The following is a 55,783-nucleotide window of genomic DNA, read 5'->3' on the forward strand; positions in this document are numbered from 1 at the left end:
GCTGGAACTGACCGTCGACCAGGCTTGGATGGTTCGGGTAGTTGAGCTTCAGGGTTTCGAGGCTGGTGGCAGCCAGGTCATCCAGGTGCAGACGCTGGTAGGCCTCTGTCATCACCGCCAGGCCGTCACCGACCGAAGGGGTTTCCTGGAAGTTTTCCACCACGTAGCGACCACGGTTCGCGGCGGCGACATAGGCCTGACGGGTCAGGTAGTAGTCGGCAACGTGAATCTCGTAGGCTGCCAGCAGGTTGCGCAGGTAGATCATGCGCTGCTTGGCGTCAGGCGAGTAGCGGCTGTTGGGGAAGCGGCTGGTCAGCTGGGCGAACTCGTTGTAGGAGTCGCGGGCAGCGCCCGGGTCACGCTTGGTCATGTCCAGCGGCAGGAAGCGCGACAACAGGCCGACGTCCTGGTCGAAGGAAGTCAGACCCTTGAGGTAATACGCGTAATCCACGTTCGGGTGCTGCGGGTGCAGGCGAATGAAGCGCTCGGCGGCGGACTTCGCTGCTTCAGGCTCGGTGTTCTTGTAGTTGGCGTAGATGAGCTCGAGTTGAGCCTGATCGGCGTAGCGACCGAACGGATAACGCGACTCCAGCGCCTTCAGCTTGGCTGTGGCGGCGGTGTAGCTATTGTTGTCCAGATCGTGCTGAGCCTGCTGGTACAGCTCGACCTCGCTCAGGTTTTCGTCTACGACTTCCTTCGATGAGCAAGCAGCGGTCAATGCGAGGATGGCGATCAGCAGCAGGTGTTTCACTTGCATGGCGGCTTGCGTCCCTATGACGGCCGCTGTCTTGGGCGAGGCCGTCCTGTTATGATGAGCGCCCCGTTGAATAGCCTCGGGGCAAAAGACGCCGTATTTAACCACAAGCGCGCAGCCGAAACCAAAGGCTGTGCCGACGCCTAGTCTGAGCATGTCCGATAAAATTGAACTTCGCGCAGAGGTGCCGTCCGAATTGGGCGGCCAACGCCTCGATCAAGTCGCCGCACAATTATTCGCTGAGCACTCGCGCTCGCGCCTTTCCGCCTGGATCAAAGACGGCCGCCTGACTGTGGATGGGGCGGTTATCCGCCCGCGAGACATTGTTCACGGTGGTGCCATTCTTGAACTCACTGCCGAGCAGGAAGCTCAGGGCGAATGGATCGCTCAAGACATCGAGCTGGACATCGTCTATGAAGACGACGACATCCTGGTGATCAACAAACCCGCGGGCCTGGTGGTGCATCCTGCCGCCGGTCACGCTGATGGCACCTTGCTCAACGCCTTGCTGCACCACGTGCCGGACATCATCAATGTGCCCCGCGCCGGTATCGTGCATCGCCTGGACAAGGACACCACCGGTCTGATGGTGGTGGCCAAGACCATTCAGGCGCAGACACAGCTTGTCACGCAATTGCAGAGCCGCAGCGTAAGCCGGATCTACGAGTGCATCGTGATCGGTGTGGTGACTGCCGGCGGCAAGATCAACGCGCCGATCGGTCGTCACGGTCAGCAACGCCAGCGCATGGCCGTGATGGAAGGTGGCAAGCAGGCCGTCAGTCATTACCGCGTGCTCGAGCGTTTCCGCTCCCACACGCACGTGCGGGTGAAGCTGGAAACCGGTCGTACGCACCAGATTCGTGTGCACATGGCCCACATCAACTACCCGTTGGTCGGAGATCCTGCCTACGGCGGTCGTTTCCGCATTCCGCCGGCAGCCAGTGTGACCATGGTCGAATCGTTGAAGGCGTTCCCGCGTCAGGCACTGCATGCGCGGTTCCTGGAACTGGATCACCCGACCACCGGTAAACGCATGAGCTGGGAATCGCCACTGCCGGACGATTTCGTCTGGTTGCTGACGCTGCTCAAGCAAGACCGCGAGGCGTTCATCGGATGAGTGACTGGCTGATTCCCGACTGGCCTGCGCCTGCCGGGGTGAAAGCCTGCGTTACCACCCGTGCGGGCGGCGTCAGTCTGGCGCCGTTCGACAGCCTCAATCTCGGCGATCACGTCGATGACAGCCCCGAAACTGTTGCCGAAAACCGCCGTCGCCTCACCGATCATTTCTCTATTCAGCCGGCCTGGTTAAAGCAGGTTCACGGCATTGCCGTGGCCCACGCAGACCCAAGCCTTACGGCCACTGCCGATGCCAGCTGGACGGCAACGCCCGGTATTGCCTGCACGGCAATGACCGCGGATTGCCTGCCGGCGCTGTTCTGTGACCGTGTCGGTACTCGCGTAGCGGCGGCTCATGCCGGATGGCGCGGGTTGGCGGCGGGTGTGCTGGAAGCAACCCTCGACAGCCTGGCCGTGCCGCCAGAAGAAGTGCTGGTCTGGCTCGGCCCCGCCATCGGTCCGCAAGCCTTTGAAGTCGGCCCGGAAGTGCGCGAAATCTTCGTCGAACAATTGCCCGAAGCCGCCAAAGCCTTTGTGCCGAGTCAAAATGCTGGCAAATTCATGGCCGACATCTATGAGCTGGCGCGTTTGCGCCTGGCCACTCGCGGGGTTACCGCTGTTTATGGCGGCGGTTTCTGCACCGTGACCGATCCTCGCTTCTTTTCCTACCGCCGCAGCCCGCGCACCGGTCGGTTTGCCTCCTTGGTCTGGCTCGAACGCTAGACTTCTCTGATCTACATCAACATCGCGACGCTTGAATCTCCCAGAATCGACCACATCTAAGTGATATCTGGCAGGTTTCTTCATTCAGGATGTTTCATAGGTCCGGCCTGCTCAAAAGGAAGGTGACCCATGCGTATAGACCGTTTAACCAGCAAGTTGCAGTTAGCCTTGTCCGACGCCCAATCCCTGGCCGTCGGCCTCGATCATCCGGGCATTGAGCCGGCGCACTTGATGCAAGCCATGCTTGAACAGCAGGGTGGTTCGATCAAACCCCTGTTGATGCAGGTTGGCTTCGACGTCAACAGCCTGCGCAAAGAGCTGACCAAAGAGCTCGATCAACTACCAAAAATCCAGAACCCGACCGGCGACGTCAACATGTCGCAGGATCTGGCGCGTCTGCTCAACCAGGCCGACCGCCTGGCCCAGCAGAAGGGCGACCAGTTCATCTCCAGCGAGTTGGTGTTGCTCGCCGCCATGGACGAGAACAGCAAGCTTGGCAAATTGTTGCTCGGTCAGGGCGTCAGCAAGAAAGCCCTGGAAAACGCGATCACCAACCTGCGTGGTGGTGAGGCCGTCAATGACGCCAACCATGAAGAATCGCGCCAGGCGCTGGATAAATACACCGTCGACCTGACCAAGCGTGCCGAAGAAGGCAAGCTCGATCCGGTGATCGGCCGTGACGACGAAATTCGCCGGACCATTCAAGTCCTGCAACGCCGCACCAAGAACAACCCGGTGCTGATCGGTGAGCCTGGCGTGGGTAAAACCGCCATCGCCGAAGGCCTGGCCCAGCGCATCATCAACGGCGAAGTGCCAGATGGACTCAAGGGCAAGCGCCTGCTGTCCCTGGACATGGGGTCGCTGATTGCCGGTGCTAAGTACCGTGGCGAGTTCGAAGAACGCCTCAAATCCCTGCTCAACGAACTGTCGAAGCAGGAAGGGCAGATCATTCTGTTCATCGACGAACTGCACACCATGGTCGGCGCCGGTAAAGGCGAAGGCTCGATGGACGCGGGCAATATGCTCAAGCCAGCGTTGGCCCGTGGTGAGCTGCACTGCGTCGGCGCGACCACACTCAACGAGTACCGCCAATATATAGAGAAGGATGCGGCCCTTGAGCGGCGCTTCCAGAAAGTCTTGGTGGATGAGCCGAGTGAAGAAGACACCATCGCGATTCTGCGTGGCCTGAAAGAGCGTTATGAGGTTCACCATAAGGTGGCGATTACCGACGGCGCAATCATCGCTGCGGCCAAGCTCAGTCACCGCTACATCACCGATCGTCAGCTGCCGGACAAAGCCATCGACCTGATCGACGAAGCGGCCAGCCGCATCCGCATGGAGATCGACTCCAAGCCGGAAGTACTGGATCGTCTGGAGCGTCGGCTGATTCAGCTGAAGGTGGAATCCCAGGCGCTGAAGAAAGAAAGCGACGACGCGGCGAAGAAACGCCTGGAAAAACTCCAGGAAGAGATCGTCCGTCACGAACGTGAGTACTCGGACCTGGAGGAAATCTGGAACGCGGAAAAAGCCGAAGTCCAGGGTTCTGCGCAGATCCAGCAGAAAATCGAACAGTCCCGTCAGGAACTGGAAGCTGCCCGCCGCAAAGGCGATCTGAACCGCATGGCGGAGTTGCAGTACGGGATCATCCCGGACCTGGAGCGCAGCCTGCAAATGGTCGACCAACATGGCAAAACTGAAAACCAGTTACTGCGCAGCAAAGTGACTGAAGAAGAGATCGCCGAAGTCGTGTCGAAGTGGACCGGTATTCCGGTGTCGAAAATGCTCGAAGGCGAGCGCGAAAAACTGATGAAGATGGAAAGCCTGTTGCACCAACGTGTGATCGGCCAGGACGAAGCGGTAATTGCCGTTTCCAATGCGGTGCGGCGCTCCCGCGCCGGTTTGTCCGACCCGAATCGCCCGAGCGGTTCGTTCATGTTCCTCGGCCCGACCGGTGTCGGTAAAACCGAGCTGTGCAAGGCACTGGCCGAGTTCCTCTTTGATACGGAAGAGGCGATGGTGCGGATCGACATGTCCGAGTTCATGGAGAAACATTCCGTGGCTCGCCTGATCGGGGCGCCACCAGGCTACGTAGGCTATGAAGAGGGCGGATACCTGACCGAGGCGGTGCGTCGCAAGCCTTATTCGGTGATCCTCCTGGATGAGGTCGAGAAGGCCCACCCGGACGTTTTCAACATCTTGCTGCAAGTGCTGGAGGATGGCCGGCTGACCGACAGTCATGGCCGCACGGTGGATTTCAAAAATACCGTGATTGTAATGACCTCCAACCTCGGTTCGGTGCAGATCCAGGAGTTGGTCGGTGATCGTGAGGCTCAGCGTGCGGCAGTGATGGACGCAATTTCCACGCACTTCCGGCCGGAGTTCATCAACCGGGTCGATGAAGTGGTGATCTTCGAGCCGCTGGCTCGGGATCAGATCGCGGGCATTACCGAGATCCAGTTGGGCCGTCTGCGCAGTCGCCTGACCGAGCGCGAGTTGAAGCTTGATCTGAGCCCTGAGGCCATGGATAAGCTGATCGCGGTGGGTTACGACCCGGTTTACGGCGCACGGCCGCTCAAACGAGCCATTCAGCGCTGGATCGAGAACCCGCTGGCGCAGCTGATTCTGTCCGGTCGTTTCATGCCAGGCGACACCGCAACAGGCACTGTGGAAAACGACGAAATCGTTTTCGTCTGACTCTAAACGGCAGTGCAATGGATAAGGCCTCGCATTGCGAGGCCTTTTTTTCGCCAGGCTGTTGAACTCTAAGGAAAAGGCTTGTAAAGTGCGCCCCGCAGTAAGTCGCCCTGAAGGGTTCCAGCTCCCCAAGCCGGAATCTGAAATAAGTTGCAAATCATTAACTTGAAAGCAATTTAGGGGGTTGACAGAGGTGCTTAAGATTGTAGAATAGCGCGCCTCAGACACACGAACGCAGCGATGCGAACGGGTCGAAGAGGTGAAGCAAGCTTCACAGTTGTAAATTGAAATATGTAGTTCCGTGATAGCTCAGTCGGTAGAGCAAATGACTGTTAATCATTGGGTCCCAGGTTCGAGTCCTGGTCACGGAGCCAATTTCAAGCCGGGGTATAGCGCAGTCCGGTAGCGCGCCTGCTTTGGGAGCAGGATGTCAGGAGTTCGAATCCCCTTACCCCGACCATTTTTGGGTCGTTAGCTCAGTTGGTAGAGCAGTTGGCTTTTAACCAATTGGTCGTAGGTTCGAATCCCACACGACCCACCATTTTTGAAACCAGTTCACGCTGGGATCAGATCTTAAGATCAGAGGCCAAAAGCACTGATCGAAGAAGGCGACTTTTTAAAGGTCGCCTTTTTATTACCGGGGTATAGCGCAGTCCGGTAGCGCGCCTGCTTTGGGAGCAGGATGTCAGGAGTTCGAATCCCCTTACCCCGACCATATTAAAAATCCTCGTATCGAAAGATACGGGGATTTTTTTTGCCTTCGAAAAATGTTCCAGATGCAAAAAAGCCGCGCTTCTCGACGGAAAAGCGCGGCCTGGTACTCGGCAGATTAGGCGCCGTCTTGGTCTTTCAAATGCTCGAACAGGCCTTTTGGCATTTTCTTGCCATTGGCTTCGTAGTTGGCTTTCACGTTATCGAATGCCTCTTGCTCGTCGATGAAGCCGTCATGGTTGGTGTCGATCTTGTCGAAATTGGATTTCGGCGCAACTTTCTGGAATTCGGCACGGGATACCTTGCCGTCGTCATCCGTGTCGGTTTTTGCCATCGAGGCATCGCCACACTTGCCCTCGCCACATTTCCCTTCAGGAGTCTTCACGACCTGTTCGGCCGAGGCCAGCAGGTAGCCCTGAGTCAGTGGTTGCGCGGCGAACACCGAACCGGACAACATCATTCCTCCGGCCAAAACAGCGCCGAGCAAACCGATAGTGTTTTTGGTGGTACGGGACATTTCAATACTCCTGGGTTGCACGACACAACCGTTCGATAAAGGACGCCACGCAAATGCGGCGATAACCGTAGCTGGCGGTAGCCTTGCTCGGGAGCGGCCATTTAGCGGGCGTGGTGTATCGCTACTGTGTCGCGCAAGGGGGAGTTTGTAAGCGAAGGGGATGAAACGGCAGGGGAGATACAGTGAGACACAGATCTACAGGCTGGTGAGTAAAAATGTGGGAGTGAGCCGCCCGGAGCCGGCTCACTCCCACACTAGATTGTGTTAGTGAAGTTTGAGCCGTGGCTCAGTCCCGCGCCCGATCTTGCTCCCCAACATCAACATCGCCGTACGAAACGCGCCATACAACGCCATCTGGTGCATGCGATACAGCGACACGTAAAACATCCGCGCCAGCCAGCCTTCCAGCATCACGCTGCCGGTGAGGTTGCCCATCAAGTTACCCACAGCCGAAAAACGCGATAGCGAGATCAGCGAGCCGTAGTCGGTGTATTTGTACGCCGGCAGAGGCTTGCCTTCGATTCGCAGTTTCAGCGATTTGGCCAGCAACGAAGCTTGCTGATGCGCAGCCTGGGCGCGCGGCGGCACATTGCGGTCTGTGCCCGGCTGCGGGCAGGCCGCGCAGTCACCGAAGGCGAAGATGTTCTCGTCGCGGGTGGTTTGCAGGGTCGGCAGCACGTGCAGCTGATTGATCCGGTTGGTTTCCAGGCCATCGATGTCCTTGAGGAAACCCGGTGCACGAATCCCGGCCGCCCAGACTTTCAGGCTGGCATTGATGACTTTGCCATCGGCGGTGATCAGGCTGTCGGCCGTCACTTCACTGACGGCGGCATTGGTCATGACGTTGACCCCGAGTTTCTCCAGGGTTTTATGCACAGGGCCGCCGATACGTTCCGGCAGCGCTGGCAGTACCCGTGGCCCCGCTTCAATCAGCGTGATGTGCATGTTCTCCGGTTTGATCCGGTCCAGGCCGTATGCCGCCAGTTCATGGGCTGCGTTGTGCAGTTCTGCGGCCAGTTCGACCCCGGTGGCACCGGCGCCAACGATGGCCACGCTGATCTGCTCGACCTTGTCGGTCTGCCCGGCATGGGCGCGCAGGTAGTGGTTGAGCAATTGCTGGTGGAAGCGCTCGGCCTGTTTGCGGGTGTCGAGGAACAGGCAGTGTTGCGCCGCGCCCTGTGTCCCGAAATCGTTGGTGGTGCTACCGACCGCGATCACCAGCGAGTCGTAACCCACTTCGCGCGCCGGGACCAGTTCAATGCCGGCTTCGTCGTAGGTAGCGGCCAGCTGGATTTTTTTCTGTGCGCGATCAAGCCCGCTCATGCGCCCCAGCTGGAACTCGAAGTGGTTCCATTTTGCCTGGGCAACATAGTTGAGTTCGTCTTCGGAGGAGTTCAGGGAACCTGCCGCCACCTCGTGCAACAGCGGTTTCCAGATGTGGGTCAGGTTCGCGTCGACCAGCATCACACTGGCCGTGCCGCGCTTGCCCAGAGTCTTACCCAGACGGGTAGCCAACTCCAGACCGCCGGCGCCGCCGCCAACGATGACAATACGATGAGTCATGGGGATATCTCGCAAGGCTAAAAGAAATCGGTGCAGTCAACCGAGCGAGCGCGATGCTGCTCATAGCGTCAGGTAACTGATAAATCGGCTCAACAGGCCTAAACCAATGGTCACTGCCAACACCACCACCAGGAGCATCCACGGCCGGAAAGGCCGGCGCTCGACTTGGTGCTGGGACAATTGCAGGTACTCTTCGACATGCTTTTGGTCGTCTGGGTTCAGGCGGCTGGTCATATTGGGCCTCGTCAGGGGTAGACGTTGCTGAATGTGTAGAAGCTACAGGCGGATTTAACGAACGTTGAACGGAGCATAGCCGCTGGCAGGAATGGGCTCGACGCTCACCGTATCGTCCAGGCGAATGATTCCACTTTGTAACACCCGGGCGGTGATTCCGCCATGTCCGCGAACGGCCTGAAAAGTCCCGGGGCCGAGGTTGTTCTCGAGACGGGCGCAGGGTTGGCACCAGCCAGTGGTTTCGAAAATCGCCTGGCCAATCCTGAAGCGCCGACCCTTGAGACTGAACAGATTGATACCGCTGATAACGAGGTTGCGTCGCAAATCATTAGGTAATACCGGTTGATCCGCCGGGCGGCCCATCAGTGAGTTGATCACCGCCAGATGCTCCCATTGGATCAGCGTTACCTGCCGCGCATTGCGTACGCCGGGACGCGCGTGATCACCGGTCAATCCGGCTTCAAGCCGCGCTTCCACGGCATCGAGTTCGATCATCTGAGAACGTGATTGCGGCCGCACGCCGATCCAGCGAACGCGACCTGTTTGCGGCACTTCGGCAATCAGCTCCTGCAATGGACTCACAGGCTGATCCCGACGTCGAAAACAATGCTGCGACCCAGGTTGCTGCGCAAAAAATCCGGGGCATCCGGGTGCGCGAATAGCACACGGACGAAGGTCGGGCCGACCAGCGACAACGAGCGCCAGCCTTGGCGCAGGTATTCGGTAGGCGGCGGGAAATGGCTGTTGAGGTCCAGCACTTCGCGCTTGAGGCTGGCGAAGGCGATGATGTCCAGTTCGCCCAGGTCCATGCCGCGTTCTTTGTAGTTGTGCGCTTTTTTGCGCAAGGTTGGCGCGAGCCTGAGCAAGAACTCATTGGCCGGAATGCGCCGGGGCTTGGCCTCGCGGCGCACCAGCGAACTCAGGGAAAACGCACTGCGCCGGCGTTGCAGCTCATCGCGCCATTCGTCGTTGAGGCGTCGGCCCTCATCGAGCACGAAAAACACTTCGAAACTGGCGTCACGAAACAGCACGTCCGGCGGCTCCCCGGCCGGGGCGAATTCGTCGGCGCGATAGGGAATGTTCAGGCCTTGCAGCAGGCGCTGGCAGACCCAACGCTCACGCTCCCATTTGCGGGCATTGGACAGGAACGCGTTGGCTTGCTCGGCCGCAATGGTCAGCAGGCGTAAATAATCTGAGTCATCCATAGGCCCAAGCTTAGCGTTCATTTGCGACAAGCAGAAAGCGTGAAACGGTAAACAGGCGGACTGGGCGCTCGGAGCGGGCGGTGTAGACTGATGGCCATTACGCACATGCGCTCGAACGAGGACAGGAACGTGAAATATTGGCCCGTGTTATTGCTCAGTCTTCTGCCTCTTTGGGCGCAAGCACTGGAGGAGGGTGAGCGGCTGGCGCCGTGGACCTTGCTCGATCAGTTCGATCAGCCCTTCACACTTGATAACCAGACTCAGACGTTGCTGGTGGCGCGCAGCATGGACGCCGCCAAACTGGTCGCCGCCGCTCTGCAGGACCAGCCCAAGGGCTACCTGGAGGCTCGGCACGCGGTATTTGTCGCGGACATCCAGCGCATGCCTCGACTGATCGCGAAAATGTTTGCTGTACCGGCCATGCGCGATTATCCCTATCGAGTGATGCTTGACCGTGATGGTCGCGTGGCGCCGCGCTACCCCGGACCTGTGGATAAAGTGCTGTGGCTGCAGCTCAAGGACGGTCAATTGGTGGGGCAGTACGAATTCGCTACGGCTGCGCAATTGCGTGAGGCGCTGGAGAAGGCCCTGCCCTGATCCGCGCAAAGCGCCTGTGAGCGCAGACGCTGACATCTGAATCATCCATCAGTCCGCACTTAGCGTTCAAATGTGATTGCAATGAAGGCAGTTCATCGCAGAGGTTCCGATCTGCCGGATTTGCGGCCCTCCATCCCCGCAACACTCCTCATCCCGCGCCCGTTTCAGGGCATTGCACAAAACGGATAGCGATCTGCGCAAAGCGGATATTGCCCCGCGCCTGGCGCCTCTACCCTCGGCTGTACGGACGTTAGCCGTGTTGCCGACGCTCTTAAAAAAAATAACAACAAGAGATAAATGCCATGCGCAAGATCGACGTACATGCGGTTATCGACAACGCACGATTCAATCGCTTTCACTGGATGGTGCTGTTCTGGTGTGCCCTGATCATCATTTTCGACGGTTACGATTTGGTGATCTACGGCGTGGTGTTGCCGATGCTGATGAAAGAGTGGGGGCTCAGTCCTCTGCAAGCGGGCGCACTGGGCAGTTATGCACTGTTCGGGATGATGTTCGGCGCGCTGTTTTTCGGCCCGCTGTCGGACAGGATCGGTCGCAAAAAAGCCATCACGATCTGCGTGATGCTGTTCAGCGGTTTTACCGTGCTCAATGGTTTTGCCCGCAACCCCACCGAGTTTGGCCTCTGCCGGTTCATTGCCGGGCTTGGCATTGGCGGGGTGATGCCCAACGTCGTGGCGCTGATGAACGAGTACGCGCCGAAGAAAATCCGCAGCACGCTGGTGGCGATCATGTTCAGCGGCTATTCGGTAGGCGGCATGCTGTCGGCGGGGCTCGGTATCGTGCTGATCCCGAGTTTTGGCTGGCAATCGGTGTTTTATGTGGCGGTGCTGCCGTTGCTGTTGTTGCCGTTGATCATGTACTTCCTGCCCGAGTCGGTAGGTTTCATGCTGCGCCAGGGGCGCAATGAAGAGGCGCGAAACGTCCTGCAGCGAATTGACCCGGCGTACGTCGCGCAAACCAGCGATCAATTGCACATGAGCGAAGTGAAGGGCACTGGCACGCCGGTGTTGCAACTGTTTCGCGAAGGTCGTGCGCTGCGCACGCTGATGTTGTGGCTGGCGTTTTTCTGCTGCTTGCTGATGGTCTACGCCTTGAGTTCCTGGCTGCCAAAACTGATGGCCAACGCCGGTTACAGCCTGGGCTCGAGTCTGTCGTTCCTGCTGGTGCTCAACTTCGGTGCCATTTTCGGCGCGGTGGGCGGCGGTGTGCTGGGAGACAAACTCAACCTGCCGCGGGTGTTGTCGGTGTTCTTCGCCGTGGCAGCGGTGTCGATCACCTTGCTGGGCTTCAACAGTCCGATGCCGCTGTTGTACCTGCTGATCGCCATTGCCGGCGCCACCACCATTGGCTCGCAGATTCTGTTGTACGCCTGCGCCGCGCAGTTCTACTCCATGACCATTCGCTCCACCGGTTTGGGCTGGGCCTCGGGCATCGGGCGCAACGGTGCCATTGTCGGACCGCTGCTGGGCGGTGCCTTGCTCGGGATCAGCCTGCCGCTGCAACTGAACTTCATGGCATTCGCCTTGCCCGGTGCGGTGGCCGCGATGGCCATGACCGTGTTCGCCATCAGCAGTCGGCGCAGTGCCCAACAAAAGTTGCCGGGCATCCATGGATCGCCTGACGGGGCTGTCGGCGAGGCTTCATGAAAAGCTTATTCCAGGACTTTTCCCTGTCTGCGGCCGTGGCCGGATTTATCGCCACGGTGATTTCCTACGCAGGCCCGTTGGTGATCATCTTTCAGGCTGCCGAGACCGCGCACCTCTCGCGGGAGGTGCTGTCTTCCTGGGTTTGGGCGATTTCCATCGGCAGCGCCGTGCTCGGAATCGGGTTGAGCCTGCGTTACCGCGTCCCGGTGATCATCGCGTGGTCAGCGCCGGGTTCGGCGTTGCTGGTGGCGCTGTTGCCGGGGATCTCCATGCCGGAGGCAGTAGGCGCGTATCTGGTCAGTAGCCTGATTATCTTTCTGGTCGGGGTCTCGGGAGCGTTTGACCGGATCATCGGCAAACTGCCCGCGGCGATTGCGGCAGCGATGCTGGCGGGGATCCTGTTCAGCTTCGGCACCGGGTTGTTCATCTCGTTGCAGGGCAAGCCGTTGCTGGTGCTGGCGATGTTCGCCACCTACCTGGTCTGCAAACGGCTGATGCCGCGGTATGCGGTGTTGATGGTGCTGCTGGTGGGTTGCTCGATGGCTTTTCTCGCCGGTGATTTGCACAGCGAGGCGTTGGTAATCGGGATGGCCACGCCGGTGTGGATCACACCTACGTTCAGCCTGAGCGCGACCCTGAATATCGCCTTGCCGCTGGTGATGGTGGCGCTGACCGGCCAGTTCGTTCCCGGCATGGCGGTGCTGCGCGCCAGCGGTTACCCAACGCCGGCCGGCCCGATCATCGCCAGCAGTGCGGTGGGCACGGCGCTGTTGGCGCCGTTCGGTTGCCATGGGCTGAATCTGGCAGCCATCACCGCGGCGATTTGTACCGGGCGCGAAGCCCATGAAGATCCCGGCAAACGCTATGTGGCCGGGGTTGTGGGCGGGCTGTGTTACCTGGTGCTGGGGATTTTCGGCGCCACCCTGGTTTCACTGTTTTCGGCGTTCCCCAAAGAACTGATCGCGGCCCTGGCCGGGCTGGCGCTGTTCGCCGCGATTGCCGGGGCGTTGGCCGGCGCAATGGCCGTGCCGAGTGATCGCGAAGCCGCGTTGGTGACTTTTCTGACCACCGCCTCGGGCATGTCGTTGTTGGGTTTGTCCGCTGCTTTTTGGGGGCTGATTTTCGGCATGGTCACCCACGTGTTGCTGAACGCCCGTCGTCCCGCTCCCCGCAGCAAATCCGCTGCGACTGAAGCACTTCAACCTGTCGATCAATAAAAACAAGAGAAAAACGATGAAACAGATTCTTCCAACAACCGGTTCCGTGTTGTCCATGGCGGTCGTCTCCAGTTTCTCCGCCGGTGCGATGGCGGCCGAGGGCGGCTTCATCGAAGACACCACCGCCACCTTGCAAGCACGCAACTACTACTTCAGCCGGGACTTTTCCGACATCGTCGGGGCCAACCAACAATCGAAGGCTGAAGAGTGGGCGCAGGGCTTCATCCTCAACGTCAAATCCGGTTATACCCAGGGCCCCGTCGGTGTTGGTGTGGATGTTATTGGCCTGCTCGGCCTCAAGCTCGACAGCAGCCCGGACCGGGTCAATACCGGTTTGCTGCCGGTGCAGGATGACGGGCGCGCGGCGGATGATTACAGCCGTCTGGAAGGCGCGTTGAAGGTGCGATTCTCCAAAACCGAACTGAAGGTGGGTGAACTGCAACCCAACCTGCCGGTGCTGGCCTTCAGCGATATCCGTTTGCTGCCGCCCAGCTATCAGGGCGCGAGCATCAGCTCGAACGAGATCAATGGCCTGACCGTACAAGGTGGCCACTTGAACTCGACCAGCCTGCGCAACGAGGCCGGCGACGAAAAGATGCAAGCCATGCTCGGTCATGTGCCGCAGCGTCAGGTCAGCAGTGATGGTTTCAACTTTGCTGGCGCCGATTACGCCTTCAACGATAAACGCAGCTCGGTCAGCGCCTGGTTCGGGCAGCTTGAGGATATCTACAACCAACGCTTTCTCGGCCTCAAGCACAGTGAGCCGTTCGGTAACTGGATCCTGGGCGCCAACCTTGGTTATTACGATTCGCGCGAAGACGGCAAAAAACTGCTGGGCAACATCGACAACCAGGCGTTTTTCTCCTTGCTGTCGGCCAAGCGTGGCGGCCACACGTTCTATGTCGGCTATCAGGGCATGTTCGGCGACAGTGCCTTCCCGCGAGTGTTTGCCAACATCAGCCCTCTGGGTAACGAGGTGCCGACCTACGAGTTCGCCTATACCGATGAGCGCTCCTGGCAGGCGCGTTACGACTACGATTTCGCCGCCCTCGGCGTGCCGGGGCTGACCAGCACCGTGCGCTACATCACTGGCAGCAATGTCGATACCGGCAAAGGGTTCGAGGGCAAGGACCGCGAGCGCGATCTGGACATCGGCTATGTGCTGCAGAGCGGCAGCCTCAAAGGTCTCGGGATCCGCGTGCGCAACGCGATGGCGCGTTCCAACTACCGCAGCGATATCGACGAAAACCGCTTGATCCTCAGCTACACCTGGACGCTGCTATAAGGGCGCGGTCATAGATCTGTGGTGCAGTCACCCATGACCTCGTACGTCACGCTATGGGTCTGGCCTTGATGATCGACGTACACCATGGTTGCAGGCACAACCCCGCAGGCGGTTGCGGTGTTCGACACTGAAACCACTTTGGCAATGTCCAGCGGCTGTGCGGGGTTGTACGAAGTGGCGGCGGGTTGGTTGCCGGCGGCCATGGCCGAGGTGGCGACAACGGTCAGAAACAGGCTGATCAGGGTTTTCATTTTTCCGTGCTCCGTGTTGATTCCGATACCTGGATTCTAGTCTTTGCCCATCACCGATAAAGGGGCTCGCGCCTGAAGCAGCCTTACATCAAACGTAACAGTGACCGCCCGTGGAGGGCTTATGGATCTGCTCAATAACTTGCGGGTGTTCGTCCGCGTGGTGGAGTGCGCAAGCTTTACCGCCGCCGCCGATGCGCTGGAACTGTCAACTGCGCAAGTGTCGCGACTGGTGGCCGATCTGGAGCAGCATGTGCAAGCACGCTTGCTGCACCGCACCACGCGACGGTTGAGCCTGACCGAGGCCGGTGAACGCTTTTTGGTGCGCAGTCGGCAAATACTCGAAGAAATGGAGGTGGCAACGGCTGAGGCTCGCGGTGCCCATCTCAAACCGAGTGGACGACTGCGGGTTCACAGCATGAATGGCCTGGGGGTGCTGATCACGCCATTGATCGCGCGCTACAGCGAGCTTTACCCCGATGTGGTGTTCGAGTTGACCCTGTCGCAGCGCAATCCCGATCCTATGGAGGAAGGGCACGACGTGGTGATTTCGATTGCCCATGAACTGGCCGATTCGCAAATGGTCGCCCAGTCCATCGGGCAGATTTACAGCGTGCCCTGCGCCTCCCCGCACTACCTGCAACGGCGTGGCGTACCGCGAACACCGATGGCGCTCAATGATCATCAGTGCCTGCGCATGCTCGACCCGTTGTACAAAGATGAATGGGTGTTCCGGGACGAAGAGGGCGAGCATGCCATCAGCCCGGCCAGGACCTTTCAATGCAACGTCGCCGAATCAATGGTCAAGGCGTCGGAATCCGGCATGGGGATCAGCCTGATTCCGTTCTATACCGCGACGCGTCCCTTGAGCGATGGCACGTTGTTGCGTTTGTTGCCGGCCTGGCGCCCCCGTGAGCGCAACGTTTATGCGCTGTACCCATCGCGGCGTTTTCTCGATGCCAAGGTTCGGACCTGGGTGGACTTTCTCAAAGCCGAATTACCCAAGCTGTTCGCTGAACACGAGGCGGTGATGAACGATCCACGGCATTGGGCCTGAAGTGCCGGTTACGTCACCCCATCCAGTTCGGCAGGGCCAGAAGCGCGTTGGCACGCTGGACAGGAACAGTCCAGGCAGGGCTAGTACTTCCAGAAAACCGGGATGAACAGCACCAGAACAGTGAGGATTTCCAGTCTTCCCAGCAACATGCCAACGGTCAGCAGCCATTTGGCCGAATCGGGCAGTGTCGAGAAGTTACCTGCCGGGCCAATGATCGAACCAAGGCCTGGCCCCACGTTGCAGACGGCAGTGGCCGCGCCACTCAATGCCGTGGTCCAGTCCAGGCCGATGAGCGCCAACCCCATCGCGATCGCCCCGATGGTGATGGTGAAAAAGAATGAAAACGTCAGGAGTGAGCGGGCGATATCTTCATCGATCGGGCGATTGTTGTATTTCTTCTGGATGACGGCGCGAGGATGAATCAATTGTTTCAGGCTGCCCATGAGCAGGGCGCCAGCCACTTGAAAACGGAAGATTTTAAGACCGCCGGCAGTGGAGCCGGAGCAGCCGCCGACAAAGGTCAGATAAAAAAACAGCAACACGGAGAAGCTGCCCCATAACGTGTAATCCCCTAGCGCCACGCCGGTCGTCGTGACCACCGACGTCACGTTGACCGCCACGATCCGAAACGCGTCCCACCAGCCGTGCTCGCTGTTCAAGCACAGCCAGGTGCCGAACAGCAGCCAGGTGATGAGCAAAAAGCCAATGAAACCGCGTACCTGATGATCGTTGAACAAGGCCTGTTTATTCCCGCGTAGCGTGCTCACATACAGCGTGAAAGGCAGGCTGCCCAGAATCATGACAACCACTGACACCCAATGAATGGCCGGTTGTGTCCAGTGCGCCAGAGACGCATCGGAGGTGGAAAAACCGCCTGTGGAAATCAACGCCATTGCATGATTGACGGCTTCGAACGGCGTCATCCCGGCTATCCACAGGGCCAGCGTGGAAACAGCGGTCAGCCCGACATACAGCCCCAGAATATATTTGGCGGCGACATGGGAGCGGGGTGTGACCTTCTCCGACCAGTCGGATGATTCGGTCTGGAACAGGCGCATCCCCCCGACCCGCAATAGCGGCAGGATGGCCACGGCCATGCCGATGAAGCCGATCCCGCCCAGCCAATGCAGCATTGAACGCCAAATCAGCAATCCGGGAGAGGCAGTGTCCAGGCCGGTCAGAATGGTCGATCCGGTGGTGGTGATACCGGACATCGTTTCAAAAAACGCGTCGGTGTAGCTGATGTGCTGAATAAAGACCATGGGTAACGCGGCAAACATGCAAACGACCACCCAACTGGCCGTGGTCAGCATGTACATATCGCGGGGACGCAACTGAGCGTTTTCAGGACGTCCCTTGTTAATCAGCAGCAGCCCGGACACCATCGTGATCACAATTGACCACCCAAAGGCCGACATCTCATCGTTGCGTTCATAGATCACCAGCGTGAGCAGCGGTATCGCCATACTCACTGCAAGCGTGATCAGAAAAATACCCAGGATGAAACCGATAAACCGCAAAACCGCAATGGACATAGATAACGCCTGTCTTGTTAGCGCCGCGCAGTATCGACCGGCTTGCCATTTTGTCTCGTAAAGTTTGCGTAACGTTTGTTCTTTCCCTGGATTCTCTGCGTGCCGGCTGGAAGTGCGATACGGCCAGTCAGAAACGCCGGTATAGACTCATAGCTATCACGACGGGAGAGACGCGTGAAATATAGAACAATGTTGCTGCTCAGTCGTTTGCTTGCGCGGGGCCCGGCGTCCAGGAAGGCGCGCCCATGATCGGCGCCGAGTTGCTGTCAGCGCAAAGCCTTGCAGTTGGCTGGCTGATATATGTGCCGGCAGTGATCTGGGCTGCCTGTCGAGCACCCTGGGTTGAATTGTTCAGCGACAGTCGCCGCCAGCATCTGTTGTTCGGCACGGTGTTCGCGTTGTTCTTGCTCTGGCTGGTGCGGCAAGACTTCGACACCGGCGTGTCCTACCACTTTATCGGCATGACCGCTGTGACCCTGTTGCTCGACTGGCCGCTGGCGATTGTCGGCGGGTTGGTCGCGCAAGCGGGACTGGTGCTGCTCGGGCGCCAGGATCTGGCGGCGATGGGGGTCAACGGTGCGCTGCTGATTCTGCTGCCGGTGCTGGTCACCGAATGCTGCGCGATCCTGGTGGAGCGAGCGCAACCGCGTAATCCCTTTGTGTATATCTTCGTGTCCGGTTTCTTTGCTGCGGCGCTGTCGGCGTTGCTGTGCCTGCTGCTGGCGCTGTGGTTGCTGTGGTTCGACGAACGTTTCGCCATGCCCTATTGGCTGGAGGATTTTGTCGGTTATCTGTGGCTGCTGATCTTTCCGGAAGCGTTCATCAACGGCATGGTCGTCAGCGCGTTGGTGGTGTTTTGCCCCGAGTGGCTGGAGACGTTCAATCGCACGCGCTACCTTTCAGCGCCCTGGAAAGACGACGATCCCAAATCTTGATCCATATCAAAGGCAAAAATCGCCCGCGAATCCATGCTCTGGAAAACCTTCAGGAGCATCGAAATGAGTGTCTACGAGTGGGCAAGGCAGGAGTTGCGTCAAAGTCTGGATGGGGCGCAGGAGGTGGGCTTTGATCCGGGGTTGAGCCTGCGTGCCTTGCTCAGTGCAGTGGTGCAACAGAGCAAGGCAGTGCGCAGTGTCGAAGACCTGGCCGATGAGTTGCGTTTTCTTGCGGAAAACCTCGATGACAGCCAGGACTACGGTTTTATGCGGCCTTGAAGATCAGTGACGCGGCTCGAAGTCTTCGCTGAACAGGTCGTCTTCGGCATCCGGGCTGACCGGAATCTTGTGTTCTTCCGAGGCCCATGCACCGAGGTCGATCAATTTGCAGCGATCCGAGCAGAACGGCCGGTTGACGTTGCTGGCGACCCATTCGACAGGGGCGCCACAGGTTGGGCAATTGACGGTTGGGGTCTGGCTCATGACTGGCCTCCACGCAAAGTAAGGTAAAAGTGATGCAGGCGTTCGACCTCGCTGTGCAGCCAGGCGAGGTCGCGGTCGTTGACCACCACATCGTCGGCATGGCTCACGCGGTCCTGGCGGCTGGACTGGGCCTTGAGGATCGCCTGGACCTGTTGCTCGCTGGTCTGGTCACGCTGCAGGGTGCGCTCGATCTGTAGTTGTTCCGGGGCATCGATCACCAGGACTCGTTGGGTCATGGCGTACTGCCCGGACTCGATCAGCAATGGCGAAACCAGAATCGCGTAAGGCGATTGTGCCTTGGCCAGATGCTCGGCGATTTCCTTGGCGATCAGCGGATGCAACAACGCTTCGAGCCAGCGACGTTCCTCTGGTACTTCGAAGATCAATTTGCGCAACGCCGCGCGATCCAGCTGCCCGTCGGCTTGCAATACGCCAGGGCCGAAGTGTTCGGCGATCCTGGCCAGCGCCGGGCGCCCCGGCTCTACCACCCAACGCGCCGCGTGATCGGCGTCCACCACGTGTACGCCCAGGTCGATGAAGTGCTGGGCAGCCGCGCTTTTGCCGCTGCCGATGCCGCCGGTCAGGCCGAGAATCCAGGGTTTTTCCACAGGGGTATTCATTTCAAACCGACAAACTGCCAATAGAAGCCGGTTATTTGACCACCCCAGAGCAAGGCAATCCAGCCGGCAATTGCCAGAAAGGGGCCAAAGGGGATTGGCGTGGAGGTTTTTGCGTTGCGCAAACGCAGCAGAATCACGCCGACAACGGCGCCCACCATCGACGATAACAGGATGGTCAGTGGCAGGATCTGCCAGCCACCCCAGGCGCCGAACATCGCCAGCAACTTGAAATCACCGTGGCCCATGCCTTCCTTGCCGGTGATCAGCTTGAACAGCCAGAACACCGACCATAACGCCAAATAGCCGGCCACCGCGCCCCACAAAGCATCATGCAAGGGCACGAACAGCGCGAAGCTGTTGACGATCAGCCCCAGCCATATCAGCGGCAGCACCAGCATATCCGGCAGCAGTTGGTGCTCGGCGTCGATCAGGCTCATGGCCAGCAACCCCCAGCTCAGGAGCAGCGTCATGCAGGCCTGCCAGCCGAAACCGAAATGCCAGGCGATGAACGCCGAAAGCAGGCCGCAGGCCAGTTCGGTCAGTGGATAGCGTTTGCTGATGGCGGCCGTGCAGTTCGAGCATCGCCCCCGCAAGAACAGATAACTGAGCAGCGGAATATTTTCCCAGGCGCGAATTCGATGGCCGCAATGGGGGCACTGGGAGTGGGGCAGCATCAGGTTGAAGGTTGGCAGCGGTGTTTCACCTGGCAAACCCAGCACTTCACGAGCCTCCTCACGCCATTCGCGGTCAAGCATTTTTGGCAGGCGCCAGACCACCACGTTGAGGAAACTGCCCATCAGCAGGCCGACCAACATGGCTGCAATCACAAAGGACAATGGGTGGAGGGTCAGAATGTCGTTCAAGGGCATGTCAGATCGCTGAGCCGAGTTGGAAGATGGGCAGGTACATTGCAACCACCAGGCCCCCGACGATAACACCCAGCACCACCATGATGAACGGCTCCATCAGGCTGGTGAGGTTATCGACCATGTTGTCCACTTCGTCCTCATAGAAGCTCGCGACCTTGTCGAGCATGTCATCCAATGCGCCGGACTCTTCGCCGATGGCGGTCATCTGGATCGCCATACTCGGAAAAATGCCGGAGGCGCGCATGGAAAAATTCAGCTGCATACCGGTCGACACGTCCTGCTTGATCCGCAGCACCGCGCGCTTGAACACGATGTTGCCGGTAGCGCCGGCCACCGAATCCAGGGCTTCCACCAGTGGCACGCCTGCCGCAAAAGTCGTCGACAGTGTGCGGGCGTAACGGGCCACGGCGGACTTGTACATCAGCGTGCCAATCAGCGGCATTTTCAGCAGCCAGGTGTCCATTCGGTCGCGAAAGCCTTGCGACGTTTTAAACGCGTGGCGCACGCCGAAGATGGCCGCGATCAGCACGCCGAGCATCGCCCACCACCAGTCCTGCATGAATTCCGAGAGGCCGATGACCATCACCGTGAAGGCTGGCAATTCGGCGCCAAACCCTTTGAATACCGATTCGAACTGCGGCACCACTTTGACCAGCAGGATCCCGGTCACGATGATCGCGACGAACACCACCGCCAGCGGGTAGGTCATGGCTTTCTTGATCTTGGCCTTGAGGCTTTCGCTTTTTTCCTTATAGGTCGCCACTCGCTCCAGCAGGGTATCGAGGGCACCGGCCTGCTCGCCGGCATCGACCAGGTTGCAGTAGAGCTCATCGAAATACTGAGGTTTTTTGCGCAGGGAAGCGGCGAAGCTGTTACCCGCCGCGACTTCCTGTTTCACCTCGTCGATCAGCGTGCGCATGGCCGGGTTTTCGAAGCCTTCGCCGATGATGTCGAAGGACTGCAACAGCGGCACGCCGGCCTTCATCATGGTCGCCATCTGCCGGGTGAACAGGGCGATGTCCTGGGCCTTGATGCGCTTGCCCAGGTTGAAAATCGAGGTGGATTTCTTGCGTACCTTGCCGGGGGTGATGCCCTGCTTGCGCAACTGGGCCTTGATCAACGCCGGGTTCTGGCCGCTCAACTCGCCCGTCATTCTGGTGCCTTTGCGGTCGGTGCCTTCCCAGGCGTAGACGCTGATTTTTGCTGCTTTGACCGCCATATTCAGTCCTTGGTGACCCGGTTGATTTCTTCAAGGCTGGTGATGCCTTGCATGGCCTTGAGCAGGCCCGATGTGCGCAGGTCGTTGAAGCCGTCTTTACGCATCTGGATGTCGATTTCCAGTGAATTGCCTTCGGCCATGATCAGCCGTTGCAGGTCCTGCGTGTTCTTCACCACTTCATAAATCCCCACTCGCCCTTTGTAACCGCCGTTGCACAGATCGCAACCGACCGGTTCATAGATCGTGAATGAGCCGATGCGTTCCTCGGGGAAGCCTTCCTTGAGCAGCGCTTCCCGGGGAATCTCGATGGGTTTCTTGCAATGGCTGCACAACTTGCGCGCCAGGCGCTGGGCAATGATCAGGCTGATCGAGGTGGCAATGTTGAAACCCGGGATGCCCATGTTGTGCAGGCGCGTCAGGGTTTCGGCGGCGCTGTTGGTGTGCAGGGTCGACAGCACCAGGTGACCGGTCTGGGCGGCTTTGATGGCGATTTCGGCGGTTTCGAGGTCGCGGATTTCGCCGACCATGATCACGTCCGGGTCCTGTCGCAGAAATGAGCGCAGCGCCTGGGCGAAGTCCATTCCCTGCTTGGGATTGACGTTGACCTGGTTGATGCCTTCCATGTTGATCTCCACCGGGTCTTCGGCGGTGGAGATGTTGATGTCCACGGTGTTGAGAATGTTCAGCCCGGTGTAGAGCGATACGGTCTTGCCCGACCCGGTGGGGCCTGTCACCAGAATCATGCCCTGGGGTTGCTTCAGCGCGGCCATGTACAGGTCTTTCTGGTCCTGCTCGTAACCGAGGGCATCGATGCCCATTTGTGCGCTGGACGGGTCGAGGATCCGGATCACCACTTTCTCGCCCCACAGGGTCGGCAGGGTGTTGACCCGAAAATCGATGGACTTGGTCTTGGACAGGCGCATCTTGATCCGCCCGTCCTGGGGCCGGCGTCGTTCGGAGATGTCGAGGCTGGCCATGACTTTCAGCCGCGCGGCGATGCGACTGGCCAGGTGGATCGGTGGCTTGGCCACTTCACGCAAAATACCGTCGGTGCGCATCCGCACGCGGTAGGTTTTTTCGTAGGGTTCGAAATGCAGGTCGGAAGAGCCGCTTTTGATCGCATCCAGCAACATCTTGTGCACGAAGCGCACCACGGGCGCGTCATCGGCATCCTGGCCGGCAATGGCGTCTTGTCTGTTGTCATCGATCGACTCGATGTCCACGCCATCGAGGTCAACGTCAGCCATGTCTTCCAGGCCGGTGCCTTGGTTATCGAAGAATTTTTCGATGGCATCGCTGAGCTTGTCGTCCTCCACCAGGATGGCTTCGGTATTCAGCCCGGTGCTGAACTGGATGTCATTGATGGCTTGCTGATTGGTCGGGTCGGAAACCCCCACGAACAACTTGTTGCCGCGCCGCCAGAGGGGCAGGGCGTGGTGCTGGCGAATCAGTTTCTCGCTGATCAGTCCCTTGGGCTGGCTCTCCTTGTCCAGGCAGTTGAGGTCGAGCAAGGCCATGCCGAAGTGTTCCGACGCGATCTCGGCGACCTGGCGACTCTTCACCAGTTTGTTCTGCACCAGATAGCTGATGAGGGAGATTCGGCTGCGCTGGGCTTGCTGATACGCCTGTTGCGCGCTTTGGTCAGTGAGAAGCTCGGCCAGGACCAATTGCTTGGCCAGACCGCTAAGGGCAATGTCATTCATTGGGATACCGGACGCAGACAGTTCATGACTTATAGCCTAGTCAAGCGGAGGAACCAAACCAGCGGTGTTGAGGTGACAAAAAGTGTCAGATAGTGCGGATTCTGGGGGTAGGAAACGGCGTTGCACTCGCCTCACGTCCCGGCCAACAGGGCGCGCGACGCTTGGCATGGGCTGTGCTGCGGCTAGTTCAGGTCATGAGATTTCGACTCATGCATGGAGCTTGTCTATGAATACTCAGAAAGGTTTTACGCTTATCGAGCTGCTGATCGTGGTGGCGATCATCGGGATTCTGGCGACGTTTGCGTTGCCGCAATATTCCAAGTATCAGGCCCGGGCCAAGGTCACGGCGGGGCTGGCTGAGATCAGCGCGTTGAAAGTGCCGTTCGAAGATCTTATGAATCAAGGGACCGATGTGACACTGGATAAGATCGGTGGCGCCACAACGACCTCCAACTGCACGACGTCAGCGACTGGCAAAGCGGCTGATGGGACAGGCTCTATTGCTTGCAAAATTCTTAATGCTCCGGGTCCGGTGTTGAATAAGTCCATTACTCTGACGCGCGCGTTGACTGGCTGGACATGCACCACCGAAGTCGATGCTGAATATGCGCCTAAAGCCTGCGCCGCTGCCGCTTCCACTGCCACATCAGGCTGATTTAAAACCGTTTTGCCTAGTGCCCCATCTTGCGGGTCGGGGGCATATCCGTTTTTGCGGTCACGGCGGCGGGCGGTTCCGCCCTTACGGCGGGTCACTTGGAAAAGCCCCAAGTAACCAAGGGCTCTTGCCCCTTTCGGTCGGTGCCTCGCCCAGGCTCGGCATGCCCTCGCTCCGGTCCTGCTCCGTGGGCCCGCCGCCATCGGCCATCCATGGCCGGGGGCGGCTAACCCGGCATCCATGCCGGGTTGCCCACTGCGCAGAACCTCCACTCGGCCTCCCGATGGGGCGTGCACCTCAAGATCAAAAGCTGGAGGCGAGCTAACGCTCGACCTGACTCTTCAAGCGTACGCATTCCCCTGTAGGAGCGAGCCTGCTCGCGAAAGACGTGAACGATAACGCGTGCTGTCTGAATGAACGCGGTGACCCAAACCTTAAATGAACAGCATTACGCCTTGCGGGGCGTTTTTTGTTCGCTCTCCGGGAAAAATCGAGTAATTGAGAAAACTTCCAATAATTCATGGCCTTAGGCCTGCGGTAAAACCCGCAACTTGCATGTCGATAATTCCGAAGTCATGCATTCTGCATGATTTCGAAAATCAGGTGTTTTTATAAGTCGTTGATTTATATGTGTTTATCGATTATTTAAAAGTTGGCACAGCGTTCGCACTATCTCCTGTAACCCTGCTGACAAGACACGCAGCAGACTTTATGAAAAACAGGAGTTACTCGTATGAAGAAGTTCGCTATCGCTGCCGCTACTGCTACCGCGCTGACCCTGACCATGGCCAACGTCGCATTTGCACAGACCCAGGCTACCCAGGCTCCAATGGTTCTGGCCGCTGGTGAAGTGACCGAAGTCAAGGAAGCTACTTCCGATACCTGGATCACGACCAAGGTCAAAGCAGACCTGGTGACTGAAAAAGGCATTCCTGGCACCGACATCAAAGTCGAAACCAACAAAGGCGTAGTGTCCCTGTCGTCCACCGTTGCGGTAACTGACGCTCAGAAAGCCACCGCTGTGGCAATCGCCAAGAAAATCAAAGGCGTTCAGGCAGTCTCTGCTGATGGCCTGAAATCCGAGTAAGGCAAGGCTTCTCGCCTGGACTGGGAGAAGGCGCGACAGACGGGCCGAGCAATACGTCTGCCGCCTCAGGAGAGTTCATGCGAAGGCCATAAGGATGTGGCCATTACAGGCCCCGGACATTCGTGTCAGGGGCCTGTTCTATTTGGGGCAGCGCAAAACCACATTAAATTGTGCCCACATGATGTTGTGGTGGATTCAGTTACCGCGCTTGCTGGTGATCTGCTTCAAACGATTACCTTCAAAATGCAGGTACTGATACATCCCGCCGTTGGGCCCGTAGGTCCATTCCTCCACTTGAAACTCTTCCCGGCGGTTAGCGCTGCGCTTGTAGCCCAACAGATCACGGCTGACCGGTTCTCCGCATTTCTGCAGCACCTCGCTGGACCTGTCACCGACACTGACCAATTGACTGCCGCAACGCAGGGTGTCGGCTGCCGAAGCCTGCGCTGCGGCTATCGCCAGAGCCAGGCTCATCAGCCATTTCGAGCCTGTCATTCGGCGTCCAGATGCAGCGGCGTAACCACCCGACCGTCACTTTCCGCTTCGCCCAGGTTAGCGTCGATGAAGTACACGCGGTCATCGGCCAGCTGACCCTTGTCGACCAGATAATCCTTGATGCTGCTGGCGCGTTCCTGGCCCAGCTGGCGCAAGAGAACGTCGCTGGAACTCCAGAACTTGATCACGCCTTCACGCATTTTTGCCGTGCGTTCTTCCTTGCCCAGATCCTTCCATTCTGCGGGCGGCTGCGTCTTCAGGCGCGTGCGGTAGATCCCTTCCAGCAGTGGACCTTTCTCGTTATCCGGTACCTGCAGCAATGAAGCCTGAGCCGGCACCTTGTCACCGCGGCGCTGGAGCATTTTGTAGTAGTTGTACTGGTATTCGCGTTCCAGACGTTGCTCGGCGATCAGCGGGCCATCGCTGCTGGCGGCCGCCGTGCCTTCGATTTCCAGGCGCAGTGCCGGGCGCTCCTTGAGAGCCTGGGACAGTTTGACCAGCGAATCTTCGGCGTCCTTGCTCAGGTCGCTTGAACCCGGCGCAAACGACACGGTGCCCAAATCTTCCGAACCGCCACCACTGACCAGCCCGCCAATCATTTTGAAGGGCGCTGCTGCGGCCTTCACGATCAGGTTGCGCAGGGTCTGCCAGATGATAGGCATGACACTGAATTGCGGGTTGTTCAGGTCGCCGCTCACTGGCAGCTCGATGGATATCTTGCCGTCGACATCCTTGAGCAAGGCAATCGCCAGCTTCAGCGGCAGGCTCACGGCGTCCGGGCTGTCGACCTTTTCACCCAGTTGCAACTGCTCGACCACCACTTTGTTTTCAGCCAGGAGTCGGCCGTTGGTGATCTTGTAGTGCAGGTCGAGATTGAGTCGGCCCTTGCGGATGCGGTAACCGGCGAACTTGCCGGAGTAGGGCGTGAGCGTGGTCAGTTCGACACGTTTGAAACTGGTGGCGATGTCGAGGCTGGCCATCGGGTCGAACGGGTTGACCGCGCCCTTGATGGTGACCGGCGCATAACGGTCGACCTTGCCTTTGATATCGACGCTGGCCGGTTTCGCCTGACGGCTGTCGATGGTGCCGATTTGCCCATTGAGCTGTTGAACGGCCGTGGCGAAATTCGGGGTCAGGCTGAAGTCGGCGAAGTTGGCCGAGCCGTCATTGATGGCAATGCCGCCAATGTGGATGCCCAGCGGCTTTTCCTTGCCGGCAGGTTTGGCAGCAGCCGTTTTGGCGCCGGAGTCCGGCGGTTGCGGAATCAGCAGATCGTCGACGTTTGTGGTGCGGTCATCGTTGATCATGAAGCGCACATAAGGCTGGAACAGGTTGACCTTGTCGATCGACAGGCTGTCGCCGTGCTGATAGTTCAGGCCTTCAAGCACCAATTGCTGCCACTTGAGGAAGTCGCGGGTTTTGAGGGTGTCGAGGGTATGCAGTTGATCGACCTGGGCACGGCCGGTGACGTTGAATGCCAGCGGCTCAGTGCTTTTGAGATCGACCGCCAGATCACTGCCGAGCATGCCGCTGCGCAGTTCCAGGCGAATGAACGGGTTGATATAGGACTGGGCGACGCGCAGGTCGATGTCCCTGGTTTGTACGTTTAACCTGGCGCTGACCGGGGCCAGATTGACGATACCGTCTGCCGTGATCTTGCCTTGCTTGCCCACGCCCGTATCGAGCTTGAGGTTAAAAGGCGAGCCATTGAGGCTGTCGAAATTCTGCAGGTCCAGGTTCAGCGGGCCGACGTCCAGCGCCACGGCGGGTTGCGCCTTGCGGTCCGCCAGATGCACCTGGTAATTGCGCAGTTGCACGTCCTTGAGCAGCACCTGCCATGGCTTGCTCGGTGGCGCCGGCTCGGGTTTCGGTGAATCGGCGGCGGCCGGGGCGCTGGCCGGTTCGGCCTTGGCTTTAACGGCGGCTTTGGACGGTTGGCTGGCGAACAGTTTCTGCCAATCGAGTTGCCCGTCCGCCTCGAGGGCGGCCCAGGTTTCCAGTTTCTGGCTGCGGATCTTGCCGACGACCACTTGTTGCTTGGCCAGGTCCACGGTGGTTTCACTGATGTCCAGACGCTCGAGCTTCGCCAGCGGCCGGCCGTCTGGTGCTTTGATCGCGAACGGCGCGATGCTGACGGCGACGTTGCTCAACAGCAGTTCGGTTTCCTTGGACAGGTTGAGTTTGTAGTCGGTGCTCAGGCTGAGAATGCCGTTTTCAAGCACCAGTGGCAGCGCGTCACGCACATAGGGCCAGAAGGATTTCATCTTGCCATCGGTGATTTTCAGCTTACCTTCGGAGGCGAGCGGGATCAGGCTGAAATTGCCGGTCCAGTCGATCTGTCCACCTCCCGGGCCGACGGCCATCAAGGTCATGTCGGCACTGTCTTCCGGCAGGGTGCTGAGGTTCTTCAACTCGAAATCGAGTTTGTCGTAGAGGAATTCGATCGGCTCGCTGGGCCGTGCGTCCTGGAAGTGCACATAGCCGCCGGCCAGTTTGATCCGCTCGATGCGCAATGGGAATGGCTTGGCGTCCGGGTCGGCCGGGGTTGGCTCGCTGACAGGGATTTTGAACAGGCCGAGCAAATTGAGTTTGCCGTCCTTGCCGAAGAGGATTTCGGTCTTGGGTTTGTCGATTTCGATATCGGACAGGTGCAGCGCCTTGGTCCAGAGGCTGTCGATCTGCAAATTGGCGTACAGGCGCTCGAAGCCGACCTGCTCCTTGCCCGGCTCGCCGATGATCAGGCCCCACAGGGTGACTTCCAGGCTGAACGGGTTGAGTTCGATCCGCTGGATCGTCGCGGGCGTCGTTGCGTAACTGGCCAATTGTTGATTGGCCACCCGTAACGCGATGCCCGGCAAAATCAGAAACCCCAGCAGGCTGTAGAGGGCTAGAGCGGTCAACAGAGCGCCGATAGCGCGGATCAATCCTTTGGGCATGTGTGGCTTCATCTGTCTGAATCGGAGTGCGTTGGAGTATGGCACGCGTTTCTGGTTCCGAAGCGATCCTGCTTTATAGGATTTGTCTGATTTTATGGCCGAATCTCAGAGCTGGAGGATCAGGGTTTTCAGTGGCGGCTGCTGATCCATTGACGGAAAATCGCCGCCCGGCTTCATCACTGTCCACTCGCGCACCGGCCGGCCGGCTTTCTCGGCACAACGCAAGACCTGCTCGCGCCAGTCGTCCATGCTGACCTTTGCCAGGTTGTTGCAGCAGATCAGCACGCCATTGTCGGCGGTGGTCAGCAGTGCGGGTTTCAGCAGGCTCTGATAGTCGCGCAGCAGGTCGACGGTGCCGAAAGCGCTCTTGGCCCAGGCTGGCGGGTCCAGCAGCACGAGGTCGTACTGACGCTGTTCCAGACGCTGATAGCTCGGCAGTTTTTGCCCGCGGCGCTGGCTGATCGGCAGGCCGGCCAACTGGCGGATGGCCGGGAAGTAGTCGGACTGGATGAAGTCCATGGTCGGCAACTGCGGGTTGAGCAGGCCGTTCTCACGGCCGACGGCCAGGTTGCCCTCAGCGAAATCGAGGTTGCAGACTTCGCTCGCGCCACCGGCCGCCGCACTCAGGCCGACGCCGCAGGTGTAGGCGAACAGGTTGAGCACACTTTTGTTTTTGCTGTGCTGCTTGACCCAGCCACGCGTGTTGCGCAGGTCGAGGAACAGCAGCGGGTCCTGGCCGGCGTGACGGCCGCGAACCCGGTAATTCAAGCCCCACTCGTGACCGACCAAGTCTTGCAGGGCAGCCTCGTCGGCGCGGTAGACGGTGTCTTCACGGTCGATGCGTGAGTTGCCCCGGGAGCGATCGTTGTAGACCAGCAGCGTTTCGAGGCCCAGGTGCTGATTGATGGTGTCGTGCAGTTGCAGCAGCGCATCCCGTTCCAGCGACTGGTGAAAACTTTGCACCAGCAATTGCGGGCCGTAGCGGTCGATCGTCAGGCCGCCGGCGCCTTCCTGGCTGCCGTGGAACAGGCGATAGCAATCGGTGCCTTGCTGATGCAGTTCGGCCAGCAGGTCCTGACGACGATCGAGGGCGGCGCGCAGCGCCTGATTCAAGGAAGACATGCTGTGCGCCTTGCAGGAGGGGAATTTGGCGCGGGAGTTTAACAGCATTGCACCTGTGGCGAGGGAGCTTGCTCCCGCTGGGCTGCGAAGCGGCCCCCATAATCTCAGTACTTGTCGAAGATTTTGCGAGCGCTTCGCACTGGTGCGCCAGCCCGGTCGGGCGGGAGCAAGCTCCCTCGCCACAGAAGGCTGACATTCAGCGTTTTGATCGTTCCCACGCGGAGCGTGGGAACGATCAAACCTACAACAATCCCATCCGTCGTTTGGCCCGTTGCACCGAACCGTTACGCACCGCCCAGCGCAGCATTGGCACGCTGCGATTGACGCTGGCGCGGATCAGCTTGCGTTGCAGCGGGCTCTGGCTGACGCCCAGCATGTCACTGGCCCAATCCGGCAGCAGGTCGATCCCGGCCTTCATCATCAAGCCGCCGAAAGGTCTGGCCAAACGGCTGGGGGACGGGGCGTTCAACAACAGCCGCAACACCTCTCGACTGCGCTCGTCGCACAACAGCTGTGGACGAATGCGCTCAAGGTAATCGGCAATTTCCTGCCGCGAACGGGGCACATCACGGGCGCCGAGCCGTTCGGCAACTATCGCGATCTCTGCGTAGTAACGGTCCTGATCAGCCAGGGACAGGTTCGGATTGCGGTAACGCATGTGCGCGGCGAGGAAGTTGCTGACTTCGGCCACGTGCACCCAAGTCAATAGATCGGGATCGCTGGCCGCGTAGGGCCGGCCATCCGGTGCGGTGCCGGTCACTTGCAGGTGGATGGTGCGGACTTTCTCGATCAGCCAGTCGGCATCCTTTCGCGAACCGAACGTGGTGCCGGAAATGAACTGCCCGGTACGACGCAGTCGGCCGATCATGTCTTCGCGGAAATTCGAATGGTCCCACACCCCGGCCAGGGCCAGTGGATGCAGGGCTTGCAGCATCAGGGCGCTGATGCCGCCGATCAGCATGCTGCTGAAGTCGCCATGCACTTGCCAGCTCACCGAATCGGGGCCGAACAGGCCGGGATCACCCTTGGGGTTTTCCAGGTCGAGCTTGCCCAGAGACAGACCGGTCAGGCTCATGACCTGGGTTTCGATGCGGGTTCGAATGAATTCCATGACGACTCAGTGGCGGAAAAGAAGGCGCGGCCATTAACGGCCGCGCAGGCTTTTGAAACAAGCCTTTATTGGTTCAGGCGTTTATCGACCAGATCCTGGACCACGCTCGGGTCAGCCAAGGTCGAGGTGTCACCCAGGCTGTCCAGTTCGTTGCAGGCGATCTTGCGCAGAATGCGCCGCATGATCTTGCCCGAACGGGTTTTCGGCAAGGCCGGCGCCCACTGGATCAGGTCCGGTTTGGCGAAGCTGCCGATTTCCTCGCTGACGTGAGCCAGCAACGCTTTCTTCAGTTCGTCACTGGGCTCGGTGCCGTTCATGGGGGTGACGAAGGCGTAGATGCCCTGACCCTTGACGTCGTGCGGGTAACCGACCACCGCCGCTTCGGCGATGCTGTCGTGCAGCACCAATGCGCTTTCCACTTCCGCGGTGCCGATGCGGTGCCCGGAGACGTTGATCACGTCGTCGATGCGCCCGGTGATCCAGTAATCGCCATCCTCATCGCGCCGGGCACCGTCGCCAGTGAAGTAGTAACCGGGGTAGGGCTTGAAGTAGGTGTCGACCATGCGTTGCGGGTCGCCGTAGACGCTGCGGATCTGCGCCGGCCAGCTGGATTTGATCGCCAGCACGCCGCTGCCGGCGCCTTTGATTTCCTTGCCCACTTCATCGAGCAACACCGGTTGCACGCCGAACATCGGTTGTGTGGCGCAACCGGGTTTGATCCGTTGAGCACTGACCAGCGGGCTGATCATGATGCCGCCGGTTTCGGTCTGCCACCAGGTATCGACGATCGGACAACGCTGTTCGCCGACGGCATTGAAGTACCACTCCCACGCTTCCGGGTTGATGGGCTCACCGACAGTGCCGAGTAATCTGAGGCTCGCGCGGGAAGTTTCCTTCAACGGTTCGGGGCCTTCACGCATCAGGGAGCGCAGGGCGGTCGGGGCGGTATAGAAAATGTTTACATGGTGCTTGTCGATCACCTGCCAGAAGCGCGAGCTGCTTGGGTAGCTCGGCACGCCTTCGAAGATCAGCGTGGTCGCGCCGTTGGCCAGCGGCCCGTAGACGATGTAGCTGTGGCCGGTGACCCAGCCGACATCGGCGGTACACCAGAAGACTTCGTCGTCGCGGTAGTCGAGCACGTACTTGAAGGTCATCGCCGCTTGTAGCAGATAGCCGCCAGTGGTGTGCAGCACGCCTTTGGGTTTGCCGGTGCTGCCGGAGGTGTAGAGGATGAACAGCGGGTCTTCGGCGCCCATCGGTTCCGGCGGGCAATCGTCGCTGACGTCACGCAGCGCCTGGTGATACCAGATGTCCCGGCCTTCGACCCAGTCCACTTCGCCCTGAGTTCGCTCGACCACGATCACGGTGCTGACGTTCGGGCAGTTTTGCAGCGCTTTGTCGACCTTCTGCTTGAGCGGCACGACTTTACCGCCGCGTACGCCTTCATCGGCGGTGATCACGGTGTGGCAGTCGGCATCGAGAATCCGGTCTCGCACCGAGTCCGGAGAGAAACCACCGAACACCACCGAATGCACCGCGCCAATGCGCGTACAGGCGAGCATGGCGTAGGCGGCTTCGGGGATCATCGGCAGGTAGATGCACACGCGGTCGCCTTTTTTCACGCCACGGCTTTTGAGCACGTTGGCCAGGCGGCAGACGTGGTGATGAAGTTTTTTGTAGCTGATCTGGGTAGATTCGGCGGGATCGTCGCCTTCCCAGATGATCGCGGTTTGATCGCCGCGCCTTTCCAGATGACGGTCGATGCAGTTGTAACTGACATTCAACTTGCCGCCGGCAAACCAGCTCGCCTCACCGGTTTTCAGGTTATAGCGCTGGATAGTATCCCAGGGGGTGCTCCAGTCGAGAAAGCGTGTGGCTTGTTCGGCCCAGAAGGTGCTGGGGTGCTCGATGGATTGGCGATAGAGGCGCTTATAGTCGTCTTGACTCAGATTTGCAGCCCGGCGGACGGCATCGGCTTGGGGGAACGTGCTGATATCGAACATGACGGTTCCTTATTCTTGTTTTGCGACAAGTAATAAAGATGCGCCGAGTGGGGGAAGGGTTCAAGTCAGCTGCCGATCGGTTTGGAAGGGGACGGCTACAAAATTTGTGACTGCCGCAAACCAATGTGGGAGCGAGCCTGCTCGCGATAGCGGTCTGACATACAACTAATGTTGAATGTCATGCCCCATCGCGAGCAGGCTCGCTCCCACAAGTGCCGCCGAGTGGCGTCAGATCACCCGCGGTGACGACCGCGGAAGTAGTTGATCAAGCCTTGGGTCGAGGCATCGTCAGCCGGGGTTTCTTCGCTGCCGACCAGGCGGTTGTAAACGCCTTTGCCCAGCTCTTTACCCAGCTCCACGCCCCATTGGTCGAAGGCATTGATGCCCCAGATCACGCTTTGCACGAAGACTTTGTGTTCGTACATCGCCACCAAAGCGCCGAGACGACGCGGGCTGATGCGTTCGACCACCAGGGTATTGCTCGGACGGTTGCCCGGGATCACCTTGTGAGACGCGAGTTTCTGCACCTCTTCTTCGCTCATGCCTTTGTCGCGCAATTCGGCTTCGGCCTCGGCAAGGGTCTTGCCCAGCATCAGCGCCTGGCTTTGCGACAGGCAGTTGGCGTACAGCCACTGGTGGTGGTCGGACACCGGGTTGAAGCTGACGATCGGCACGATGAAGTCGGCCGGGATCAGTTGGGTGCCCTGGTGCAGCAACTGGTGATACGCGTGCTGACCGTTGCAACCCACGCCGCCCCAGATCACCGGACCGGTGTCGGTGGATACTGGGGTGCCGTCCTGGCGCACGCTCTTGCCGTTGGACTCCATGTCCAGCTGTTGCAAATGCTTGGTGATGTTACGCAGGTAGTGGTCGTACGGCAGGATCGCGTGGCTTTGCGCGCCCCAGAAGTTGCCGTACCACACGCCGAGCAGGGCCAGTAGTACCGGCATGTTCTGTTCGAAAGGCGCGCTCTGGAAATGCTGGTCCATGGTGTAGGCACCGGACAGCAGTTCCTTGAAGTTCGACATGCCGATGGCCAGGGCAATCGGCAAACCGATGGCCGACCACAGCGAGTAACGGCCGCCAACCCAGTCCCACATCGGGAAGATGTTTTCTTCGCGGATCCCGAAGGCCACCGCCGCTGCATTGTTGCTGGAGACGGCGATGAAGTGACGGTACAGCTCGGCTTCCGAACCACCCTGAGCCAGGTACCAGGCGCGTGCGGCCTGGGCATTCTTCAAGGTTTCGAGGGTGTTGAAGGATTTCGACGAAACGATGAACAGCGTGGTTTCGGCACGCAGCTTCATGGTCAGTTCGTGGAACTCACTGCCGTCGATGTTTGCCAGGTAATGGCAACGCACGCCTTTCTGGGCGTAGGACAACAGCGCTTCGGAGACCAGCTCCGGGCCGAGGAACGAGCCACCGATGCCGATGTTCACCACGTCAGTGATCGGCTTCTCGGAGTAACCGCGCCACAAACCGTCGTGGATACGGCCCACGAGGTCGGTGATCTGGTTCAGGACCTTGTGCACTTCCGGCATCACGTTGACGCCGTTGACCTTCAGCTTGTCGCCGACCGGCCGGCGCAGGGCGGTGTGCAAGGCCGGACGACCTTCGGAGGAGTTGACGATTTCGCCTTCGAACAGCGCTTTGATCGCGCCCTGGAGGTCGACTTCGTTGGCCAGGCCCACCAGCAGATCGCGGGTCTGGGCGTTGATCAGGTTTTTCGAGTAATCGAGAAACAGACCGCAGCTGCTGAGGGTGAATTGGGTAAAGCGCTGCGGATCGGCATTAAAGGCTTCGCGCATGCTGAAATCCTGCATGGCTTGGCGGTGGTCATTCAGCGCTTGCCAGGCGGGCAGAGCGGTAACGTCTTGAGGGGTGCGGTAATACGCCATCGCTGCGGTTTTCCTTTTTACTTGAACGGCCTTTTGAACACTAAAAATACCGGAGCGCTGCGGGTGGGCGTCCGGTCAACTGCGTCGACACGATTTCATGACACAGGGCGAATACAGTAAACCTCGCGCTGCGATCTGTCTTGACTTTGTCTGACCCGTTCCCGGTACTTTTTTATACATCGAGCAGGGAACGGTCCGACAAACGGAAGGGGGGAGAGGCTAAGACCGGATCAGGCGACCTGAACCGGAATGGCATTGCTGGTGTGGCTCAGTTCATTACCCGGCGCCATGTAGAGCATGCGTGGCTTGAAGTTGAGCAGCTCGGCTTCGCTGTAGTGGGCGTAGGCGCAGATGATCACGCGGTCACCGACCTTGGCCTTGTGTGCGGCGGCACCGTTGACCGAGATCATGCGCGAGCCTTCTTCGCCACGAATCGCGTAGGTGGTGAAGCGTTCACCATTGTCGATGTTGTAGATCTGGATCTGTTCGTACTCACGGATGCCGGACAGGTCCAGCCATTCGCCGTCGATGGCGCAGGAACCTTCGTAATCGAGTACTGCGTGGGTGACTTCGGCGCGATGCAGCTTGGCTTTGAGCATGATGGCGTGCATGAGTGTTTCCCCAGGTCGGAATCGAACGGCGGGCATTGTGCCCAAAGGCTTGAGGGCCAGCAATACGGCGTGAGCACCCACACAGACCCAATGTGGGAGCGAGCCTGCTCGCGATGGCTTGCTCACAGGCAACCTCTCTGTCGACTGTGATATCGCTATCGCGAGCCGGCTCGCTCCCACAGTGGTTTTGTAGTGTTTATGCGGGCGCGTCGAGGTTCAGATGCAGGTTGTCGATCAACCGCGTAGTGCCCAGGAACGCCGCCACCAGAATCACCAGATCCCGATCCTGCGCAGTTGCCGGGCGCAAGGTCAGCGCATGCCGAATTTCCAGATAGTCAGGACGCAAACCTGCCGCTTCAAGCTGCTTGATCTGCGCATCGATCAACGCCGGGAAATCCCGTTCGCCCTGTTTGATCGCCTCGGCAATCTGGCTCAAACCGCGATACACAACCGGCGCAACGGCCCGCTGTTCTTCGCTGAGGAAACCATTGCGCGACGACAGCGCCAGGCCGTCGGCTGCACGTACCGTCGGTTCGCCGATGATTTGGATCGGCATGTTCAGGTCATGCACCAGGGCGCGGATCACCGCCAGTTGCTGGAAGTCTTTCTGGCCGAAGATCGCCAGGTCCGGCTGGACCATGTTGAACAGTTTGGTGACTACCGTTGCCACACCTTCGAAATGCCCAGGACGACTGGCTCCGCACAGGCCTTCGGAGAGTTGCGGAACGCTGACGCGGGTCTGGCCGACCATGCCGTCGGGGTACATTTCTTCAACGGTTGGCGCGAACAGCAGGTGGCAACCGGCCTGGAGCAGTTTCTCCTGATCGGCCGCGAGGGTGCGCGGGTACTTGTCGAGGTCTTCGCCAGCGCCGAACTGCAACGGGTTGACGAAAATGCTCGCGACCACGAAATCCACCCGTTGGGTGGCTTTGGTCACCAGTGCCACATGACCGCTGTGCAGGTTGCCCATGGTCGGCACGAAGCCGATGCGCTTGCCTTCACTGCGGGCACGGGCCACGGCGGCCCGCAATTCGCGTACGGTTTTTACGGTGTTCATGCAGAGAATCCGTGTTCGATACCAGGGAAAGTCGCCGCTTTGACTTCAGTGACGTACGCACCAAGCGCCGCTTGAATGTTCTGTTGCCCGGCCATGAAGTTCTTCACGAACTTCGGCACGCGGCCCGTGATCGACAGGCCGAGCATGTCGTGCAGAACCAGCACCTGGCCGTCGGTGCCACTGCCGGCGCCGATGCCGATCACCGGGATACCCACCGCCTGGGTGATTTCCTCGGCCAGTTCACTCGGTACGCACTCGAGCAACAGCATGGCTGCACCCGCCTGTTCCAGAGCGATGGCATCGGCACGCATCTGCCGTGCCTGGTTTTCACTACGGCCCTGGACTTTGTAACCGCCCAGAATATTCACCGATTGCGGTGTCAGCCCCATGTGGGCGCACACCGGGATACCGCGTTCGGCCAGCAGACGGATCGAGTCCGCCAGCCACAGCGCACCTTCAACCTTGACCATGTGCGCACCCGCCTGCATCAACAGGGCACTGTTGGTCATGGTTTGTTCAAGGGTGGCGTAGGCCATGAAGGGCAGGTCGGCGAGGATCAACGCATCGGTGTTACCGCGTTTGACGGACGCCACGTGGTAAGCCATTTCAGCGGTGGTGACCGGCAGGGTGCTGTCGTGACCTTGCAAAACCATGCCGAGGGAGTCGCCCACCAGCAGCACTTCGACGCCAGCCTCATTGCAGGCGTGGGCGAAGGTCGCGTCATAGCAGGTCAGCATGGTGATCTTTTCACCTTTTTGCTTGAGACCTTGCAGAGTGGTCAGGGTGATGGCTGGCATGAAAAGTTCCTCATTCAGGCGCTGTGGAAACTACTGCGAGTAACGCGCGTGATTCTTCGTTAAATACAGGCGCACGGTCTGTTGTCGTGCTTTTAAGGCCTGGATTGCGCCCTTCAACGCCGTGTTGGCGGCAGCGGGACGCCTATAGTCGTGAGGAGAACTCGGGAAGTCAATTGCGTGTGTTACCGCATTGTTACGCGTGGGGTGTTACCGGGGTAACTGATGCGATTCAGCAACTCCAGATCTTGTGTTCGACACAAAACCAATGTGGGAGCGAGCCTGCTCGCGATGGCGTCCTGACAGTCAACATCTTCGGTGAATGTTAAGTCGCTATCGCGAGCAGGCTCACTCCCACAGGGGATTCGCATTAATTCGGAGAGAGGCGTTCCAGGCCGACGAACGGGCAGGCAGCGAGCAGTTCACTGAGGTTGCGGCCATCAGCCAGACGCAAATCCGCAGGCGCCAGTTCGGCCAGCGGATAGAGAACGAAAGCGCGTTCCTGCATATGGTAGTGAGGCACCTTGAGGCGAGGTTCGTCGATCAGCCGATCACCGAACAGTACGATGTCGAGATCCAGCGTACGTGGCCCCCAGCGTTCAAGGCGCTCGCGGCCCTGTCCGTTTTCGATGGCTTGCAGCGCATCAAGCAGTTCCAGCGGCGCGAGCGTGCTGTCGAGGGCGGCAACCGCGTTGGTGTAACGCGGTTGGCCGGGTAGCAGGGAGTCGCTCTGATAAAACCCGGAAACCCCGATCAGTTCGGTCTGCGGTAACTGCGCCAGCGCGTCGACCGCGCTGCGCAATTGTTCGGCGGGGTCAGCCAGATTGCTGCCCATGCCGATGTAGATGCGTTCCATGGATTACTCGCCCGTAGCGCTCGGTGCGCCGACGGTGCGTTTGCGCTTGGCGCCACCGCTGCGGCGACGCTTGCGTGGGGCGCCGGTGCCGTCATCCTTGCCGCTGAGGTCGCGGATCATGTCGCGACGTTCGCTGTCATTGGCGTCCTGATAATCCGTCCACCATTCGCCCAGGCCGTCGGTCTGCTCGCCGGCGCTTTCGCGCAGCAGCAGGAAGTCGTAACCGGCACGGAACCGCGGGTTGTCCAGCAACAGGTCGGCACGCTTGCCGCTGCGGCGTGGCAGACGCTCTTGCATGTCCCAGATCTCGCGGATCGGCATGGTGAAGCGCTTCGGAATCGCGATGCGCTGGCACTGTTCGGCAATCAGTTCATGGGCGGCTTCCTGCATCGCAGGAATCGGCGGCATGCCACGTTCTTGCAGGCGCAGTACGCGAGCAGGAAGGGCAGGCCACAGCAGCGCAGCAAACAGGAACGCCGGGGTCACCGGTTTGTTCTGCTTGATCCGCAGGTCGGTGTTGATCAACGCATCGCTGATCAGCGTGTGGGTGTAGGTCGGGTTGTATTCCAGCGCTTCGGCACTGGCCGGGAACAGTGGATCGAACAGCTGCAGGTCGACCAGCATCTCGAAGGTATCCGCGGCATGGCCGGAGAGGAACAGCTTGAGTACTTCTTCGAACAGGCGGGCCGATGGGATCTCGCGCAGCATCGGCGCCAGCTCACGGATTGGCACGGCGCTGTGTTTTTCGATGCCGAAATTCAGCTTGGCGGCGAAACGCACGGCTCGCAGCATCCGTACCGGATCTTCCTGGTAGCGTTGCTTCGGGTCGCCGATCAGGCGGATCAGGTGATTGCGGATGTCGTGTACGCCGTTGGCGTAATCGAGGATGCGCTCGCTGACCGGATCGTAATACAAGGCGTTGATGGTGAAGTCGCGGCGTTGCGCGTCTTCTTCCAGCGTGCCATAGACGTTATCGCGCAGGATGCGCCCGCTCTCGTTGCGGGAAGACTGGTTGCTGTCTTCCTCTTCATCGTTTTGCGGGTGATTGGCGCGGAAGGTCGCGACTTCAATGATTTCGCGGCCAAAGTGAATGTGCACCAGCTTGAAGCGGCGACCGATGATCCGCGCGTTGCGGAATTCGGCCCGCACCTGTTCAGGTGTGGCACTGGTGGCGACGTCGAAGTCTTTTGGCGTGATGCCGAGCAGCATGTCACGCACGCAGCCGCCGACCAGGTAAGCCTGATAACCGGCGTTCTGCAGGCGTTCGACAATGTTCACCGCGTAGCGACTGAATTGGGCCTTTTGCAGCGAATGTTGGCCGCTGTTGAGCACTTCAGGCGTACTGCGAATGTGTTGCGTATGACGCTTGGGAGAACGGAATGACTGGAACAGCTTCTTCAGCATGGGATGCACTGTTTGAAGGAATGTTCGGCCAAAACGAAGAATGACCGCATGATGGGCGGGGATTCTAGCATTTAGTCGGGGGATGGTGTAGGAAGCTGCGCAAGCGCTTGAAGCAGGGGCTGGTACGCCTGGGACTGTAGCAGCTGTCGAGCAGCGCGAGGCTGCGTTCGACTGCGAAGCAGTCGTCAAACCAGAGATTGGGGAGTGTCAGAAGAAATCGGTTGCCTGTATTGCGACTGCTCCGCAGTCGAACGCAGCCTCGCGCTGCTCGGCAGCTGCTACAGGGGCGTGAATGCCGAATCGCAGAAACTACAAGGGGAGCCGAAGCTCCCCAAGAAAGTAGTTGCATGCTCTATTTTTATTTTTGATTCGGGCTTTTTGTTTTTGTTAAGTGCCCTCGCCATGAAGTTTTTCCTTCATGACCCTCCCAATCGGGAGCCAAGAGCAAACGGATTGCTTTGGTCGCTGTGTTGCAGTGATCTTGCGATCCAACCAGTTCAGGCTCTGTCTTGTGACAGTTTTTGTTGTTCTCGGCCTGGTCGTGGGGCAAGCCCCAAATACAACGCCTCTCCAAAAGAATCAGTTAGCTACGCCTCTCGCCGTCTTGTTTTTATTGTGCGTGAGTCGATACGTCTTATTTTTATTGTCTTGTGCATTGCTTGTTATTGTTCTTGTACCAAACATATAGCAGGGTGCGTGCCAACTTTTACGAAGCCCAGTAAAACAAGGGGTTAGGCCGGGTGATGAGGTTTTCAGAGGCCAAAAAAAACCGGGGCTTCGTTACCGTAAGCCCCGGCTTCTGTTACGTGAAAAAGGTGAGGTAACAGTTTTTTCACCTTGTCACGTGTTACCCGCACATCAGACATGTGACGTTCAGCTCTCGCTGGCCACCCCGGTCTTGCGCCGCGGAATGCCCAGACGCTGGCGGCGTTCCCACAGGCATTTACGACTGACACCGAGTTTGCGTGCCAACTCGGTCTCGGTCATGTGGTCCTGATGCTCGAGAACGAAGTGCTGGAAGTAATCTTCCAGTGACAGGTCTTCGGTCGGCTCATGGCTGTTGTTACCGGCGGCGCTGCCCTGTTGTGGGGGCAGGCCGATGAAGTCGTCATCGTCCAGATCGCTCAGTTCGATATCGATCCCCAGCAGCTCGGCGGAAATCTCCGGGCTCTCGCACAGGATGACCGCACGTTCTACCGCGTTTTCCAGCTCCCGAACGTTACCCGGCCAGGAGTAGTGACGAATGGCTTGCTCGGCATCCGGGGCGAACTTCAGGTCGGTGCGGTTGACTCGCGCGCTCTGTCGCGCGAGGAACGCGGTGGCAATTTCGTTGACGTCGGCGCCACGCTCGCGCAGGGCCGGCAGTTTCAGGGCGATCACGTGAAGGCGGTAGTACAAGTCTTCACGGAACTGGCCGATCTTCGCCAGGCTCTTGAGGTCCCGGTGGGTCGCGGCGATCAGGCGCACATCGACTTTCTGGGACTGCACCGAACCCACACGCCGAATTTCACCTTCCTGCAGCACGCGCAGCAGGCGGGCCTGGGCTTCCAGTGGCAGTTCGCCGATTTCGTCGAGGAACAAGGTGCCGCCGTCGGCCGCTTCTACCAGGCCGGCACGCCCGGCGCTGGCGCCAGTGAACGCGCCTTTTTCGTGGCCGAACAGTTCGGACTCGATGAGGCTTTCCGGGATGGCTGCGCAGTTCACCGAAATCATCGGCGCCTTGGCGCGTTTGGACAGGTTGTGCAGGGCACGCGCCACCAGTTCTTTACCGGTGCCGGATTCGCCCTGGATCAGGACATTGGAATCGGTTGGCGCGACTTTGCGGATCTTGCTGTAGAGATCCTGCATCGGCGGGCAGGAGCCGATGATGCCGATTTCGCCGTTGTTGTTGCTGGCGCCCGGTTTCGTGGCGCCATTGCCGGCTTTGCCGACGACCGGTTCACCGCTGGCTTGCACCGCTTGACGGTCACGCAGGATGCGCGCGACGGCTTGCAGCATTTCATCGTGATCGAAAGGCTTGGCGATGTAATCCACCGCGCCCATCTTCATCGAATCAACGGCCGAACGCAGGCTGGCGTAGCTGGTCATGATCAGCACCGGAGTGCCCTGGCCGAGTTTGATCAACTCGGTGCCAGGCGCGCCCGGCAGACGCAGGTCGCTGACGATCAGGTCGAACGTGGGAATGGTGAAACGTTCTTGTGCTTCCTGCACTGAACCGGCTTCGCTGACCTGGTACTGGTTACGTTCCAGCAGGCGGCGCAAGGCGGAGCGGATAATTGTTTCGTCTTCGACGATCAAAATGTGCGGCATTGATTCGATACTCTCGACGGTCTCAGTTCACAGCGGACGTCGCTTCGACATGACGCGGCAAGGTCACCCGGATACGGGTGCCGCGTTGGCTTTGAACATCAGCCGGGCTGTCGATGGTGATTTGTCCATAATGCTCTTCAACGATGGAATAGACCAGTGCAAGGCCCAGACCGGTGCCTTCGCCAGGATCCTTGGTGGTGAAGAAAGGTTCGAACAATCTATCCATGATGTTCTGCGGAATACCGCTGCCTTCGTCTTCCACGATCAGGTCGACCGTGTGTTCGCCGGCTTCGCTTTTGACCCGCACCGCACTGCCGGGAGGCGAGGCGTCGCGGGCGTTTGAGAGCAGGTTGATCAGTACCTGTGCAAGCCGCTGCGGGTCGCCTTCGACCCAGTGGTCGGGATCGCACAGGTTGTAGAACTGCACTTCGAAATTGCGCCGGTTCAGGGCAAGCAAACCGATGGCATCCTGGGCCACTTCGGCCAGACAGACGGGCTCGTCGTTGTGCTGATGACTGCCGGCATGGGCGAAGCTCATCAGCGACTGAACGATGCGCGACACGCGTTTGGTCTGCTCCAGGATCTGCCCGCTGATTTCCTTCAGTTCGCTGTCTTCTTCACGTTCTTCGCGCAGGTTCTGCGCCAGGCAGGCGATACCCGTGATCGGGTTGCCGATTTCATGGGCCACCCCGGCGGCGAGTCGGCCGATGCTGGCCAGGCGCTCGGAGTGCACCAGTTTGTCTTCGAGCATCTGGGTTTCGGTCAGGTCTTCTACCAGCAACACCAAACCGCTGTTACCCGGTGCGAGCGGTTCATCGATCGCGGCTTTGTGCAGGTTCAGCCAGCGCGTCTGGCCGTCGAGGGCCAGGTGCTGTTTGTGCAAGTGCTCGTCCGGCAGATTGATGAAGCCTTGCAGCAGCTCTTTCCATGGATCGGCAATGGTGCTCAGGCGCGAACCGACCACACGCTGTGCGGCAATCCCGGTGAGTTCCTCCATGGCTTTGTTCCACATGAGGATTTCCTGATCCTTGGCCAGCGAACAGACGCCCATCGGCAATTCCTGCAGGGTCTGGCGGTGATAGCGGCGCAGGGCATCGAGTTCGGCGGCAAGCCCGGTCAGGCGCGAGTGGTAATCCTCGAGACGACTTTCGATGAAGTGGATGTCTTCGGTGACATAGTTTTCGCCGCCGGCCTTGTAAGGCAGGAATGTTTCGACCATGTCCTGAGCCACACTCGGCCCCATCAGGCCGGAAAGGTTGGCTTCGATGCGGTCGCGCAAGCGGCGCAAGGCGTAAGGCCGGCGCTCATCGAAAGGCAGATAGAGGTCGCGCAGGGCCTGTTCGACTTCTTTCTGCGCTGCCTTGGCGCCCAAGGGTTTGGCAAGCTGTGTGGCGAATTCCTGGGGTGAGGCGGCGTGCAATTCGCGACGTTGCGGCCGGCGCACGTTGTCCACAGCGCAGGCTTCCGCGGCGCTGGCCTCTTCGCTGCTGGCGTTGGTGAACAGTGAGATCAGGGTGAACATCAGCACGTTGGCCGCCAGCGAGGCGATCGCCGCCATGTGCCAACTGGTGTCGTCGAGCACGTAGATCATGTTCAGCAGCGGTATGTAGAAGCCTTGCAGATTGCCGACCAGCGGCAGCAGCATGGTCACCAGCCACACCAGAATCCCCGCGAGCAAACCGGCGATGAAACCACGGCGGTTGGCGGTCGGCCAGTACAGGACCGACAGCACGCCCGGCAGGAACTGCAGGGTGGCGACGAAGGCGACGATCCCGAGATTCGCCAGGTCCTGTTCCGCACCCAGCATCAGGTAGAAACCGTAACCGGCCATGATGATCGCGACGATCAGCCCCCGGCGGGTCCACTTCAGCCAGCGGTAGATATTGCCTTCGGCCGGCGGCTGATAGAGCGGCAGCACCAAATGGTTCAGGGCCATCCCGGACAGGGCCAGGGTGGTGACGATGATCAAACCGCTGGCCGCCGACAATCCGCCGATATAGGCCAATAGCGCCAAAGCCTTGCTGTTGGCCGCGATGCCGATACCCAGCGTGAAGTATTCCGGGTTGGTGGTGGCGCCGAGTTTCAGCCCGGCCCAGAGAATCAGCGGTACCGCCAGGCTCATCAACAGCAGGAACAGCGGCAAGCCCCAGCTCGCACTGACCAGCGAGCGCGGGTTGAGGTTTTCGGTAAACGTCATGTGGTACATGTGCGGCATCACAATCGCCGAAGCGAAGAACACCAGCAGCAACGTGCGCCATGGGCCTTCCTGCAACGGCGTGTGCAAAGCGGCGAGGGCGGTCTGGTTTTGCAGCAGCCACAGTTCCAGCTGTTGCGGGCCGTCGAACACGCCGTACAGCGCATAGAGGCCAACGCCGCCGATGGCGATCAACTTGATCACCGATTCAAAAGCAATCGCAAACACCAGGCCTTCGTGTTTCTCGCGAGTGGCGATGTGGCGCGAGCCGAAGAAAATCGTGAACAGCGTAATCAGTGCGCAGAAGCTCAGGGCCACGCGATGCTGCACCGGCTCGCGGGTGAGGATGCCGATGGAGTCGGCCACCGCCTGGATCTGCAACGCCAGCAGCGGCAGCACGCCGATCAGCATGAAGATCGTCGTCAGGGCTCCGGCCCAGGTACTGCGAAAACGGAAGGCGAACAGATCGGCCAGCGACGACAGCTGATAGGTGCGAGTGATTTTCAGGATCGGGTACAAAAGCACCGGTGCCAGCAGAAACGCGCCGGAGACGCCCAGATAACTGGACAAAAATCCGTAGCCGTATTGATAGGCCAGACCCACCGTGCCGTAAAACGCCCACGCACTGGCATAGACGCCCAGCGACAAGGTGTACGTCAGCGGGTGGCGAATGATCGCCCGGGGAATCATGCCCCGTTCGCTGACCCAGGCTACGCCGAACAGCACCGCCAGGTAGGCGGCGCTGATCAGGATCATCTGGGTCAGGCTAAAGCTCATCGGCATCTTTTTGGCTCTGCAGGATGAAGGTCACGACAATCAGAATCAGCCAGAGCAGATAAGGGCGATACCAGGCGCCAGTGGCGTCGATCCACCAATCCATGATGGCCGGGGAGAACAGATAAATCCCCACTACCAGGAGCAGGACCAAGCGATAGATGTACATCCCGGCCTCTCTTTTTTATGCACGTGCCCGAAAACGTGCGGCGATGGTAACGGATGGGCGCGCCACTGCAAGTGTGATCACTGTAGTTGTGCTTCGGGCAGGTTGAGTGTGCGCGGGATCAACCCTGCATCCCAGTGGGCGATGCCCCAGTTCAACACCTCCCGTGGGGTGGCGTAAGCCAGTTCGGCACCGGGGTTGTGCCCCAGCGCACGCAACGCACGCAGCAACAAGGGGGTTGCCTGATCTTCGGTCAACGGCGGCGAACGATAGGACTTGCCGAGCTTGTTGCCATCGGGCTGGGTGATCAGCGGGATATGCAGGTAGCGTGGTTGCGGCAGGCCAAGCAGTTCTTGCAAGTAGAGCTGGCGCGGTGTGGAGTCGAGCAGGTCGGCGCCGCGGACGATATCGGTAACGCCTTGCCAGGCGTCGTCCAGCACCACCGCCAATTGATAGGCGTAGAGGCCGTCGCGGCGACGAATCACGAAATCTCCGACTTCCCGGCCCAGGTGTTGGCGGTATTCGCCTTGCACCCGGTCGATGAAGTGATATTCCAGCTCGGGGACACGCAGGCGAATCGCCGCATCTTTAGTGTCATGACCGGCGTTGCGGCAAAAGCCCGGGTAAATCCCGTGATACGGCTCCAATTGTTTACGCGAGCAAGTGCAAGCGTACGCGAGGCCGTGATTGAACAGGCGATTGAGGACTTCGGCGTAGGCATCGTGCCGTTCACTCTGTCGGACCATTTCGCCATCCCACTCGAAACCGTAGCTTTCCAGGGCGTTGAGAATCGCCGCTTGAGCGCCGGGCTCTTCCCGTGGCGGATCGAGATCCTCCATGCGCATCAGCCAACGGCCACCCACGGAGCGGGCGTCGAGGTACGAGGCCAGCGCTGCGACCAGCGAACCGAAATGCAGATGGCCACTGGGCGTGGGGGCGAAGCGCCCGATGTAGGGGGTGGAGGTCGTGGCGGTCATGGACGAATGTTACATCTCTGGTCGTGCGCGAGTCCCTGTGGGAGTGAGCCTGCTCGCGATAGCGGTTTCACATACAACACATTCATTGACTGACACACCGCAATCGCGAGCAGGCTCGCTCCCACATTTTAGTTCTGGGGCAAATGTCAGAAACAAAAACGGAGCGTTCGCACGCTCCGTTTTTCGTTCAAGTCGAGATTACTTGCCGACTTGCTTTTCCTTGATTTCCGCCAGGGTCTTGCAGTCAACGCACATGTCGGCGGTAGGGCGGGCTTCCAGTCGCTTGACGCCGATTTCGACGCCGCAGGACTCGCACCAGCCATATTCTTCGTCTTCGATCAGTTGCAGCGTCTTGTCGATCTTTTTGATCAACTTGCGCTCGCGGTCGCGGGCACGCAGCTCGAGGCTGAATTCTTCTTCCTGGCTGGCACGGTCTGCCGGGTCCGGGAAGTTGGCCGCTTCGTCTTTCATGTGATCAACCGTACGGTCGACTTCCTGCATCAAGTCCTGTTTCCACTTATTCAGGATCTTGGTGAAGTGAGCGCGCATGGGCTTGCCCATGTATTCCTCGCCCTTCACTTCTTTGTAGGGTTCGAAACCGCTGATCGACTGGTTTTGCTGCTTTGCTTGGGTGGGCATGAAATGGACCGCCTCTACTCTTGTAATCCATTGCGCAGGATTGCTCCATCACCGACACCTGCCGGCCCTGCGGCTGCAAGCGGGCGAACTTACCAGATCAAATCGGACCGCGTTACTCCCGGATGTCGAGGTAGTGGCCCGCGGTGCTTGCAAATGATTGCAAAGCCTTGTCTGGTGGCGCTGGAGACCTGATCAATTATTGATTTTAGTCAAACCTGAGACACACGCTCGAGTCGTTTGAGAACAGCGTTATATCGGTCTGACCGCTTTAGGTTCTCGCTCGTTCCTGCGCTTGGGTAGAATTGGTTTTTTTCCCGTTGAAGGAAGGCTAATGGCTCAGTCCTACAGTGCCCGCAGTCGCGCGATCGAACCTTTCCATGTCATGGCGCTGCTCGCGCGGGCCAATGAACTGCAAGCCGCGGGTCACGACGTGATCCACCTGGAAATCGGCGAACCCGACTTCACCACCGCCGAGCCGATCATTCAGGCCGGTCAGGCCGCGTTGACGGCGGGGAAGACCCGTTACACCGCCGCGCGCGGCATTCCCGAGCTGCGTGAGGCGATTTCCGGCTTTTATCAGCAACGTTACGGTTTGAACATCGATCCGCAGCGAATCCTCATCACGCCCGGCGGTTCCGGTGCGCTGCTGTTGGCCAGCGCCTTGTTGGTGGATCCGGGCAAGCATTGGCTGCTGGCGGACCCGGGATACCCGTGCAACCGGCACTTTCTGCGGTTGGTGGAAGGCGCGGCGCAGCTTGTCCCGGTAGGCCCGGACGTGCGCTATCAGCTGACGCCGGACCTGATTGCCCGCCACTGGGACCACGACAGCGTTGGCGCCCTGGTGGCTTCGCCAGCCAATCCGACCGGGACGATCCTGACCCGCGACGAGCTGGCAGGCCTGTCTGCTGCAATCAAAGCGCGTCACGGGCATCTGGTGGTGGACGAGATCTATCACGGCCTGACCTACGGCACCGATGCGACCAGCGTGCTGGAAGTCGATGACAGTGCCTTCGTCCTGAATAGTTTTTCCAAATATTTCGGCATGACCGGATGGCGCCTCGGTTGGCTGGTGGCGCCGGAAGCGGCGGTCGGGGAGCTGGAGAAACTCGCGCAGAACCTTTACATCAGCGCCCCAAGCATGGCTCAGCACGCTGCTCTGGCCTGCTTCGAACCGGCCACGATCAGCATTCTGGAAGAACGTCGCGCCGAATTCGGCCGTCGTCGGGATTTCCTCCTGCCAGCCCTGCGAGAGTTGGGCTTTGGGATCGCCGTTGAGCCTGAGGGCGCGTTCTACTTGTATGCCGATATCAGCAAGTTCGGCGGCGATGCCTTCGCGTTCTGCCGACATTTCCTCGAAACCGAACACGTGGCGATTACTCCGGGTCTGGACTTCGGGCGTTACCAGGCCGGCCATCATGTGCGGTTTGCCTACACCCAAAGTCTTGTGCGCCTACAAGAAGCGGTCGAGCGGATTGCGCGCGGCTTGAAGAGCTGGCAAGGCTGATGCGTTTTCATCCTCCCCTCGAAGAAGGCCGTTTGATTCGCCGTTACAAGCGTTTTCTTGCCGATATCGAAACCGTTAGCGGCGAGTTGTTGACCATTCACTGCCCCAACACTGGCTCGATGCTCAATTGCCAGGTCGAAGGCGGGCAGGTCTGGTTCAGCCGTTCCAATGACCCCAAGCGCAAGTTACCCGGTACCTGGGAAGTCGGCGAAACCCCGCAGGGGCGCTTGTTTTGCGTGAACACCGGGCGGGCCAACGGCTTGATCGAAGAAGCATTGCGAGCCGGCGTCATCACCGAACTCAACGGCTTTACTGAGCTGAAGCGTGAAGTGGCCTACGGTCAGGAAAGCAGTCGTATCGATTTCCGCCTCGATTACCCGAGCGGGCCGGCGTATGTCGAAGTCAAAAGTGTCACCCTGGGCTTCGATGGCTCACTGGTAGCGGCATTTCCCGATGCGGTGACCCAGCGCGGGGCCAAGCATTTGCGCGAATTGGCGCATTTGGCTCGGGATGGAATCCGTGCCGTGCAGCTCTATTGCGTCAATCTCACCGGCATCGACGCCGTGCGTCCGGCACAAGAAATCGATTCGGCCTACGCCGCAGCTTTGCTGGAGGCGGTGGCATGCGGAGTCGAAGTGTTGGCTTATGGCGTGCGGTTGACCCACGAAGAAATGGTGGTCGATCGGCGTCTGGAGGTGTTGCTCAACGGCTAAAGACTGACCCAAATTCCTTGCTCGTCTTCGCGGCAGGCGACGGTGGTCAGGGATTGCCCGGCGCAAGGGCCGGCGACGCATTCCCCGTCTTCGATCAGGAACAGTGCGCCGTGGGTCGCGCACTGGATCAGGCTGTTGCTGGGGTCGAGAAACTGGTCGGGTTTCCATTCCAGCCCCACGCCACGGTGCGGGCAGCGATTGATGTAAACGTAAACCTCGCCGCCTCGGCGCACGGCAAAAAGCTTCTGGCCGTCGATGTCGAAACCGCGACTGCTGGCATCGGCCAGCTCAACGCCTGCGCAAAGAAACTTCATGTCTATCCTCAAGTCCGGCAGCTCGTGACTGGATATGTCCGAGCTTGACGTTCAAATGCAAACAATTATCAAATGGCCGCCTTGCCCTTCGGGTGCAGAGGCCAGGCGCCAAGGATACGTGGCCTGTCATCTCGATGCCCGGGAAAACCCTTAAAGGAAGCTGTTTATGCGCCTGAGTACCCGCGCTGCTGCGCTCTGTGTCGGACTCCTCGTCAGCCATCACGTTGCAGCGGCCGAGTTGCCACAACGTTGGGTCAGTGCCGGGGGCGCTTTATCGGAATGGATCAGCGCGCTGGGCGGTGAATCGAAACTGGTCGGTGTCGACACCACCAGCCAGTACCCGGAATCGCTCAAGGCATTGCCAAGCATCGGGTATCAGCGGCAATTGTCGGCGGAGGGCATCTTGAGCTTACGCCCGCAAATACTGGTCGGCACCGAGGAAACGGGACCGCCACCGGTACTTTCGCAGGTTCGCAGCGCGGGTGTGCAGGTCGAACTGTTTTCGGCCCAGCCGGATCTATCGACGTTGCAGGGCAATTTGCAGCGTCTGGGCAAATTGCTCGGCGCTGAAGATCAGGCTTCACAAGTGTTTCAGACTTATCAACAGCAACTCGATCAGCAAAAGATCCGGGTCACTCAGGCACAGGTGAAAGAAAAATCGCCGGGCGTGCTGTTGTTGCTTGGTCACGCGGGCGGCAAACCGCTCATCGCCGGAAAGGACACCGCCGCCGATTGGTTGCTGCAACAGGCCGGTGGGCACAATCTGGCCACGCATAGCGGCTATAAACCCTTTTCTGTCGAATCCCTGGTCAGCCTGGATCCCGAGGTGCTGGTGTTTGCCGATCGCGCACTGACCGGTGATGCGGCCCGTGCGGCGTTGTTCAAGGAGAACCCGATCCTGTCCTCGACCCGCGCGGCCAAGGACGGGCGAGTCATGGAGCTTGATCCGACGTTGTTGGTCGGGGGCTTGGGGCCGCGGTTACCCGATGCGATGAAAAAACTGTCTGACGCCTTTTACCCCGGCACGGCCGGCCAATGACCATCCTGGTTAAACCCCGTGCTTTGTTCACTGGCCTGACTCTGCTGTGTTTGCTGGCTATCTGGTTGTCATTGGCGCTTGGGCCGGTGAGCTTGCCGTTGTTCGACACCTTGCGCGCAGCCCTGCGGCTGGTGGGTGTACCGATCGCGCCCGACGGGCTGGAACAGGCCGAGCTGATCCTCGGGCAGATTCGCTTGCCGCGAACCTTGTTGGGTTTGGCCGTGGGCGGGGTGTTGGCATTGTCCGGTGTGGCGATGCAAGGATTGTTTCGTAACCCTCTGGCCGATCCGGGGCTGGTCGGCGTCTCCAGCGGTGCGGCATTGGGCGCGGCCATCGCGATCGTCGGTGGTTCTGTGTTCGGCGGTCTGCCTGAATCCTTCGGGCCGTATCTGTTATCGCTGTGCGCGTTTCTCGGCGGGCTCGGCGTGACCGCGTTGGTGTATCGACTGGGCCGACGCAACGGGCAGACCCATGTCGCGACCATGCTGCTGGCCGGCATTGCGTTGACTGCGCTGGCCGGTTCCGCCGTGGGGCTGTTCACCTATCTGGCGGATGACGCGACGCTGCGCACCCTGACGTTCTGGAACCTGGGCAGCCTCAATGGCGCCAGCTATTCGCGACTCTGGCCGTTACTGCTGATCAGTGCCGGCGTAGCGCTGTGGCTACCGCGCCGGGCCAAGGCCTTGAATGCGTTGTTGCTGGGTGAGTCGGAGGCGGGTCACCTGGGGATCGATGTCGAACGGCTCAAGCGCGAGTTGGTGTTTTGCACGGCGTTGGGTGTCGGTGCTGCGGTGGCCGCGGCGGGGATGATCGGGTTTGTGGGTCTGGTGGTACCGCATCTGGTGCGACTGCTGGCCGGGCCGGATCATCGGGTGCTGTTGCCAGCGTCAGTATTGGCCGGTGCCAGTCTTCTGTTGTTTGCCGATCTGGTAGCGCGACTGGCCCTGGCGCCGGCCGAATTGCCGATCGGGATCGTCACGGCTTTCATCGGTGCGCCGTTCTTTCTGTATTTATTGGTCAGGGGGCGTGCCTGATGTTGCGAACGCAAAATCTGCAAATCCGTCGCGGCCGAAAGGTTGTCCTGACGGACATCACGCTTGAGCTCAAGCCGGGCGAAGTTCTCGGCGTGCTGGGGCCGAATGGCGCTGGCAAAAGCACTTTGCTCGGCGCCTTGTGCGGCGAGTTGCGGGCTCATCAGGGCAGCGTCTGGCTCGATGAGCGCGAACTGAGCGATTGGACGGGGACGTCGCGAGCGCAGCGTTTGGCGGTATTGCCGCAGGTGTCGACCCTGGACTTCGCCTTTCGTGTAGAAGAGGTGGTCGGCATGGGCCGCTTGCCCCATCAAAGCGGTCGGGTCCGCGATGACGAAATCGTCGCCGCCGCATTGCACGCTGCCGATGCCGGGCATCTGAGTGGCCGCAGCTATCTGGCCTTGTCCGGTGGCGAGCGTCAGCGGGTGCATCTGGCGCGGGTTCTGGCGCAGCTCTGGCCGGGCGAAGCAGGGCAAACGTTGTTGCTCGATGAGCCAACGTCGATGCTCGACCCGCTTCATCAGCACACCACATTGCAAGCTGTGCGCGAGTTCGCCAACAGAGGCGCGGCGGTACTGGTGATCCTGCATGATCTGAACCTGGCAGCGCGTTATTGTGATCGCCTGTTACTGCTTGAAGGCGGGCGCCCGGTAGCGCTCGATACACCGGCGCAGGTGTTGCGCCCGGAGCCACTCAAGGCCGTGTTCGGGCTGGAAGTGCTGGTGCAGCAGCACCCGGAGCGTGGGCATCCGCTGATCATCGCCCGCTGAGTTTTTTAATGGAGTGAAAACATGCGTGGGATTTTGATGCTGGCCTTGCTGTTGCTGAGTGCCTGTCAGCATGTTTCGACTGCGCCACCGGTTGTCGGCGAGATTCGGGACTTGCGCAGCGGTCAGACCCTCACGGCAGAGGAACTGATTGAACGGTTGGTGAAGCCTTCACGGCTGATCGTGGGCGAACAACATGACAATCGCGATCACCATGAATTGCAGCTGTGGTTATTGCAGTCGCTGGGTGAGCGACGAGTTCAAGGCAGTCTGCTGCTGGAAATGCTCACGCCGGATCAACAGCCGCGTGTCGATGACGTTCGTCATGCCTCGACACCGCCAGCGGATTTGCCCGGTGCATTGGCCTGGCAGGCGGGGTGGGAGTGGAATCTGTACGGGCCGATCGTTCGCTTCGCGCTGTCCCAGCCATACCCGCTGCTGGCAGCCAATCTGGACACGTCCGAAGTCCGTGCCGTTTACGCCAACCCTGTGACATTGAGCGGTTCGCGCTCCAACGCCGCTTCAGTCAAGGAAGCGTTGCTCAAGGAAGTCAGCGACTCCCACTGTGGCCTGCTGCCGACATCGCAGATGCCGCCGATGCTGGCGGTCCAGCAGCAACGTGACCGACGGATGGCTGAACGCCTGTTGGCAGCGGCCACGCCTTCACTGCTGTTTGCCGGCGCTTACCATGCACGCAAGGATGTCGGCGTGCCGGTTCATGTGCTTGATCTGGGTGAGCCCCAGGCGCCTGCGGTGTTGATGCTGGCCGAGCAGGGGAGCGAGGTCACACCGGCGATGGCGGATTACGTCTGGTACACGCCTGCCATGCCACCCCAGGATTACTGTGCGCAAATGCGTAAGCAATTTGGCAAGTGATCGAAGGCCATTTCTCCAGGCAAAAAAAGACCCGGCAAGAGCCGGGTCAAATAACCGTGATTAGCCTGATGAGGAGATATCTGAGAGTCCGAACCAAGGGCTTTTCAAATATCGACCAGTCTCGCGACCGGATGTGGTAATCATAGCGATTCTCATTACCATGTCAACAGCTGATTTCTGAATGCTTTGAAATGCGCTGACTGTTTGCTGGAAACCTCCGTAATCATTGGGTTTCAGCCTGCGGGGTTAGTGAACTCAGCTGAATGATCTGCTCGTTCAGCAGGTCGATACGTCGGGCCATGCTCTCGATCAGGCTGTGGGCGATCTTCGGATTGCTTTGGGTCAGGCTGAGAAACTGGTCTTTGGGGATCAGCATGACAGTGCTGGCTTCGCTGGTGATCACGCTGGCGTTACGCTTCTCGCCAGTGAACACCGCCATCGCGCCAAAAATCTCGTCCTTGGGTATATCGCCGACTTTGTGCCCGTCGACAAAGGCTTCGGCGTGGCCATCAATGATGACGAACACCTGATCCGGTTCATCGCCCTGACGGATCAATACTTCGCCACTGGCCACGCGCTGAAAACCATTGGTGCTTCGAAACTCGGGCTTTTTCAGGCGGACGACAGCGTCGGACAGCAGAACGGCCTGACCGGTCATGTATTGAAGAAACAACTCCGAACGCTCCAGGTCGGCATAGATATGTTGAAAAAACTCGGATCGCAGGTACGGCATCAGTGCCAAAGGGCTATCGCTGCGGAAGCGGCAACGCGGCAGCTCGGTGCCCTGACGCAAGCCGATCAAATCGCCCTCGTGCAGATAGAACAATGCCCGATCATCGATGGATCCATGCAGCAGGCCATTTTCCAGCATAAAAAGTTGATTGCCGGGTAACAGGACGCCCAGATCATCGACGGCCGCAAATTCCAGGCTTGGCCCGCAAGGCATCAAACCTTCCAGCAGCCGGACAGGAATATGTTGCAGTCGGTTGATCAGCGCGTCGGCGTAAGCCGGTTGTTCCCCAAGTAGGTACATGGCAGCTGCGTCCGTTCAGTTCTTGTGACGTGACGAAATAGCTTCCAGCTGTTTGTTCAGGGCGTCCTTGCGCTCGGCGGGAATGTCATTCCAGTGCACATCCATCAGGGCACCTTCGATGGCATACAACAACACCTTGGATGCCCGAAACCCGCGCGTGCGCACGGCCCGATAAGCATCCACTGCCCCCAGGCGACGCAAGTCCGAGGCGCTGTGAATGCCCACGGCATGTAGCCACTGCGCCGACGTCTTGCCAAGATTCTTCAGGTGCTGCAGTTCATCATTCATCAAGCCTCCTTGCGACGGCCGAACGGTGCGTGGGCGAGCTTCTCAGGAGTGTAGCCATCAGTAGGAAAAGCGTGATTGTTTGGTCGGTTTCGACGCAAAAGCTTCTAAGAAGCAAAGTCGTGACGCGGTGTGAAAGTCCGCGAGCGCGGTAGGAAGAGAGGGCGGTGGAATCAGGGTTTCGGGCAAAATATGCCCAGCGTTCAGCGTTCAGCGCGTTGCGGGGGCGCCGAACGGGTCAGTTAAAAGTCGCTTTTAGCGGGTGCGATAACGCAGGCGTGTACCGAAATTCATCGACATCAGGATCTCGTCAGCACTCAGTTCTGGCGGGAAGTAGGCGCCGGAGATCTGTGCGTGAGCCAGGCTCGCACCTTCCAGGGAAGCGTTGCGAAAGTCGATGCCGCGCAAGTCGGCGGAACGGAAATAGGCATCGGTAAAGTCGATGCCGTCGGCGTTCAGTTCACGCAGGTCCAGCCCCCGGAAATCGCCACCGACCATGTCGACAGGTCCTTCTTTCGGGCGCTCGTTGTTGAAGCCAGTGATGTCGTCTTTGTGCAGCAAAGCATAAAGCGGGGTATCGAGAAGTTTCGGCTGGCTCATGTCAGATCACCTGTTGGTTTTATGACGCCAGTATAGTGCCACTATTTGGCAGCCGTGAAGCCGGCGAAGGCTTCACGGCTGAAATAGTTTCTTACAGGCCCGGCAGGCGCTGGCGAATCTGTGCAACGACTGTGTCCAGGGTTCCGCTTTCATTGGTCTGAACGCGTTTACTGCAGAGAATCTCTTCTGGCGTCAGAGCCTCACGAGTGGCCTGTTGGGCTTCGATAACCGCCAGGGTGGCGTCGGATGGATCCTTTTTGTCTGCCTGACGCAGGGCCAGCCAGCTCTCGATCACCGCTTGCGGCGCATTGCAATCGAGGATCAGGAAGGGCGCGCCGGTGGCTTCGGCGATTTTTGCTGCGCCGTCACGCTGGTCGCGTTTTAGGTATGTCGCATCGATTACCACGGGGAAGCCTGCCCGCAGGATCACCGAGGCGATTTCATGCAGTCGGGTATAAGTGGCGGCAGTGGCGTCGGCGCTATAGATGCCGGCCTGAGGGTCGTTTGCCACGGTTTGCTCGCCGAACAGACGTTTGCGCTCTACATCGGAACGCAGGCGAATGGCGCCCAACGCTTCCACCAGGCGCATGGCCACGTGGCTTTTGCCGACGGCAGAAACACCGTGGGTGATGGCCATGAAGCGCGAAGGAATGGTGCTGTAGCTTTCCGCCAGGTTGGCGTAATTGCGGTACTGGCGCAGGGTGGTGGCTCGCTGCACCGGGGCGGCTTCAGCCGGCATGCTGAACAGGCTGACCTTGGCGCGAACCAGTGAGCGATAGGCTTTATAGAAGTTCAGCAACTCAAGGCCCTGGTAATCGCCGGTCAATTCCAGGTATTGGCTGATGAAGCGACGCGCCAGGCTCTTCAGGCCGCGGTCTTCCAGATCCATCGCCAGGAAGCCGGTGTCGGCATAAACGTCGGTGAAGCGGAACGGTTCGTTGAACTCGATGCAGTCGAAGATCACGACCTTACCGTCGATCACGGTGGCGTTGCCCAGGTGGATGTCACCGTGGCATTCGCGGATGAAACCGTCGGCCTTGCGCTGGGCGAACAGTGGCTTGAGGCGTTCGAAGCTGCTTTCGGCCCAGGCTTGCAGCGCATCCAGTTGCAGCAGATCGGCCTTGTCGCTGAGGAACGGGCGGATCTGTTCGAAGTTCTGGCGTACAGGTGCCATCACGCTGTCCGGCGTACCGGCTTCGTGTTCGGCAGGCACTTTCGGTGCGTTGAGGTGGAATTGGGCGATCTGTACGGCCATCTCGTCGATGTGCGCCGTGGTCAATTCACCATTGGCTTGTAGGGTGCTGAGTAACCCGCTCTGTGGGAATTGACGCATTTTCAGTGCGTAATCGACGACCGGACCCTCGCCGCCCAGTTGTGGGGCTTCGGCGCTGCCGGTGATTGGCAATACTTCGAGGTACAAATCGTTGGTCAGGCGCTGGTTAAGACGCAGCTCTTCCGCGCAAAAATGCTTGCGAGCGTCGAGGTTGGTGAAGTCGAGAAAGCCGAAATTCACCGGCTTCTTCACTTTATAAGCAAACGGGCCGGTGAGGATGACCCAGGAAATATGGGTTTCGATGACC

The 55,783-nt window shown here is 59.4% G+C and carries 52 protein-coding genes and 4 tRNA genes (2 of these 56 running past the window's edge); 22 read left to right on the forward strand and 34 right to left on the reverse strand.

The window, feature by feature from the left end:
• Positions 1–757, reverse strand: partial view of an outer membrane protein assembly factor BamD gene (locus tag ACQ4OB_RS05595; protein ID WP_074871002.1) — the 5' portion only. Its footprint begins 266 nt before the window's first position; only the first 757 of its 1,023 coding nucleotides appear in the window; the start codon lies at positions 755–757; the stop codon falls past the left edge of the window.
• 151 nt (positions 758–908) lie between these two features.
• On the opposite strand from ACQ4OB_RS05595, the gene rluD reads away from it, so the two are divergent.
• The 7 genes from rluD (at position 909) to ACQ4OB_RS05630 (ending at position 6,002) form a co-directional block, all read left to right on the forward strand.
• Positions 909–1,871 carry a 23S rRNA pseudouridine(1911/1915/1917) synthase RluD gene (rluD, locus tag ACQ4OB_RS05600; RefSeq protein ID WP_007942311.1) on the forward strand — a complete coding sequence of 321 codons (963 nt, stop codon included), beginning with the start codon at positions 909–911 and terminating at the stop codon, positions 1,869–1,871.
• On the forward strand, positions 1,868–2,593 hold the full coding sequence (gene pgeF / locus ACQ4OB_RS05605) for a peptidoglycan editing factor PgeF (RefSeq protein ID WP_430955258.1): 726 nt from the start codon (positions 1,868–1,870) through the stop codon (positions 2,591–2,593). The genes rluD and pgeF overlap by 4 nt, the downstream gene beginning before the upstream one ends.
• A gap of 129 nt (positions 2,594–2,722) precedes the next feature.
• The gene (clpB, locus tag ACQ4OB_RS05610; RefSeq protein ID WP_074870998.1) at positions 2,723–5,287 is read left to right on the forward strand and encodes an ATP-dependent chaperone ClpB; all 2,565 of its coding nucleotides are present in this window, start codon (positions 2,723–2,725) and stop codon (positions 5,285–5,287) included.
• A gap of 298 nt (positions 5,288–5,585) precedes the next feature.
• Positions 5,586–5,661 (forward strand) — tRNA-Asn (locus ACQ4OB_RS05615).
• 9 nt (positions 5,662–5,670) lie between these two features.
• Positions 5,671–5,747 (forward strand) — tRNA-Pro (locus tag ACQ4OB_RS05620).
• Positions 5,748–5,752: 5 nt separating this feature from the next.
• A tRNA-Lys gene (locus tag ACQ4OB_RS05625) sits at positions 5,753–5,828 on the forward strand.
• A gap of 97 nt (positions 5,829–5,925) precedes the next feature.
• A tRNA-Pro gene (locus ACQ4OB_RS05630) sits at positions 5,926–6,002 on the forward strand.
• A gap of 114 nt (positions 6,003–6,116) precedes the next feature.
• Here ACQ4OB_RS05630 and ACQ4OB_RS05635 read toward each other — a convergent pair.
• From ACQ4OB_RS05635 to ACQ4OB_RS05655, 5 genes are all read right to left on the reverse strand, one after another.
• Positions 6,117–6,515 (reverse strand): HvfA family oxazolone/thioamide-modified RiPP metallophore, encoded by a 399-nt coding sequence (locus ACQ4OB_RS05635; protein ID WP_074870996.1) that lies wholly within the window; start codon positions 6,513–6,515, stop codon positions 6,117–6,119.
• A gap of 264 nt (positions 6,516–6,779) precedes the next feature.
• Entirely contained in the window at positions 6,780–8,078 is a 1,299-nt protein-coding gene (locus ACQ4OB_RS05640; protein WP_074870994.1) for an NAD(P)/FAD-dependent oxidoreductase, read from the reverse strand.
• Positions 8,079–8,138: 60 nt separating this feature from the next.
• Positions 8,139–8,312 carry a DUF3094 domain-containing protein gene (locus tag ACQ4OB_RS05645; RefSeq protein ID WP_074870992.1) on the reverse strand — a complete coding sequence of 58 codons (174 nt, stop codon included), beginning with the start codon at positions 8,310–8,312 and terminating at the stop codon, positions 8,139–8,141.
• A 54-nt stretch (positions 8,313–8,366) separates the two neighbouring features.
• Positions 8,367–8,894: an MOSC domain-containing protein gene (locus tag ACQ4OB_RS05650; RefSeq protein ID WP_074870991.1), complete on the reverse strand. Its 528-nt coding sequence runs from the start codon at positions 8,892–8,894 to the stop codon at positions 8,367–8,369.
• The gene (locus tag ACQ4OB_RS05655) at positions 8,891–9,517 is read right to left on the reverse strand and encodes a DUF1780 domain-containing protein (RefSeq protein WP_074870989.1); all 627 of its coding nucleotides are present in this window, start codon (positions 9,515–9,517) and stop codon (positions 8,891–8,893) included. Before ACQ4OB_RS05655 ends, ACQ4OB_RS05650 begins: the two co-directional genes overlap by 4 nt.
• A gap of 129 nt (positions 9,518–9,646) precedes the next feature.
• Between ACQ4OB_RS05655 and ACQ4OB_RS05660 the strand changes: the two genes are divergently transcribed.
• The 4 genes from ACQ4OB_RS05660 (at position 9,647) to ACQ4OB_RS05675 (ending at position 14,283) form a co-directional block, all read left to right on the forward strand.
• Positions 9,647–10,114 carry an FAD/FMN-containing dehydrogenase gene (locus ACQ4OB_RS05660; RefSeq protein WP_074880350.1) on the forward strand — a complete coding sequence of 156 codons (468 nt, stop codon included), beginning with the start codon at positions 9,647–9,649 and terminating at the stop codon, positions 10,112–10,114.
• A gap of 302 nt (positions 10,115–10,416) precedes the next feature.
• Positions 10,417–11,781, forward strand: coding sequence for an aromatic acid/H+ symport family MFS transporter (locus ACQ4OB_RS05665; protein WP_430955259.1), 1,365 nt, complete (start codon positions 10,417–10,419; stop codon positions 11,779–11,781).
• Positions 11,778–12,998, forward strand: coding sequence for a benzoate/H(+) symporter BenE family transporter (locus ACQ4OB_RS05670; protein ID WP_074870985.1), 1,221 nt, complete (start codon positions 11,778–11,780; stop codon positions 12,996–12,998). The genes ACQ4OB_RS05665 and ACQ4OB_RS05670 overlap by 4 nt, the downstream gene beginning before the upstream one ends.
• 16 nt (positions 12,999–13,014) lie before the next feature.
• On the forward strand, positions 13,015–14,283 hold the full coding sequence (locus tag ACQ4OB_RS05675) for an OprD family porin (protein WP_430955260.1): 1,269 nt from the start codon (positions 13,015–13,017) through the stop codon (positions 14,281–14,283).
• Positions 14,284–14,291: 8 nt separating this feature from the next.
• Here the strand turns inward: ACQ4OB_RS05675 and ACQ4OB_RS05680 are convergent, their stop codons facing one another.
• Positions 14,292–14,534, reverse strand: a complete 243-nt coding sequence (locus ACQ4OB_RS05680) for a DUF2790 domain-containing protein (protein WP_074870981.1) — start codon at positions 14,532–14,534, stop codon at positions 14,292–14,294.
• A 121-nt stretch (positions 14,535–14,655) separates the two neighbouring features.
• Between ACQ4OB_RS05680 and ACQ4OB_RS05685 the strand changes: the two genes are divergently transcribed.
• Complete coding sequence (locus ACQ4OB_RS05685; protein WP_074870979.1) at positions 14,656–15,588, forward strand: LysR family transcriptional regulator; 933 nt, start codon at positions 14,656–14,658, stop codon at positions 15,586–15,588.
• 80 nt (positions 15,589–15,668) lie between these two features.
• Here the strand turns inward: ACQ4OB_RS05685 and ACQ4OB_RS05690 are convergent, their stop codons facing one another.
• Positions 15,669–17,123, reverse strand: coding sequence for a TrkH family potassium uptake protein (locus tag ACQ4OB_RS05690; protein ID WP_074870978.1), 1,455 nt, complete (start codon positions 17,121–17,123; stop codon positions 15,669–15,671).
• 245 nt (positions 17,124–17,368) lie between these two features.
• Between ACQ4OB_RS05690 and ACQ4OB_RS05695 the strand changes: the two genes are divergently transcribed.
• Positions 17,369–18,058, forward strand: coding sequence for an energy-coupling factor ABC transporter permease (locus ACQ4OB_RS05695; protein WP_430955261.1), 690 nt, complete (start codon positions 17,369–17,371; stop codon positions 18,056–18,058).
• Between the two features lie 63 nt (positions 18,059–18,121).
• The gene (locus ACQ4OB_RS05700) at positions 18,122–18,337 is read left to right on the forward strand and encodes a hypothetical protein (RefSeq protein WP_008153324.1); all 216 of its coding nucleotides are present in this window, start codon (positions 18,122–18,124) and stop codon (positions 18,335–18,337) included.
• A 3-nt stretch (positions 18,338–18,340) separates the two neighbouring features.
• Here ACQ4OB_RS05700 and yacG read toward each other — a convergent pair whose 3' ends face one another.
• The 5 genes from yacG to pilB are packed head-to-tail and all read right to left on the reverse strand — an operon-like array spanning position 18,341 to position 22,952.
• Complete coding sequence (gene yacG, locus ACQ4OB_RS05705; protein ID WP_008153323.1) at positions 18,341–18,541, reverse strand: DNA gyrase inhibitor YacG; 201 nt, start codon at positions 18,539–18,541, stop codon at positions 18,341–18,343.
• The gene (gene coaE, locus ACQ4OB_RS05710; protein ID WP_074870974.1) at positions 18,538–19,161 is read right to left on the reverse strand and encodes a dephospho-CoA kinase; all 624 of its coding nucleotides are present in this window, start codon (positions 19,159–19,161) and stop codon (positions 18,538–18,540) included. Before coaE ends, yacG begins: the two co-directional genes overlap by 4 nt.
• On the reverse strand, positions 19,158–20,030 hold the full coding sequence (locus tag ACQ4OB_RS05715) for a prepilin peptidase (RefSeq protein WP_102616135.1): 873 nt from the start codon (positions 20,028–20,030) through the stop codon (positions 19,158–19,160). Before ACQ4OB_RS05715 ends, coaE begins: the two co-directional genes overlap by 4 nt.
• Before the next feature lies 1 nt (position 20,031).
• The gene (locus ACQ4OB_RS05720; protein ID WP_074870970.1) at positions 20,032–21,249 is read right to left on the reverse strand and encodes a type II secretion system F family protein; all 1,218 of its coding nucleotides are present in this window, start codon (positions 21,247–21,249) and stop codon (positions 20,032–20,034) included.
• 2 nt (positions 21,250–21,251) lie between these two features.
• On the reverse strand, positions 21,252–22,952 hold the full coding sequence (pilB, locus tag ACQ4OB_RS05725) for a type IV-A pilus assembly ATPase PilB (RefSeq protein ID WP_074870968.1): 1,701 nt from the start codon (positions 22,950–22,952) through the stop codon (positions 21,252–21,254).
• 226 nt (positions 22,953–23,178) lie between these two features.
• Between pilB and ACQ4OB_RS05730 the strand changes: the two genes are divergently transcribed.
• Together ACQ4OB_RS05730 and ACQ4OB_RS05735 are read left to right on the forward strand one after the other, a co-directional pair.
• Positions 23,179–23,607, forward strand: a complete 429-nt coding sequence (locus tag ACQ4OB_RS05730; RefSeq protein ID WP_102616134.1) for a pilin — start codon at positions 23,179–23,181, stop codon at positions 23,605–23,607.
• Positions 23,608–24,340: 733 nt separating this feature from the next.
• On the forward strand, positions 24,341–24,694 hold the full coding sequence (locus ACQ4OB_RS05735; RefSeq protein ID WP_076029720.1) for a BON domain-containing protein: 354 nt from the start codon (positions 24,341–24,343) through the stop codon (positions 24,692–24,694).
• Positions 24,695–24,889: 195 nt separating this feature from the next.
• Here ACQ4OB_RS05735 and ACQ4OB_RS05740 read toward each other — a convergent pair whose 3' ends face one another.
• The 16 genes from ACQ4OB_RS05740 to dksA all read right to left on the reverse strand — a co-directional run bounded on the left by ACQ4OB_RS05740 (position 24,890) and on the right by dksA (position 46,041).
• Positions 24,890–25,189, reverse strand: coding sequence for a DUF2845 domain-containing protein (locus tag ACQ4OB_RS05740; RefSeq protein WP_430955262.1), 300 nt, complete (start codon positions 25,187–25,189; stop codon positions 24,890–24,892).
• Complete coding sequence (locus ACQ4OB_RS05745) at positions 25,186–28,137, reverse strand: DUF748 domain-containing protein (protein ID WP_102616132.1); 2,952 nt, start codon at positions 28,135–28,137, stop codon at positions 25,186–25,188. The genes ACQ4OB_RS05740 and ACQ4OB_RS05745 overlap by 4 nt, the downstream gene beginning before the upstream one ends.
• A gap of 93 nt (positions 28,138–28,230) precedes the next feature.
• A complete protein-coding gene (locus tag ACQ4OB_RS05750) occupies positions 28,231–29,247 on the reverse strand; it encodes a class I SAM-dependent rRNA methyltransferase (protein WP_074870958.1) in 1,017 nt (338 codons plus the stop codon).
• 241 nt (positions 29,248–29,488) lie between these two features.
• A complete protein-coding gene (locus tag ACQ4OB_RS05755) occupies positions 29,489–30,358 on the reverse strand; it encodes an oxygenase MpaB family protein (protein ID WP_430955263.1) in 870 nt (289 codons plus the stop codon).
• A gap of 65 nt (positions 30,359–30,423) precedes the next feature.
• Positions 30,424–32,361, reverse strand: a complete 1,938-nt coding sequence (gene acs / locus ACQ4OB_RS05760; protein ID WP_430955264.1) for an acetate--CoA ligase — start codon at positions 32,359–32,361, stop codon at positions 30,424–30,426.
• A gap of 233 nt (positions 32,362–32,594) precedes the next feature.
• Positions 32,595–34,259: a glucose-6-phosphate isomerase gene (gene pgi, locus ACQ4OB_RS05765; protein ID WP_074870952.1), complete on the reverse strand. Its 1,665-nt coding sequence runs from the start codon at positions 34,257–34,259 to the stop codon at positions 32,595–32,597.
• Positions 34,260–34,489: 230 nt separating this feature from the next.
• Positions 34,490–34,870, reverse strand: coding sequence for an aspartate 1-decarboxylase (gene panD / locus ACQ4OB_RS05770; RefSeq protein WP_008153310.1), 381 nt, complete (start codon positions 34,868–34,870; stop codon positions 34,490–34,492).
• Between the two features lie 196 nt (positions 34,871–35,066).
• Complete coding sequence (gene panC / locus ACQ4OB_RS05775; RefSeq protein WP_074870949.1) at positions 35,067–35,927, reverse strand: pantoate--beta-alanine ligase; 861 nt, start codon at positions 35,925–35,927, stop codon at positions 35,067–35,069.
• Complete coding sequence (panB, locus tag ACQ4OB_RS05780; RefSeq protein WP_076029729.1) at positions 35,924–36,724, reverse strand: 3-methyl-2-oxobutanoate hydroxymethyltransferase; 801 nt, start codon at positions 36,722–36,724, stop codon at positions 35,924–35,926. The genes panC and panB overlap by 4 nt, the downstream gene beginning before the upstream one ends.
• Positions 36,725–37,091: 367 nt before the next feature.
• On the reverse strand, positions 37,092–37,577 hold the full coding sequence (gene folK / locus ACQ4OB_RS05785) for a 2-amino-4-hydroxy-6-hydroxymethyldihydropteridine diphosphokinase (RefSeq protein ID WP_074870945.1): 486 nt from the start codon (positions 37,575–37,577) through the stop codon (positions 37,092–37,094).
• A gap of 3 nt (positions 37,578–37,580) precedes the next feature.
• Complete coding sequence (locus ACQ4OB_RS05790; protein ID WP_074870944.1) at positions 37,581–38,981, reverse strand: polynucleotide adenylyltransferase PcnB; 1,401 nt, start codon at positions 38,979–38,981, stop codon at positions 37,581–37,583.
• A gap of 873 nt (positions 38,982–39,854) precedes the next feature.
• Positions 39,855–41,291, reverse strand: coding sequence for a sigma-54-dependent transcriptional regulator (locus tag ACQ4OB_RS05795; RefSeq protein ID WP_074870942.1), 1,437 nt, complete (start codon positions 41,289–41,291; stop codon positions 39,855–39,857).
• Positions 41,292–41,313: 22 nt separating this feature from the next.
• Positions 41,314–44,268, reverse strand: coding sequence for a sensor histidine kinase (locus ACQ4OB_RS05800; RefSeq protein ID WP_162493952.1), 2,955 nt, complete (start codon positions 44,266–44,268; stop codon positions 41,314–41,316).
• Positions 44,252–44,428: a hypothetical protein gene (locus ACQ4OB_RS05805; protein WP_003176118.1), complete on the reverse strand. Its 177-nt coding sequence runs from the start codon at positions 44,426–44,428 to the stop codon at positions 44,252–44,254. Before ACQ4OB_RS05805 ends, ACQ4OB_RS05800 begins: the two co-directional genes overlap by 17 nt.
• A gap of 77 nt (positions 44,429–44,505) precedes the next feature.
• On the reverse strand, positions 44,506–45,402 hold the full coding sequence (gene gluQRS / locus ACQ4OB_RS05810; protein ID WP_430955265.1) for a tRNA glutamyl-Q(34) synthetase GluQRS: 897 nt from the start codon (positions 45,400–45,402) through the stop codon (positions 44,506–44,508).
• A gap of 198 nt (positions 45,403–45,600) precedes the next feature.
• Positions 45,601–46,041 carry an RNA polymerase-binding protein DksA gene (dksA, locus tag ACQ4OB_RS05815; RefSeq protein ID WP_007902025.1) on the reverse strand — a complete coding sequence of 147 codons (441 nt, stop codon included), beginning with the start codon at positions 46,039–46,041 and terminating at the stop codon, positions 45,601–45,603.
• Between the two features lie 331 nt (positions 46,042–46,372).
• Between dksA and ACQ4OB_RS05820 the strand changes: the two genes are divergently transcribed.
• Positions 46,373–47,545 carry a pyridoxal phosphate-dependent aminotransferase gene (locus ACQ4OB_RS05820; protein ID WP_430955266.1) on the forward strand — a complete coding sequence of 391 codons (1,173 nt, stop codon included), beginning with the start codon at positions 46,373–46,375 and terminating at the stop codon, positions 47,543–47,545.
• Positions 47,545–48,258 (forward strand): DNA/RNA nuclease SfsA, encoded by a 714-nt coding sequence (gene sfsA, locus ACQ4OB_RS05825; RefSeq protein WP_074870936.1) that lies wholly within the window; start codon positions 47,545–47,547, stop codon positions 48,256–48,258. The genes ACQ4OB_RS05820 and sfsA overlap by 1 nt, the downstream gene beginning before the upstream one ends.
• On the opposite strand, the gene ACQ4OB_RS05830 is transcribed toward sfsA, so the two are convergent.
• Positions 48,255–48,572 (reverse strand): Rieske (2Fe-2S) protein, encoded by a 318-nt coding sequence (locus ACQ4OB_RS05830; protein ID WP_102616504.1) that lies wholly within the window; start codon positions 48,570–48,572, stop codon positions 48,255–48,257. The genes sfsA and ACQ4OB_RS05830 overlap by 4 nt on opposite strands.
• A gap of 166 nt (positions 48,573–48,738) precedes the next feature.
• On the opposite strand from ACQ4OB_RS05830, the gene ACQ4OB_RS05835 reads away from it, so the two are divergent.
• The 4 genes from ACQ4OB_RS05835 to ACQ4OB_RS05850 are packed head-to-tail and all read left to right on the forward strand — an operon-like array spanning position 48,739 to position 52,285.
• Entirely contained in the window at positions 48,739–49,611 is an 873-nt protein-coding gene (locus tag ACQ4OB_RS05835; RefSeq protein ID WP_430955267.1) for a heme/hemin ABC transporter substrate-binding protein, read from the forward strand.
• A gap of 50 nt (positions 49,612–49,661) precedes the next feature.
• Positions 49,662–50,645, forward strand: a complete 984-nt coding sequence (locus ACQ4OB_RS05840) for a FecCD family ABC transporter permease (protein WP_173860491.1) — start codon at positions 49,662–49,664, stop codon at positions 50,643–50,645.
• Entirely contained in the window at positions 50,645–51,412 is a 768-nt protein-coding gene (locus ACQ4OB_RS05845) for a heme ABC transporter ATP-binding protein (RefSeq protein WP_102616502.1), read from the forward strand. Before ACQ4OB_RS05840 ends, ACQ4OB_RS05845 begins: the two co-directional genes overlap by 1 nt.
• A 21-nt stretch (positions 51,413–51,433) precedes the next feature.
• On the forward strand, positions 51,434–52,285 hold the full coding sequence (locus tag ACQ4OB_RS05850) for a ChaN family lipoprotein (protein WP_430955268.1): 852 nt from the start codon (positions 51,434–51,436) through the stop codon (positions 52,283–52,285).
• Positions 52,286–52,508: 223 nt separating this feature from the next.
• Here ACQ4OB_RS05850 and ACQ4OB_RS05855 read toward each other — a convergent pair whose 3' ends face one another.
• From ACQ4OB_RS05855 to ACQ4OB_RS05870, 4 genes are all read right to left on the reverse strand, one after another.
• The gene (locus ACQ4OB_RS05855; protein WP_430955269.1) at positions 52,509–53,318 is read right to left on the reverse strand and encodes a Crp/Fnr family transcriptional regulator; all 810 of its coding nucleotides are present in this window, start codon (positions 53,316–53,318) and stop codon (positions 52,509–52,511) included.
• A gap of 15 nt (positions 53,319–53,333) precedes the next feature.
• Positions 53,334–53,606, reverse strand: a complete 273-nt coding sequence (locus ACQ4OB_RS05860) for a TfoX/Sxy family protein (protein WP_003228231.1) — start codon at positions 53,604–53,606, stop codon at positions 53,334–53,336.
• Positions 53,607–53,858: 252 nt separating this feature from the next.
• A complete protein-coding gene (locus ACQ4OB_RS05865; RefSeq protein ID WP_074870926.1) occupies positions 53,859–54,203 on the reverse strand; it encodes a pentapeptide repeat-containing protein in 345 nt (114 codons plus the stop codon).
• 91 nt (positions 54,204–54,294) lie between these two features.
• On the reverse strand, positions 54,295–55,783 hold the 3' portion of the coding sequence (locus tag ACQ4OB_RS05870; RefSeq protein ID WP_074870924.1) for an AAA family ATPase. It continues 68 nt past the right edge of the window; 1,489 of the gene's 1,557 nt are visible here — the last part of the coding sequence; the start codon falls outside the window, past its right edge; the stop codon is at positions 54,295–54,297.

This window comes from Pseudomonas sp. ES4 (genome assembly GCF_050586665.1).
Lineage (GTDB): Bacteria > Pseudomonadota > Gammaproteobacteria > Pseudomonadales > Pseudomonadaceae > Aquipseudomonas > Aquipseudomonas frederiksbergensis.

Bases quoted from the DNA above. Each gene is read 5' to 3' on its own strand.
- ACQ4OB_RS05830 (WP_102616504.1), bottom strand. From the start codon at position 48,572: ATGAAGTTTCTTTGCGCAGGCGTTGAGCTGGCCGATGCCAGCAGTCGC.
- ACQ4OB_RS05835 (WP_430955267.1), top strand. From the start codon at position 48,739: ATGCGCCTGAGTACCCGCGCTGCTGCGCTCTGTGTCGGACTCCTCGTC.
- ACQ4OB_RS05820 (WP_430955266.1), top strand. From the start codon at position 46,373: ATGGCTCAGTCCTACAGTGCCCGCAGTCGCGCGATCGAACCTTTCCAT.
- clpB (WP_074870998.1), top strand. From the start codon at position 2,723: ATGCGTATAGACCGTTTAACCAGCAAGTTGCAGTTAGCCTTGTCCGAC.
- ACQ4OB_RS05655 (WP_074870989.1), bottom strand. From the start codon at position 9,517: ATGGATGACTCAGATTATTTACGCCTGCTGACCATTGCGGCCGAGCAA.
- ACQ4OB_RS05805 (WP_003176118.1), bottom strand. From the start codon at position 44,428: ATGTACATCTATCGCTTGGTCCTGCTCCTGGTAGTGGGGATTTATCTG.
- acs (WP_430955264.1), bottom strand. From the start codon at position 32,361: ATGTTCGATATCAGCACGTTCCCCCAAGCCGATGCCGTCCGCCGGGCT.
- ACQ4OB_RS05640 (WP_074870994.1), bottom strand. From the start codon at position 8,078: ATGACTCATCGTATTGTCATCGTTGGCGGCGGCGCCGGCGGTCTGGAG.
- pgi (WP_074870952.1), bottom strand. From the start codon at position 34,259: ATGGCGTATTACCGCACCCCTCAAGACGTTACCGCTCTGCCCGCCTGG.
- ACQ4OB_RS05860 (WP_003228231.1), bottom strand. From the start codon at position 53,606: ATGAATGATGAACTGCAGCACCTGAAGAATCTTGGCAAGACGTCGGCG.
- rluD (WP_007942311.1), top strand. From the start codon at position 909: ATGTCCGATAAAATTGAACTTCGCGCAGAGGTGCCGTCCGAATTGGGC.
- sfsA (WP_074870936.1), top strand. From the start codon at position 47,545: ATGCGTTTTCATCCTCCCCTCGAAGAAGGCCGTTTGATTCGCCGTTAC.
- pilB (WP_074870968.1), bottom strand. From the start codon at position 22,952: ATGAATGACATTGCCCTTAGCGGTCTGGCCAAGCAATTGGTCCTGGCC.
- ACQ4OB_RS05720 (WP_074870970.1), bottom strand. From the start codon at position 21,249: ATGGCGGTCAAAGCAGCAAAAATCAGCGTCTACGCCTGGGAAGGCACC.
- ACQ4OB_RS05865 (WP_074870926.1), bottom strand. From the start codon at position 54,203: ATGAGCCAGCCGAAACTTCTCGATACCCCGCTTTATGCTTTGCTGCAC.
- ACQ4OB_RS05685 (WP_074870979.1), top strand. From the start codon at position 14,656: ATGGATCTGCTCAATAACTTGCGGGTGTTCGTCCGCGTGGTGGAGTGC.
- ACQ4OB_RS05750 (WP_074870958.1), bottom strand. From the start codon at position 29,247: ATGTCTTCCTTGAATCAGGCGCTGCGCGCCGCCCTCGATCGTCGTCAG.
- coaE (WP_074870974.1), bottom strand. From the start codon at position 19,161: ATGAATACCCCTGTGGAAAAACCCTGGATTCTCGGCCTGACCGGCGGC.
- ACQ4OB_RS05790 (WP_074870944.1), bottom strand. From the start codon at position 38,981: ATGCTGAAGAAGCTGTTCCAGTCATTCCGTTCTCCCAAGCGTCATACG.
- ACQ4OB_RS05800 (WP_162493952.1), bottom strand. From the start codon at position 44,268: ATGCCGATGAGCTTTAGCCTGACCCAGATGATCCTGATCAGCGCCGCC.
- ACQ4OB_RS05755 (WP_430955263.1), bottom strand. From the start codon at position 30,358: ATGGAATTCATTCGAACCCGCATCGAAACCCAGGTCATGAGCCTGACC.
- ACQ4OB_RS05695 (WP_430955261.1), top strand. From the start codon at position 17,369: ATGATCGGCGCCGAGTTGCTGTCAGCGCAAAGCCTTGCAGTTGGCTGG.
- folK (WP_074870945.1), bottom strand. From the start codon at position 37,577: ATGGAACGCATCTACATCGGCATGGGCAGCAATCTGGCTGACCCCGCC.
- ACQ4OB_RS05730 (WP_102616134.1), top strand. From the start codon at position 23,179: ATGAATACTCAGAAAGGTTTTACGCTTATCGAGCTGCTGATCGTGGTG.
- ACQ4OB_RS05670 (WP_074870985.1), top strand. From the start codon at position 11,778: ATGAAAAGCTTATTCCAGGACTTTTCCCTGTCTGCGGCCGTGGCCGGA.
- ACQ4OB_RS05735 (WP_076029720.1), top strand. From the start codon at position 24,341: ATGAAGAAGTTCGCTATCGCTGCCGCTACTGCTACCGCGCTGACCCTG.
- ACQ4OB_RS05855 (WP_430955269.1), bottom strand. From the start codon at position 53,318: ATGTACCTACTTGGGGAACAACCGGCTTACGCCGACGCGCTGATCAAC.
- panB (WP_076029729.1), bottom strand. From the start codon at position 36,724: ATGCCAGCCATCACCCTGACCACTCTGCAAGGTCTCAAGCAAAAAGGT.
- ACQ4OB_RS05675 (WP_430955260.1), top strand. From the start codon at position 13,015: ATGAAACAGATTCTTCCAACAACCGGTTCCGTGTTGTCCATGGCGGTC.
- yacG (WP_008153323.1), bottom strand. From the start codon at position 18,541: ATGAGCCAGACCCCAACCGTCAATTGCCCAACCTGTGGCGCCCCTGTC.
- ACQ4OB_RS05665 (WP_430955259.1), top strand. From the start codon at position 10,417: ATGCGCAAGATCGACGTACATGCGGTTATCGACAACGCACGATTCAAT.
- panD (WP_008153310.1), bottom strand. From the start codon at position 34,870: ATGCACGCCATCATGCTCAAAGCCAAGCTGCATCGCGCCGAAGTCACC.
- ACQ4OB_RS05680 (WP_074870981.1), bottom strand. From the start codon at position 14,534: ATGAAAACCCTGATCAGCCTGTTTCTGACCGTTGTCGCCACCTCGGCC.
- ACQ4OB_RS05715 (WP_102616135.1), bottom strand. From the start codon at position 20,030: ATGCCCTTGAACGACATTCTGACCCTCCACCCATTGTCCTTTGTGATT.
- pgeF (WP_430955258.1), top strand. From the start codon at position 1,868: ATGAGTGACTGGCTGATTCCCGACTGGCCTGCGCCTGCCGGGGTGAAA.
- ACQ4OB_RS05850 (WP_430955268.1), top strand. From the start codon at position 51,434: ATGCGTGGGATTTTGATGCTGGCCTTGCTGTTGCTGAGTGCCTGTCAG.
- ACQ4OB_RS05700 (WP_008153324.1), top strand. From the start codon at position 18,122: ATGAGTGTCTACGAGTGGGCAAGGCAGGAGTTGCGTCAAAGTCTGGAT.
- ACQ4OB_RS05690 (WP_074870978.1), bottom strand. From the start codon at position 17,123: ATGTCCATTGCGGTTTTGCGGTTTATCGGTTTCATCCTGGGTATTTTT.
- dksA (WP_007902025.1), bottom strand. From the start codon at position 46,041: ATGCCCACCCAAGCAAAGCAGCAAAACCAGTCGATCAGCGGTTTCGAA.
- panC (WP_074870949.1), bottom strand. From the start codon at position 35,927: ATGAACACCGTAAAAACCGTACGCGAATTGCGGGCCGCCGTGGCCCGT.
- ACQ4OB_RS05845 (WP_102616502.1), top strand. From the start codon at position 50,645: ATGTTGCGAACGCAAAATCTGCAAATCCGTCGCGGCCGAAAGGTTGTC.
- gluQRS (WP_430955265.1), bottom strand. From the start codon at position 45,402: ATGACCGCCACGACCTCCACCCCCTACATCGGGCGCTTCGCCCCCACG.
- ACQ4OB_RS05745 (WP_102616132.1), bottom strand. From the start codon at position 28,137: ATGAAGCCACACATGCCCAAAGGATTGATCCGCGCTATCGGCGCTCTG.
- ACQ4OB_RS05740 (WP_430955262.1), bottom strand. From the start codon at position 25,189: ATGACAGGCTCGAAATGGCTGATGAGCCTGGCTCTGGCGATAGCCGCA.
- ACQ4OB_RS05635 (WP_074870996.1), bottom strand. From the start codon at position 6,515: ATGTCCCGTACCACCAAAAACACTATCGGTTTGCTCGGCGCTGTTTTG.
- ACQ4OB_RS05645 (WP_074870992.1), bottom strand. From the start codon at position 8,312: ATGACCAGCCGCCTGAACCCAGACGACCAAAAGCATGTCGAAGAGTAC.
- ACQ4OB_RS05795 (WP_074870942.1), bottom strand. From the start codon at position 41,291: ATGCCGCACATTTTGATCGTCGAAGACGAAACAATTATCCGCTCCGCC.